Raw genomic sequence first — 57,671 nt, forward strand, 5'->3', positions numbered from 1 at the left:
TTCGGGCGTCATTGGTGACGCTGATGGTGACTGACCATTGCGTTCTAGCTTTAATTGAGTAACCCATTTACTGACGGTTGATTTACCCACCCCCATAGCTTTTGCTGCGTCTTCTTGCGTATAACCTTGGTCTACTACAAGCTGAGCCGTTTCTAATTTAATTGCCGCTGAATATGTTGCGCGTTTTAATTTCGTCATTTTTTCACCCAAATTTGTATGCTTATTAGCATAACATTTCTTTCTTAATGGGTGGCCAAAATCACTGTACCACTACATATCGAGGTCAGCATTGCCCTATGTGTACGAAGCAATTAAATGCTTTGGCTAAAATGACTCAAGATTTTAAAGATATTGGTGTTGAAGTTGTTGCTGTAAGTGGTGATAGCCATGCTCAGTTGGAAGCGCACTTTGAAAAGCTAGACGTTAATTTTCCTCTTTATTATAATTTAACGCTTGAGCAAATGACTGAATTAGGTTTGTATATCAGTGAGCCAAGAAGTAACACTGAGACAGATCATCCGTTTGCAGAGCCTGCAATTATTGTCCTAAACGAGCAAAATCAAGTGCAAGTTTTAGATAAATCAAACAGCCCGTTTTCACGCCCTGATATGCAGCAGTTACTTTCAGGTATTCAATATACACGCGAAAATGATTACCCTATTAGAGGAACATTTTCTTAAGTTGTTATGCATAAATTTAGGCGTGTTTAATAGCGCGCTTAAATTTATATTTTATTTTTTAATAAATTTACTTGAAAACAATTTTACCGTCCATATATAGTTAAGTAGGACGCCTGATGGGTCCTAAATTAAACTTAAACAATTGAAATTTATATTATTAATTATACTTTGCTTGAGCTTGTTCAATAGAAAAGCACATGCAAAATATCGCTTAAATATGAGGATATTATTATGCGTACAGTAGATTTATCACCACTTTATCGTTCATTTATCGGCTTCGAACATTTAGCATCACTTATGGATGCGGCAGCAAGTACAGACAAGCAGCCAAGTTTTCCTCCTTATAACATTGAAGCGCTCGATAAAGACAAATATAGAATTACTATGGCCGTTGCTGGTTTTAGTGATAACGAGTTGACCATTGAGTCAGAAAACAATACGTTGAAAGTCGCCGGTACTAAGGCTAATAAAGATGAGAATAATGAACGTAAGTTTATTCATCAAGGTATAGCGGAGCGTAACTTTGAGCGTAAATTTCAGCTTGGCGATCATGTAAAAGTACTTGGTGCAGATTTAGCTAACGGCTTATTGAGCATAGAGCTTCAGCGTGAAATCCCAGAAGCACTTAAACCTCGTAAAATCCAGATAGGGCAAGGTCATTTAATCGAAGATAAATAAACCCTGTTTAACCTTAGTTTCCCTGATTGTTTAGCCGTCTCGCTTGAGACGGCTTTTTTATGCAATAGAGTTTTAAATAGTCTTGAATCTAGAGCGTTCTCTTAATCTTGGCTAATTAACCTGAACTCTGGATAATAAATCTATCTCAAGCAGCTATTTTCAGCGCTAACTACGTTGAATTTACTGGCAATAGGCTAGCTATTGACGCGTAAATTCGCCTTGTTTTCACTGAAAATCGTTGGCTAGAGAAAATAAATTTAAATATCACGATTATTCAATACGTTAGTAAATCTCTTGGCCAGAGTTCAGGTTAATTAAGTGCTTTTGTGTTTTTTTCAGCAGAGCAATTTTATCAATCGCTTCTTGAAGCTGCTCTTGCTTCATTCCTTGTTTACGCCCTTTAGCAAGTAAGTTTTCTAGCGTTGCTACTTTGCTATTAACAGCACTTACAAAGCTACTTTCTAGTGCGCGCCGCTTCTCTTGTTGAAATTGTTCGTAGGCTTTATGGTCGTCTAAATCCCCCTTGTATTGAACACTGCTTAGTTTACTTTTATTTAGCGGGGGTAAGTAATTTGGTTCGGTAATTGCCAGTTGAGCATACTCATTCAAGGTACTTTTTTTAATATTTGAAGAATGTACATCTTCAATTTTTTTTACGGTGTGTACTGTTTGCTTTATTGTAGGACGCTCATCTGTTGGTTGTTTAGTCGCTAGTGCCATTTTTTTCTGCTCGGTGGAGCCAGATAAGTAGTATATGAGGGTGATGCCTAAAGACATTATAATGAGTGCCGAGAGCTTTATTTTCATAACTTAATCTCATTTTGTGTGTGCCACGCAGCCCACTTTTGCTGGTATTGCTGATGCGCATTTTGTAACGCCACAGACTTAATCGCTTGATAGCGAACTGTTTGGCCCGTTGCTGCAAAATATTTATATTCATAGTCACTAGTTAACACCACAACCCATAATCCCGTTGGCGAACGAATGACTTCAGAAAGCTCATTCTCATTTTGAGTAAATGCAAGTTGTACTACCCACTCTTTTTTATGCTCTCGATTGATATTATTATTAAATTTACTATAAATATCATTCATATTAGCCGCTTTTAAAGCAACTTTGAAAGTACTCTTTGCCACTTCACTTTTAAATTTAACCGCGTCATTTCTGTTTTTAAATTCAGCACCTTGGGCTGTTATTTGGTATAAATATTTGAAGCGACTTTTATTCTTTTGGTAATACTGATTTATTTGTTGTTCGGAAACTTGTTTTTCTAATTGTTCGAGTATCGGGCTTTGTCCATGCATCATGTCTTTTACGCCAAGCCAGCTTTGAATCGAAGGGCGCAAGATGTCACCTTGAGCAATGCTTATTAAATTATCAATGTTGATATCTTTTGCTTTAAACGCGTTGGTCGCTTTTTCTAAATTTATAAAATATTGATGCTTTTTAGCTATTTCTGTATGAAATAACTGGTTATCGCCTTGATGCAATCTAAACCGTATTTGCATAGAAAGTGGTTTAATGAAGTCATAAACAGACATTGCAGGAAACGCAAAATTTTCAAGTTTTACTAAATTTAATGTGTTTTTTTGCGTTTCAGAATATTGTCCATTCGCAGGATATTCACCTAATGTGTTTGTAAGCCAGCTGGCCGTAAAATGTTTAACATTATTAGAAGCTTCGATGCTCGGTGGTAAATGTAGTTGATTTATAAAAAGGTTATTTAGGTAGCGCTCTACATGGTAACCGGTGGTAAAACCGACATCAGACAAACGCGCTACCTTGTTGGGCATTAGGCGTTTTGCTTCACTTAGTAAAAATTGGTTCTCGTATAAACGATAACGTGTTTGCGAAAGACTAATGTCACTATTTTGCTGTTGATATATTTGATGCATCAACTGTATTTCAGCGGGTGTGTACTTTTCAACACTCGTAAATGCTTGGCTGCTGTAAAGCAGCCCAAACATTACTACACATAGGTAGACTAAATACCTCATTAGCGGGCAACCATGGCATGATTTAATAAATGTACAACCATTGCAATAGCATGAGGGATAACTTGTTTTGCGGTATCAACACGGTCGTAATGATCTTCCGAATTAAGCACAATACCGCCTTGAGCGTACGAAAAAGAGCCGCCTTGGGTTAGCAATGGACGTACATCCGTTGAGGCTTTATCTAACGGTGAAAAGGTATTTATTGCTTGACGTATTAAGCTAGGATCATTGAGTTGTTCTTGATCATAATAATCTTTTATCCAGCCTTCCCAGCTAGAGTGATTTAAATCTGAAGTTGTCCATGTGTGATGCGGCTGAAGTAAATCAGTTGTATGAAATACAAAGCCCAGTACCTGTGGATTACCACTGTCTAAATAGCTTTGAAACCAGTATTGGCCTAAGTTATCGATTGGTTGAAAAGGGATTTTTTCAAAATCATTATACATACTATAGTTTGATTGACTATCAATTCGGTAATGCGCTTCGGTAATGTCATAACTATTATATTTTGAAGAGTCAGCATTAAACCAGCCCGTTTCTCTTCCCTTTCCATCATCTAAATAGTCTCTTTTTAACCAAGCCGCAGCTAAGCTATCAATGGTGCCCCATACAGTGAGTTTGTCGTAGTTATAGCCGCCAAAATCATTACCATGCTGATCAGCGCCTTGCGCATGGTTTTGAAAGTGCCAATAGCTAGTATATTTTACAATGCTTTCAGCCGCGCCCCAAAGAGGAGCTTGGACACAAGAGCCGGTAATGGCACCACATAAAAAAGTATCTTCAAAATCATCAACATCATAGGCTGCTTGCCCTAGTAGCTCAGCCAGTTGTGAGACTGACATTTTATTTTGTAAAGCATATTGCGACAGTGCTGCATATTGCGTTGATTGTGGGTTTTGCTCCATATAACTTACAGCGTCAATAACAATCCGCTTATGGGTTTCTTGGCTAAATGCGTGTGCTTGGTTGATACTTGTAAGTAATATAATTGCCGACGTTAATATTTTTTCATTTTTATCTCATTGCTGTATTTAAAAATTAACGCTATTAAAAGATAGCGCTATTACATTACAATGACAGAAGAATTAAACATTTAATTAACAAGTTTACCTGTTTTATATATCACAAACTTTCTAAATCAATTAAATGCGCAGCAGCTTGTTTTAATAGCACTGTTTTTTGCTCTTCGGTTTGTCGGTCCCAGTTTTTATAAACCATGCCTATACGCGGGTTTTTCTCTAATTTACTGCGGTGGGTGTGCATAAAGTTCCAGTACAGACTATTAAGGGGGCATGCTTTTTCTCCCACTTTTTGTTTAACATCGTATTGGCAACGCTTGCAATAATCGCTCATTTTATTAATATAGTTTCCGCTTGCTGCGTAGGGTTTTGTAGCAATAATGCCATCATCGGCAAATTGGCTCATTCCTCGAGTATTAGGCATTTCTACCCACTCGATTGCATCTATATAGACACCTAAATACCAATTATCTACGTCATCAGGATTAATTCCCGTGAGCATACAAAAGTTTCCAATAACCATTAAGCGCTGAATATGATGCGCGTATGAGGTTTCTAAACTTTGTGTAAGTGCGTGGCTTAAACAATTCATTTTAGTAGAGCCAGTCCAAAAATAGGATGGCATTTTATTATTGGCTTGTAGTTGATTTTTAGTTGCGTAGTCGGGCATGTTAACCCAATAGATGGCGCGTACGTATTCTCTCCAACCCAGTATTTGCCTTATAAAACCTTCGACTTGTGAAATGGATATTTCGCTGGGTCTTTGTTTATATTCAGTAATTACGCGTTTAATTACATAAAGCGGGTGTAGTATTTTTGTATTTAAAGCAAACGATAAACGGCTATGGTAAAGGCTAGTATTATGGTTACTCTGGTCAGTCATAGCATCTTGAAATTTGCCAAAATTAACGAGCAAATATTCACAAAAGTAATCAAGGCTACTAATTGCTTGCTTTCGCGTTGTTGGCCAAGTGAGTTGATTATCTATACTGCCAAAATAAGCGACTTTATGTTTGTTTAAGCGAGATATAATTGACTTTACATCATTAGTAAATAGCTTTGGAGAGGGGATGTCGTGTATGTCGTTCTTAGAAAATTTATTTCTGTTGTTACTATCAAAATTCCATTTACCTCCTTCAGGCTTACCGGAGTCCATTAAAATATCAAACTGCTTGCGCATATCGCGATAAAAATGCTCCATCGTTACATGTTTATTTTTTACAAAGCGTTTTTTAATTTGTGAAAAGGGGAACAAAAAATGTTCGCTATCCACAGCCCTCACACTTAGCATATGCGTTTTTTTAAATTGTTCTAATTGCGAGTGAAGTCTAAATTCATCAGGGTATTGATACTCTATTGCCGAGCACTGATATTGTTTTGCAATACGGTTAAGCAAATCGGGTAAATTGTTGTCGTTACAAGTCTCATCTAAGGTTAAATGCAATACATTAAAACCAGCCTGGCTTAACGCTGAAGCAAAGTTTTCCATAGCATGGAAAAAAGCACATAATTTTTGGATATGGTGTTTAACATAATGAGTTTCTTGTGCAAGTTCAGCAATAATATAAAGGGTTTCATTATCTTTTTGTTTAAACCAAGAATGCGATGGGTTTAGTTGGTCGCCCAAAATAAGCCTGAGTGTTTTATAGTGTTTCATACTTAGAACCAAATATGTTTAGTACGCCAAAGTGTCGTAAAACGATCTTTTAAAGGTGTTGTAGTACCGCTTAATTATGCGTGGAGTTTTACAATAGCTGGTGTTTTTAATGCTCGATGAGCTAATTCTAAAAAGGTATTGAGCTTTGCTGGTTTTATAAGGGGCTGTTTTTTACTACTTAATGAAGCTTAACCGGCTCATTATAAACTTGAGTGTTGTTATGCTTAGCTTATATGTATTTCAATACCTACTTATATATAAGCGCATTTGTTATAAAAGAATGAGCAATAAATACAGGTTCTAATTGGTATTATTTTTTGTTTTGCTTATTCGTTGTTGAAGTGAAATAACGTTACTTATATTGAAAAGTGAACTGTTAGTGCAGTTTTCAAAAAAGGTTAGAAATTCTTGCCATGCGGTTTGGCTTTGTAAGCAAAAATGCTGACCAAGATGAGCTTCTAAAGTAGCGTAAAAAATATCACACAATATTTTAATATCAGTTTGCTGAATATTACGTTTATTTAGGTGTTCTAAATAATGTGTTAAAAAAGGAGTGACAGAAGATGGATTATCTAAATGTTTAATTATGCGCTCTAGCACGCAGTAAAACGTATAACTTTTTTCGTTGAATTGATTTGCAGTTGGGTAATTCATTACAATACCTGATTCTGCTAATTTACGATGAAAGCGTGCTGTAAAAGCATGGAAATTCGGCTTAACAATCTGTAGGCTTTTTAATAATACTGATTGGTTTGTGTTCATTAAATGCCTCTTTGCATTAAGTGTGATTGTGATTGTTATTGCTTTCGTTGCTTTTATTATAGCTAGAGAAGTTGAAACCGCACGGGTTTATTGGCTTAAATAGAAGGTTTAATTAATAAGTTACTGATTTTATTTATTTTGTTTTTGTTAATGAGATTGATTATCTATTCATTGGGATGGCTGTTTAATATTTACTTCAATGCTACGATTGGGGTTGTTGATCTTTGAGGATTAAATCTGTTTTACCTAAGGACAGCGTATGTTTGGCATTTATGCTGTGCTATCGCTTATTTGTGAGGAATAACCACACATGATCGACACAGCCTTGTGTAGAAGCTAAACGGGTGCTTTAAATTTAGGCTCGCAAGATAATGAGGCCCTAAAGGTTATTACAACAAATGTTAATTTGTAATACATTAAATTAACAACTTGACGAATTGCAAATTTTATAAACTTATTAGTTATTATGGTTGCTAATTATCCCGCACATCCTTATAATAGCCGCCATTGTTTAGTGTGTTGTATAACCGCTAACAGCGATATTAAATTAAGATTTAATATCTATTGGCGCGGGATGGAGCAGTCTGGTAGCTCGTCGGGCTCATAACCCGAAGGTCGTCGGTTCAAATCCGGCTCCCGCAACCAATTCTACTAATAAGTGTAAGCTTATTAATTTATATCGCGCATTCTAAGTAATGCGCGTTTTGCGTTTAGGCTAATGCAGTTTAATTTGGTCAGTTACTGACTCGCAACCAAGCTCGGCCCTCGGCCACACAGTTTTATGCTTTATTGGTGTGACGCCCCGCTTGGTTCGGGGCGTTGTTGTATCTGCACCTTTCGATTTATGGCTTTTGTCATCAAATCAAAACTTAAACTCAGTATTTTAGGGCTATAAGCCCTTTTTTTGTTTGTATGGAGGATTTTCGTGACAAAACTTGAACAAGATTTAGTAACCATGTTATCGCCAGCGGTAGAAATGTTAGGCTTTGAATTACATGGTCTTGAGTTTGTACAAGCGGGTCGCCATTCTACCTTAAGAGTGTATATTGCTCATGAGGATGGGATCTCAGTTGATAACTGTGCGGATGCAAGTCGCCAAATTAGTGCGATTTTAGACGTCGAAGACCCAATTACAAATGAATATGATTTGGAAGTATCGTCTCCTGGTGTTGATCGTCTATTATTCAAACAAGATCATTACGAGCAGGCGCAAGGAGAGGAAGTACGCGTGCGTACTAAACTTCCACAGGATGGTCGCCGTAATTTTAAGGGCGACTTAGTAGCAGTTAGCAGCGATATGATCACACTATCTAGTGATGGTGCAGAGCATCTAATCATGCTTAGTAACATCGAACGTGCGAATTTAATCGCTAAGTTTTAAATTCGAGTGCGAAGGAATAGGGCAAGCGAGGCATTACCCATGGCAAAAGAGATATTATTGGTTGCTGAAGCCGTTTCCAATGAGAAAGCGGTTCCAAAAGAAAAGATTTTTGAAGCTTTAGAGTTCGCATTAGCGACAGCGACAAAGAAAAAGCATGATGGCGAAATTGAAGTACGTGTAGCAATTGACCGTAAGACCGGCGATTACGATACGTTCCGTCGTTGGCAGATTGCAGCAGTATTAGAAGATGGTTCTTTAGAGAACCCATACAGCGAAATTACGTTAGAAGCTGCGCAGGTTGAAGAACCTGATTTGCAGATGGGCGATTACGTTGAAGAGCAAATAGATTCAATTAAATTTGACCGTATAACTACGCAAATGGCTAAGCAAGTAATCGTACAAAAAGTACGTGAAGCTGAGCGTGCTTTAGTAGTCGATGCATACAAAGATCAAGTTGGTGAGTTAGTAACCGGTGTTGTTAAAAAAGCAACACGTGATTCTATCGTTCTTGATTTAGGCAATAACGCTGAAGCTGTTATCTACCGTGATGATATGCTTCCACGTGAAAACTTCCGCCCGGGTGACCGTATCCGTGGTCTTTTATACGAAGTTAAGCCCGAAGCTCGCGGCGCACAATTATTTGTAACGCGTTCTAAGCCTGAAATGCTAATGGAGCTATTCCGCATTGAGGTGCCAGAAATTGGCGAAGAAATGATTGAGTTACGTGCAGCTGCGCGTGATCCAGGTTCTCGCGCTAAAATTGCAGTTAAATCTAACGACAAACGCATTGACCCAATTGGTGCATGTGTTGGTATGCGTGGCGCACGTGTTCAGGCTGTATCGTCAGAACTTGGCGGCGAGCGTGTTGATATCGTTCTTTATGACGATAATCCAGCGCAGTTTGTTATTAATGCAATGTCACCTGCAGAAGTTGCTTCAATCGTAATGGATGAAGACACTCACTCAATGGATATTGCAGTTGATGCAGATAACCTAGCGCAAGCGATTGGTCGTAATGGTCAAAATGTTCGTTTAGCAAGCCAACTAACAGGTTGGGAACTAAACGTAATGACTGTTGAAGACATGCGTACTAAAAATGAAGCTGAATCAGATAAGTTGCTTAACTTATTCACTGAAAATTTAGAAATTGATGATGAGTTTGCCTCATTACTTATAAATGAAGGTTTCTCGACACTTGAAGAAGTGGCGTACGTACCAGCATCTGAATTTTTAGAAATTGATGGTTTAGACGAAGAAACAGTTGATCTGCTGCGCTCACGTGCAAAAGATGCATTAACAACTAAAGCACTTAAAACGGAAGAAAGCTTAGAAGGCGCAGAGCCTGCTGAAGACTTACTTGCGCTTGAAGGCTTAGAGCGTCACTTAGCATTTGTTATGGCAAGCAAGGGTGTTGTTACACTTGAAGACTTGGCAGAGCAAGGTATTGACGAATTAGTTGATATTACAGAACTTTCATCTGAAAAAGCGGGTGAACTAATTATGGCTGCACGAAACATTTGTTGGTTTGCAGACGAGTAATTTATTAACGGAGGTATTACACACTATGGCAGAAGTAAATGTTGAAAAACTAGCCGGCGATATAGGTACAACTGTTGATAAATTGCTACAGCAGTTTTCACAAGCAGGTATCACTAAGCAAGCAACTGATAATGTAACAGAAGCTGAAAAAGCAACGTTACTTGATCATTTAAGCAAGCATCATGGCGGTACAGGTTCAGATGGTCCAGCGCGTATGACTTTACAACGTAAGAGCAAAAGTACATTAAGTGTGACTGGCTCTACGGGTAAAGCTAAAGCTGTTCAAGTTGAAGTTCGCAAAACACGTACGTACGTGAAAAAAAGCGCAATGGAACAAGAACAAGAGCAAGCACGCCTAGCCGCTGAAGAAAAAGTACGTCTTGAAGAGCAGCAAAAAGCTGAGCAAGAAGCCGCAGAATTAAAAGCGAAACAAGAGGCAGAGCGCAAAGCGAAAGAAGACGCTGACCGTAAAGCCAAAGAAGAAGCTAAACGCAAAGCAGATGCAGAGCGTAAAGCGAAACAAAAGCAGATGACCCCAGAGCAAAGTGCTAAGTCTGAGAAAGATCGCATAGAAGCTGAGCGTCTGCAAAAAGAAGCAGAAGAGGCCGCATTGAAGAAAGCTGAAGAAGAAGCGAAACGTCAAGCAGAAGAAGCAAGAAAGCTAGCTGAAGAAAACTCGGCACGCTGGAAGAAAGAAGAAGAAGAGCGTAAGAAACGCGAAGAAACAGCGGATCACCATCTTACGACTTCTACTTACGCACGTGAAGCAGAAGATGTTGCCGATGCTCGTGATGAGCAAGGTACACGCCGTGCTAAGAAAAGAAAAAAGCGCCAGCAAAAGATAAATTTGCAGCGTCAAGAGGCCGTAACAAGTCTAAGTTAAAAGCACCAGCATCGCTGCAGCATGGTTTCCAAAAACCAACTGTTGATGTTAAAAATGAAGTGCGTATTAGCGAAACAATTACAGTAGCTGAGCTTGCATCACGCATGGCTGTTAAAGGCGCTGAAGTTGTAAAAACAATGATGAAAATGGGTGACATGGTTACCATTAACCAAGTGATTGACCAAGAAGCTGCACAATTAGTTGCAGAAGAAATGGGTCACAAGGTTATCATTGTTAAAGAAAACGAATTAGAGCAAACAGTACTTAATGACCGCCATGAAGATGGTAAGTCAGAGCCACGTGCTCCAGTAGTAACTGTTATGGGTCACGTTGACCACGGTAAAACATCGACTCTTGATTATATTCGCTCTGCAAAAGTTGCTTCAGGCGAAGCCGGTGGTATTACACAGCATATTGGTGCATACCATGTTGATGTAAACGGCAATATGATCACGTTCCTAGATACACCAGGACATGCTGCATTTACATCAATGCGTGCTCGTGGTGCTAAAGCGACAGATATCGTAATCCTAGTGGTTGCAGCAGATGATGGCGTTATGCCACAGACTAAAGAAGCGGTACAGCACGCACGTGCAGCTGGCGTTCCTTTAATCATTGCTGTAAACAAAATGGATAAAGAAGGCGCAGATCCAGATCGCGTTAAAAACGAACTAGCTGTACTTGACGTTATTCCAGAAGAGTGGGGCGGCGATACGCAGTATGTTCATATCTCAGCTAAAACTGGTTTAGGTATTGACGACCTTCTTGAAGCTGTGCTTATGCAATCTGAGCTTTTAGAATTAACTGCACCTACTGAAGGTATGGCTGCAGGTGTTGTTATTGAATCTCGTCTTGATAAAGGCCGTGGTCCAGTAGCATCAGTACTTGTTCAATCTGGTACGCTTAACCAAGGTGATATTGTATTATGTGGTCTTGAGTATGGCCGTGTTCGTGCAATGCGCGATGAAAACGGTAAAGACATTAAATCTGCTGGTCCATCTATTCCAGTTGAGATTTTAGGTCTTTCTGGTATTCCAGCTGCGGGCGACGAAGCGACTGTTGTTAAAGATGAGCGTAAAGCGCGTGAAGTTGCTTTATACCGTCAAGGTAAGTTCCGCGATGTTAAGCTAGCACGTCAGCAAAAAGCTAAGCTTGAAAACATGTTTACTAACATGACTGAAGGCGATGTTTCTGAAGTTAACGTGGTACTTAAAGCAGACGTTCAAGGTTCTATCGAGGCAATCTCTGATTCACTAACTAAGCTTTCTACTGATGAAGTAAAAGTGAAGATTGTTGGTTCAGGTGTTGGTGGTATTACTGAGACTGATGCAACCCTAGCTGCAGCGTCTAACGCAATTGTAGTTGGCTTTAACGTTCGTGCTGATGCTTCTGCTCGTAAAGTGATTGATACTGAAAACTTAGACCTTCGTTATTACAGCGTAATTTATGCCTTAATCGAAGAAGTTAAGCAAGCCATGTCAGGTATGCTAGCGCCAGAGTTTAAACAAGAAATCATTGGTCTTGCTCAAGTTCGTGACGTATTTAAGTCTCCAAAAATTGGCGCAATTGCTGGTTGTATGGTTACTGAAGGTGTTATCAAACGTAGCGCTCCAATCCGTGTACTACGTGAAAACGTGGTTATCTATGAAGGTGAGCTTGAGTCACTTCGTCGCTTTAAAGACGATGTTGCTGATGTTCGTAACGGCATGGAATGTGGTATCGGCGTTAAGAACTACAATGACGTACGTGTTGGTGACCAAATCGAAGTATTTGAAACAGTTGAAGTACAACGTACTCTATAATTGTTACTAGGGTGTATTGAACGCTTAAGGTTAACGCCCGGGCGTTCTACACGCTCTACGCTAAGATTTTAAATGGGGGCTTAGCCCCCATTTGCATATCCATTATTTAGTTAACTTATTATTTAATTTCAATAAGTTATTATTTTAGGACAAGTATAATGAGAGAATTTTCTCGCACTGATCGTGTTGCACAGCAAATCCAAAAAGAAATTGCTGTAATTTTACAACGCGAAATTAAAGATCCACGCTTAGGTATGGTGACAGTGTCAGCGGTAGAAGTATCGCGCGATTTATCTTATGCCAAAATTTTCATTACTGTGTTTAACACACAAGATGAAGATGCAGCAAAGCAAAGCGCAAAAGTACTAAATGAAGCAACGGGTTATATTCGCTCGTTACTTGGTAAGCGTATTCGTGCACGTATAATGCCTGAGTTAAAGTTTGTTGTTGATAACTCATTAATGGAAGGTATGCGTATTTCTAATTTAGTGGATTCTATTATCCGCGAAGATAACGCAAAGCATGTTGATGAAGACGTAGAAAGTGTTGATGCTGATGAAGTTTTAGATAGCGAAGAAAGTACTGAGCACGTAGACGATACAGATAGCGAAGAAGGCACTGATACAGATGGCAAAGCGCAGTAAAGGCCGTGCAGTTGACGGTATTTTGTTGTTAAACAAACCGCAAGGCATTTCATCAAATAAAGCTCTGCAGCAAGCAAAAGGTGTTTATTTTGCGCAAAAAGCTGGGCACACAGGTGCTTTAGATCCACTTGCTACAGGTATGCTGCCAATTTGTTTTGGTGAAGCGACTAAGTTTACGCAGTTTTTACTCGATACAGATAAAACCTATATCGTTCGTGCACAACTGGGTGAGCGTACAACAACATCAGATTCTGATGGCGAAATTGTTAGCACTAAAGATGTGAACGTAACGCGTGAACAGCTAACAAAAGAAATTGCTGCTTTTGTTGGTGAGTCTGATCAATATCCGTCAATGTACTCGGCACTTAAGTATCAAGGTAGACCGTTATATAAGTACGCTCGCGAAGGTATTGAAGTACCTCGCAAATGCAGAAAAATAAACGTGTTTAGCTTATCGTTTGACGAATTTGATGAACAAAACAACGTATTACAAATGACGGCTCATGTATCTAAAGGGACGTACATTCGTACAATCGTTGACGATTTAGGCGAAAACCTAGGCTGCGGTGCACACGTTATTATGCTCCACAGAACCGCTGTTGGTCAGTATCCGGCAGATAAAATGGTATCGCTTGATGAAATTGAAGCATTACTTGCTAAAGCGAAAGAAGAAGAGCTTGCGCCTTCGACTTATTTAGACTCGTTGTTATTACCTATAGACACTGCTTTAACTGACTTACCCGTTGTTGAAATCACAAAAGAACAAGGGGGAATTTTTAGTCACGGGCAAGCTGTAGAATTACCAATCGCTTTACCTGATGGTGCAATTAAAGTTGTTGCGGATAATATATTTATTGGTACTGGTGAGCGCAACTCAAATGGACATTTAAAGGTTAAACGTGGTCTTGCTAGCCAGCAAGATGATTACGTAAAGCCGGAATAAGCAACTAATGTGCCCAGTAGTGGCTTATTAGTTGTAGATGGGGATAATTAACTTGTAGTTATTCCCACAGTTGGTAGAATACGCCCGCTTAATCGTTTTGGCTGAATTAGTGATCGGCTAAGACACCTTTTAAATTTAATTTTTGGAGTTACTATGTCACTAAGCAATCAAGAAAAAATCGATATCATTGCTAAATTTGCACGTGCAGAAGGCGATACAGGTTCATCAGAAGTACAAGTAGCATTACTTACTTATGATATCAACAAGCTTCAAGGTCACTTTGCTGATCACAAGCATGACTTCCACTCACGTCGTGGTCTGCTTCGTAAAGTAAGCACTCGCCGTAAACTACTTGATTACCTTAAAGGTAAAGATATCACTAGTTATACTGCACTAATCAAAGAACTTGGCCTACGTCGCTAAGAACTAGATTATAGAAAAAGGAGCTTTTTAGCTCCTTTTTTTGTGCCTGAAATTTGTGTTTTTAAATTAAGAAAATTCTTAAACCTATTGAATTGCAATATAAAACCCCCATTTCATAGCTTACCAAGAGCTATTGTATTTAACCGCTAAATAAGCCCAGCTGAAATCGAGTAGTTAGATTGAACAAATTTCAATCCGCAAAGAACAACACACCCTAGACTCGCATTTTGAAGTAGCTTTGGTATATACTATGCGCGTAGATAAAAAGGTTTATCTACGCTTATCCACATCATTGCCAATTGTAGTACTTAATTGATTTCCAACTGAATACAATTATGTACTGTAATTGGTACTTTGATGACAACTTATTAGAATACATTTAAGGAATATTTTAAGTGCAAGCAATTATTAAAGAATTTCAACTAGGTCAACACACAGTGACACTAGAAACTGGTGCAATCGCTCGTCAAGCCGACGGCGCAGTACTAGTAAGCATTGGCGACACTTCAGTTTTAGTAACTGTTGTTGGTAAGCGTGAAGCACAACCAGGTCAAGACTTTTTCCCATTAACGGTAAACTACCAAGAGCGTATGTACGCTGCTGGTCGTATCCCAGGTGGTTTCTTAAAGCGTGAAGGTCGTCCTAACGATGGCGAAACACTTATTGCACGTCTTATTGACCGTCCAATTCGTCCACTTTTCCCAAGCGGTTTTGTAAACGAAGTACAAGTTATTGCAACTGTTGTTTCTGTTAACCCTGAAATCCAACCAGATATGGTTGCGATGATTGGTACTTCAGCAGCACTTGCTATCTCTGGTATCCCGTTCAGTGGCCCAATTGGTGCAGCTCGCGTTGGTTACATCAACGGCGAATATGTACTTAACCCTACATTAAAAGAGCTTGAAGAAAGCCAACTTGATTTAGTGGTAGCCGGTACTGATAAAGCGGTACTTATGGTTGAATCAGAAGCTAACGTACTTGCTGAAGACGTAATGCTTGGTGCTGTTGTATATGGTCATGAGCAATCTCAAGCGATCATCACTGCAATCGAAGAATTTAAAGCGCAAGCAGGCAAGCCTACTTGGGATTGGACTGCACCTGAGAAAAATGTTGCACTTGAAGATAAAGTAGCAACTATCGCTGCTGATAAGGTAGGCGCAGCTTACTTAATCACTGATAAAGTAGCGCGTAAAGAAGCACTTGGCGAAGCGAAGGATGAAGTTGTTGCAGTATTAACAGCTGAACTTGCTGAAGGCGAGTCTTTAGACAAGCAAGAAATTGGCAAAATCTTCGGTTCACTTGAGAAGAAAATCGTTCGTGGCCGTATCGCTGCTGGCGAAAAACGTATCGATGGTCGTGAACCAGATATGATTCGTGCACTAGACGTAATGACTGGCGTATTACCGCGTACTCACGGTTCTGCTATCTTTACTCGTGGCGAAACTCAGGCGTTAGTAACAGCGACACTTGGTACAGAACGTGATTCACAGTTAATCGACGATTTAACGGGTACTCATAAAAACCACTTTATGCTTAACTATAACTTCCCTCCATTTTGTGTAGGTGAAACTGGTTTTGTTGGTTCTCCTAAGCGTCGTGAAATCGGCCATGGTAACCTTGCTAAGCGTGGTATTTCAGCTGTAATGCCTACACTAACTGAGTTCCCTTACTCAATTCGTGTAGTATCTGAAATTACTGAATCAAACGGTTCTTCTTCAATGGCGTCTGTTTGTGGTACTTCTCTAGCACTTATGAACGCGGGTGTACCAATTAAAGCATCTGTTGCCGGTATTGCGATGGGTCTAGTTAAAGAAGACGATAAATTCGTTGTTCTTTCTGACATTTTAGGTGATGAAGATCACTTAGGTGACATGGACTTTAAAGTTGCCGGTACTGCTGCGGGTATTACTGCACTTCAAATGGATATCAAAATCGAAGGTATCACTCAAGAAATCATGCAAATTGCGCTTAAACAAGCAAAAGCTGCACGTTTACATATCTTAGAAGTGATGGATGAAGCGATTTCTGCTCCTTCTGAAGAGCTATCAATGTTTGCTCCTCGCATATACACAATGAAAATCCCACAGAAGAAAATCGCTGAAGTTATTGGTAAAGGTGGCGCAACTATTCGTCAGCTTACTGAAGAAACTGGCACAACGATTGAAATCGGTGACGACGGTACAATTAAAATTGCCGCTACTGATGGCGAAAGTGCAGCTAATGCGATTAGCCGTATTGAGCAATTAACAGCTGAACTTGAAGTAGGTACTATCTACGAAGGTAAAGTTGTACGTATCGTAGACTTCGGTGCGTTTGTAAACATTCTTCCTGGTAAAGATGGTCTAGTACATATTTCTCAAATTAGTACTGAGCGCGTTAATAACGTGGCTGATCACCTTTCTGAAGGTCAAGAAGTTAAAGTTAAAGTACTAGAAGTAGATCGCCAAGGCCGTGTACGTCTAAGTATTAAAGAAGCAATGGAATCAGCAGCACCTGCAGCTGACGCGCCAACTGACGCGTAATTGCTAATACTTCATCCAGATATTTACTGGATAATATAAAAGAGGGGCTGTTTAGCCCCTTTTTTTATGCTTTAATGAGGCTAATTAAATTTAAACAAAGATTATTCAAGGAAGCTAAATTACTCATAAATAGTGTTCAAATTTAAAAGTGACAAACTCACAACATAATTTTACCTAATTACTGAGCAGTTTACCTAGAGCAATAATAGTTCATCAATTGCTATGAACCTATTGAGACATCGTCTGTCATATTGCTACCTATCTTGGTATTAAGGATTTTAATGATACTCAAACATTTAGCTTTGGCATCTTTCGCTATTTTGTCTTTAAGCGCTTGCCAAACTACAACAGAATCAGAACCAACCCCGATTGTTAATGTGCCATTTACTGCACCTTTAGCCTCTGACTTTAGAAGTGAAATTGCTATTGCACGCTACTCAGAGTTATTGAATAGAGCAGATTTAAGCCCTGATCAACAAGCGAAGTTATATTATGACCGTGGTGTGTTATTTGATAGCTTAGGCATGACTACGCTTTCGCGTATTGATTTTAACCGCGCTGTAAAACTTAAGCCTGATTTAGCTGAAGTATATAATTTTTTGGGTATTCAACATACGTTAATGCAACAATATGAAAAAGCTTATGAATTTTTCGATTCGGCCCTTGAGCTTGATGAAGATCACGAATACGCCTATTTAAATCGAGGTATTGCACTTTATTATGGTGATAGGTCTGGTATTGCTAAAACCGATTTTAGTGCATTTTTAGCTCGCTCTCCAAATGACCCTTATCGTGTATTATGGGTTTATTTAGCAGATGCTAAGGTAAATAAGGAGCAAGCTCTTGTTGAACTTAAAACGAATGCAACAGCACTTGACGATTCACAATGGGCGTTTCAACTAATTTCGCTTTTTGCAGGTGATATGAGCGAGCATGCTTTTTTATCTGGCATTAGTGAGGGTGTTAAGTCGGAACAAGAATATGCTCAGCGTTTATGTGAAGCTTATTTTTACTTAGCTAAATTGCATCAGGCTGCTGGTGATAAATACTTAGCCGCTGATTATTTTAGATTAGCTCTAGCAACTAATGTACATGAGTTTATTGAGTATAAATATGCACGTTTAGAACTTGAGTTAATGGCTGGTGACGACGCAAGTTAAGGCATTAAAATTGGCATGTGTATTACTGTGTAGCCTTTTAATAACAGGCTCAGGTAATCACCTTGACGCGATTGGCTTTTGGCATGTTTTGAACACAAAGGCCAGTGTGTTAAAAGTCTATAGACGCTTCCCTAATTATTTTGCGGTTCATTTACCGCAACTACCAGATACCTCCCTTGCTATATTGGCTAGAAATCACATTCCCTCTGCACAATATGCTTATTCAATAAGACTTTTAAATAATAACGACAGTGATGCGGCTAAACAATTTTGGTTGGCAGGTATAAATAAATTAAATGCAATTGAGCGTAAAGAGTTAGCTGTTCAGTTATTAGCTCAATCACGTTGGGATGATTTAAAGCTTTTAGCCGATATAAAGCAGTTACCAGAAGGGGATGTTTTTAATCACCTCAGGTTGCATTTATCTATAGCGGAAAATAATATACCGCGTGAATTTATACAAAATTTGGGCTTTTCTTTTTTAGAGGATATTGATGAGCCTAAAAAGCACTGTATGTTTAATGTAATTGTAATGAGCGATCACCGAAATGGTTTATATAAATTAGGTGACTTTATAACTACATACAATCGGCAGCCAGAGCCACGCGAAAATATATTTTGTTTTTCAAAGCCCGTTTATGTTGCGACTGCGCTCAATTGTAAAAGTAATATCAATAATGCTGCGCAATGTGATTGGCAGGCCTCTAGATTTAAAAATGAGCTTCTTAGCAATTATGATTTTTTAGTAATGATGCCAAAGCATGGCACTGCAAATGTCAGTAAAGGCAAAATGCTTATTAACTCACAGGCAAACTACAGTATATTTTTACACGAACTTATGCACTTTAACCGTTTTGAGGATGAGTATACTTTGCCTATATCAAAACAAGCATGGTTGTGCGCACAAAGTGGGTTTGTAGCACCAAATTTATATATTACACATGGTGAACCTGCACCAGAAGGTTGGCATAAAAGTGAAAGTTGTCAACAAGGAGGTATTGCTTATAAGCCAAGTGAAAAGTGGTCTATTATGCAGTATCAACAATTAGGGCTCTCAACGCAATACAGGGAACTTTGGTTGAAGTATTTAGATATGACTAAGGGGGACTTCTACCGTCACTCAGATGAGCTTACGTCTATAAATAAGGCTATATTAAATTAACAATCGTCAGCAATGCTATATTGATTTTTTTAGCTTGAAAAAATTGTTAGTTTTTGTTTTGAAAACATTCATATAACCCCGCTTTATATAGACAAAATTAGTGTTTTTCAGTATAACTATAACTATTAATGTCGTTAAAAAACAGGCAGTAAAAGCATCACTTAATCCTAAAAGAGTGACGCCCTGATAAACTTATGATTATAAAAGGCCCTACATTATGACTTTGCTCTGGATACCCTTGTTATCCTTAATTGGCAGTGTTATTTCTGCATGCACAGGTAAGTTATCCCGCAATTTAAGCACTAGTTTAACGGCTCTCGCGCCTTTGACGGCTTTGGGGATTACTCTATACCATGCACCTGCAGTTTTAGCGGGCGAAACCATTCGTTATTCATTAGCTTGGATCCCGTCAATAGGACTCGATTTATCTCTGCGGTTAGATGGCCTCAGTTTATTGTTTATGTTTATGATTTTAGGCATAGGCTTGCTCGTTATCCTCTACACGCGTTACTACCTAAGCGCTAACGATTCAATGGCCAAGTTATATAGTTACTTAATGCTATTTATGACTGCAATGCTTGGTATTGTTATGTCTAACAACGTCATTCAACTGTGGTTGTTTTGGGAATTAACCAGCATCAGCTCATTTTTATTAATTAGCTTTTGGTGGCATAAGTCCGAAGCACGCAAGGGCGCGCGCATGGCGCTTGCTGTGACTGGTGCTGGCGGTTTAGCATTACTTGCTGGCTTAATGTTATTGAGTGATATTGTTGGTAGTTATGACTTAGATGTTATTCTAGCGAGTAAAGCAATAATTCAATCTCACGATTTATACGAAGTAGCATTGGTATTGGTGCTATTGGGTGCATTTACTAAATCGGCACAATTTCCATTTCATTTTTGGCTTCCTCATGCAATGGCTGCACCTACGCCAGTGAGCGCGTATTTACATTCTGCAACTATGGTAAAAGCCGGTATATTTTTGTTAGCACGTTTTCACCCTGCTTTAGCCGGCACCGATACGTGGTTCTTGCTCGTTGGGTTAACGGGTTTAGCTACGCTGTTGTTTGGTGCTTATATAGCATTATTCAAACATGACTTAAAAGGCTTGTTAGCCTATTCAACAATAAGCCATTTGGGTTTAATAACGCTGTTACTCGGGCTTGATACTGAGCTTGCAACTGTTGCGGCAATATTCCACATCATTAACCATGCCACGTTTAAAGCGTCGTTATTTATGGCCGTTGGTATTATTGATCACGAAACAGGCACGCGCGATATGCGTAAATTAAATGGTATGTGGCGATACTTACCATACACTGCAACGCTTGCGATGGTCGCGGCGGCTGCAATGGCGGGTGTACCATTACTTAATGGGTTTTTATCTAAAGAAATGTTTTTTGCAGAAACGCTGCATCAGCAAGTACTTGGTTCTATGTCGTGGCTAATACCAGTACTGGCAACTGTTGCAGGCGCATTTGCGGTTGCGTATTCCGCACGCTTTATTCACGATGTGTTTTTTAACGGTGATCCAATTAATTTACCACGAATACCTCATGAACCACCACGTTATATGCGTGTACCAATAGAGATACTCGTTGTCATTTGTTTATTAGTAGGGATGTTTCCGCACTTTGCAATTGATGGCATCTTATCTGCGGCATCCTTAGCTGTATTAGGGCAAAAGATGCCACATTACGAATTAGCTATTTGGCATGGATTTAACTTACCTTTACTTATGAGTGCAATGGCTGTTGTTGGCGGCTTATTTATTTATGTTAATCGTAAATATCTATTTCAATTTCAAGCATCGTTACCACCTCTAAACGCTAAAAAAACGTTTGAACGTGTAATATTAAGCGTTATTGCTTGGTGTCAGTCAAAGGTAAGCAGTACAGAAAATGGATCGCTGCAGCGCTACCTTGTAATTATGTTAGCGGTAGTATTACTGTGTGCGGGTTGGCCATTATTTGAAATGCAACAACTTGCCGGTAGCATGCCACTTACGCCTGTTGATGTGCACAATGCAATTGGTGCAGGCTTATTGATTATTGGTGCTCTTGCCACCGTTATTTGGCATCGCTCTCGAATGGTATCGTTGTTAATGCTCTCAATTGTGGGGTTAATGGTGTCGGTTGTATTTACACGTTTTTCTGCTCCAGATTTAGCGCTTACGCAGCTAACCGTTGAAGTGGTTACTATTATTTTACTTATGCTGGCATTGTTTTTCTTGCCCCAACATACGCCAAAAGAATCAAGTTCATTACGTGTACTTCGAGATTTAGCAATAGCCTCTACGTTAGGTGTAGTTATAGCAAGTATTTGTTACGCGTTACTCACACGCCCATTAGATTCAATCTCAGACTTCTTTATTGCTAACGCTAAAATTGGTGGCGGTGGTACTAACGTAGTTAACGTTATTTTGGTCGACTTTAGGGGCTTTGATACGCTTGGAGAAATTACCGTATTAGGCATTGCCGCATTAGGTATATTTAAAGTACTTTCTCGAATTCCATTATTTATGCCTGCAAGTGACAGCGAAGGCCGCCCATGGGCTAAAGAACGTCATCCAATATTATTGGCGAGTATTTCACAAAGTTTATTACCGCTTGCGTTGTTGGTGTCGGCGTATATTTTCTTACGAGGGCATAACTTACCTGGTGGTGGCTTTATTGCTGGATTAGTAACGTCAATCGCGTTTATTTTACAATATATGGCGCATGGTACGGCATGGATAAACGAACGTTTTGATGTTAATTATCGTAAAATCATAGCTTCAGGCATTGGTATTTCACTGTTTACAGGTGTGGGTAGCTGGTTCTTTGATAAGCCATTTTTAACAACTTGGTTTGACTACTTTGATATTCCGTTTGTCGGTAAAACAGAGCTTGCCAGCGCGATTGCATTTGACCTAGGTGTTTACTTAACGGTTGTAGGCGCTACGCTAATGATTTTAGCAAGCTTAGGTAATATGACGGCAGATACCCAGAAAAAAGAGGTAAATATTTAATGGAATTATTGTACGCATCTTGCGTTGGAGTATTGGTCAGTTGCGGTGTGTTTTTACTGCTAAGAGCTCGTACGTTCCCTGTAGTACTTGGGCTTACTATGATTTCATATGCTGTTAACTTATTTTTGTTTTCAGCAGGTCGTCTTACTATTAATAAAGCGGTAGTACTTGGTACTGGCACAGAATACGCCGTTCCTCTACCTCAAGCTTTAGTGCTTACAGCTATTGTTATTGGTTTTGCGATGACCGCATTCGTGGTTATTTTGGCAATACGTGGACGCGCCGATTTAGGTAGCGACCATGTTGATGGTTATGTGCCTAATACCTCAGCAGATAACAAGGAGCAAAAATGATCCAACATTTAGCTTCGCTCCCTATTTTATTACCTATGCTTACGGCCGTTATTTTATTACTGCCACCATGTGGTAAAAGCGTTAAAATACGCCGCTTAGTTTCAATTGTAATGGCAATAGCTACTTTTGCCATTAGTGTATTTTTACTTGTACATATTAATAATACGGGTATTAACGTTTACGCTATTGGTAATTGGTCTGCACCATTTGGAATCGTCTTAGTAGCCGATATGTTGTCTACCTTATTGGTTACGTTAACTTCACTTTTAGGTTTGGGCGCTATTTTATATGGTAGTGCTGGCGATGATGAAAAAGGCAGTTTTTATCACCCACTTGTTCACTTTTTAATATTGGGTGTAAATGGCGCGTTTTTAACTGGCGATTTATTTAACCTATTTGTATTTTTTGAAGTATTACTGATTGCATCATATGCATTGTTAATGCACGCAGGTGATAAACAAAACACCCGTGCTGCGCTGCAATATGTAATATTAAATTTAGTTGGCTCAAGCGTATTTTTAATCGGTTTGGGTATTTTGTACGGTGTACTTGGTACGCTCAATATTGCAGATATGGCGCAAAAGGTATCACAGCTTTCGGGCGATGATGTATACCTAGCAAAAGCAGGTGGTTTATTATTACTCATTGTATTTGCTTTAAAGGGCGCACTATTACCTCTGCATTTATGGCTTCCAAATACGTATGCAAGTGCTAAACCTGTGGTTGCTGCATTGTTTGCGATTATGACCAAAGTAGGCGTTTACGCCATGCTTAGAGTTTACACTGTGATATTTGGCGAACAAGCCGGAGCGCTTGAACATATGGCGCAGCCTTGGCTTTGGGGCTTAGCAATTGCCACCATTATAGTGGGTGCCATTGGTGTTATGGCAGCGCAAGATTTACGTAAACTAACGGCTAACTTAGTATTAGTATCGGTAGGTACGTTGGTTGCGCTAATTGCATTGCAAAATGTAAATGCCACTGCTGCACTTTTATATTATTTAGTGCATTCAACACTTGTTAGTGCCGCTCTATTTTTACTAGCAGACTTAGTTTCAATCCAGCGCGGTAAAGTTGGCGATAGGCTTGTGGCGGGTCGCTCTGTTAAACAGCCATTTTTATTAGGTGTGTGCTTTATTATTGCGGCTTTAACGGTAGTTGGTATGCCGCCACTATCAGGCTTTGTAGGTAAAATTTGGATACTTAAAGCCACATTAAACAGTGAGCAAGCTTTACTATTTTGGCCAGTATATTTAGTAACAAGTTTTGCGTTGTTAGTAGCGCTTTCGCGCGCTGGCACAACCTTGTTCTGGGAGCATAAAAGTAAAAATAGTGAAAATGCTGAGTGTGTAAATGCGAACCCATTGCAAGTAATTGTAATTATAGGTTTACTTGCGTGTTCACCATTATTAGTAATTTTTGGCGGGCCCATTAGTGAATATATGCTGGGTGCTGCTGTGCAGTTACATGACATAAGCGGCGGCATTAATGCTGTACTTAAAGGAGGCATGTGATGAGATTACAAGCCCGTTTTCGTTGGTTACCAACGCCATTTCGTAGCTTATTTTTGTTTATGGTTTGGCTATTGTTAAATAATAGCGTGTCGGTAGGGCACTTAGTATTAGCGACTATTTTTGCAATACTTATCCCGATATTAAGTTTTTCGCTTCGCGAGCCTCAGCCGCTAATTTTAAAGCCGGGCTTGGCTCTCAAGCAGTTGCTTATTGTGCTGTACGATATTGTTGTAGCAAATTTACAAGTGGCTTTACTTATACTTGGGCCATCTAAAAATTTGCGTCCGGCCTTTATAAAAGTACCGATAGATTTAACCCATGATATGCCAATTACTATATTGGCCAGTTGTGTATCGCTTACACCTGGTACTGTGAGTGCAGAGGTTTACCCAATTGCTGAATCGTTACTTGAGGGTGAAGAGCCAACGCAACGCTACTTATTAATACATGTGCTTGATCTTAAAGATGAACAAGCACTTATCAAACAAATAAAACAACGCTACGAAGCTCCACTAAAGGAGATATTTCAATGTTAGATACTGTATTACTCATTGTTTTTTCGATGATTGGCTTATCATTATTACTTAATTTATGGCGATTGATCATCGGTCCGTCAGTGCCTGACCGTGTTTTAGCGCTCGATACTATGTACATTAACGTCATCGCACTGATTATTTTATACAGTATTAGTATGGATACAGGGCTTTATTTTGAAGCTGCACTGCTTATTGCTATGCTCGGTTTTATAAGTACAGTTGCAGTGTGTAAGTATTTACTACGTGGCGATATAATTGAATAAGGTGAAAACATGATCAGCGAATTGGTTGTATCAATATTATTGTTATTTGGTGGTACGTTTATTTTAATTGGCTCAATAGGCTTAATTAAACTACCTGACTTTTTTATGCGTTTGCATGGACCAACTAAAGCAACCACGTTGGGCATGGCGAGTATGTTAATTGCTGCTATGGTTTATTTTGCAAATTCAGGGCATGGCCTAAGTGTTAAAGAAATACTCATTACTATATTTTTACTAATTACGGCACCGATTAGTGGCTACATGTTAATAAAGTCTGCTATCCATCATAAGCTAAAAGCCAAAGAAGGCACTAAAGGCCTAGATAATGTAGAAGACGATTAGCATAAAAATATATTTATAAAAGGCCGAATAAATTTATTTTACTCGGCCTTTTTAATGATTGCTTGTACCCTTTACAATACAAATTATTCATGTGACCATAAGTCCATTATTTATATGAAAGGATATTATTATGGGTAAGGTACTACTTTTATCATTACTGATTTTTTCTAGTAGTTTGTATGCTGAACAAAATTCTAAGCAGCAAAAAATAGATGAACTCATTAATGTAATGAACATGGATGCAATGGTTGATTCTATGTACGGCCAGGTTGAAGGTATGATGAAAGGCATGTCAGACCAAATGGGCGTTAAGCCTTCTGAACAGGCTATTTTTGATAAATACTACGGCGACATGACAACGGTATTAAAAACCGAAATGAGCTGGGCTAAAATGCAGCCAATGATGATTAGCGTGTACGACAAACATTTTAGTGAGCAAGAAATTGCTGATATGTTAGCGTTTTATAAAACAGATACAGGGCAAAAAATACTTGAAAAAATGCCTGTTGTAATGCAAGAGTCTATGCAAATGTCACAAAGCTTAATGAAAGATGCTATACCAAAAATTCAAGATATAGCAGGCAAGCTAAGCGAAGAGCTAAAAGCCTCACGCGAGCATGCTAACTAGAGACTGCTGATATTTGCTGGTTAAATTTAACCTTTAAAGAACAATAGATTCAATACTTTTACCTCTCTTATTTAAGCGCTCTAGCCAGAGCGCTTTCACTTTTTCGCTAAATCAGTTTCAGTAAATTTAAATTATGCTTTAATGCTCCTCTCTATTGACCTGTGTGTTGCACATAGGTTTATTATTGATCTATTGAAATTCCACGGGGCTAAATTATGTATGTTAAACAACTCGCCAAGTTAATGGGCGTGACTGCCGATACTGTTCGTCATTACACACGTGTTGGGTTACTTAACCCAATACGCAGTGAAGAAAATGGCTATCAAGAATATACAAAGCAAGACCAGCAACGTTTAAAGTTTATTATTAGTGCGCGTCAACTTGGTTTTTCACTCAAAGATATTCAACACATTATAGGCGAGTCAGAGCAGGGGAATTGTCCTTGTCCGTTAACGCGAAAACTCATTACTAAACGCCTAGAAGAAACCGAAGCACTATTTCAAGAAACATTAAAATTACGAAACAGAATGCATGCAGCTCTGGCGCAATGGGATACATCAGCCGATGGTGCAAATGCCAGTGACGTATGTAGTTTAATAGAATCTTTTGTTGATCCAATAAACGATTCTGCAAATAAGGAGCAGCGTAATGACGACTAATACAAAAGACACCGCGCAAAACTTTATTATTGAAGGCGCTAATTGCGGCAGTTGTGTGGCTAAAATTGAAAAAGCCCTTAATAGCGTGCAAGGCGCGCAAAACGTGGAAATGAACTTTGCACAGCGTACAGTACGTGTAGAAGGTAAAGCCTGTGAAAGCACGCTTATTAAAGCAGTCGAAAACATTGGTTATTCAGCTAAGCCAATGAGTAATGAGTCTGATCAAGATGCACTTGATGAAAAAGCAAAGTCGGATGAGGCACATTATAAAAAGCTGATGCGTAATATGATATTAGCGTTAGGGGTCGGTGCGCCGTTAATGATATACGGGCTTATTTTTGACATGAGTGTGACCACCGACACACAACGAATAGCTTGGTTTTTAGTGGGTATAGTCACGCTTGTGGTTATGGCTATATCAGGTAAACAATTTTACAACGGTGCATGGCAGGCATTCAAAAACCATGCTGCTAATATGGATACATTAATAGCGCTTGGTACAGGTACTGCGTGGTTGTATTCAATGTTTGTGGTAATAGCACCAAACTTATTACCACAAGTTGCAAGGCACGTATATTTTGAAGCATCATCGATGATCATCGGTTTAATTAGTTTAGGGCTCGCTTTTGAAGTAAAAGCACGTGGGCGCACCTCACAAGCAATTAAACGCTTAATTGGCCTGCAACCAAAAACTGCACGCGTAATTCTCGATGGGCAAGAGCAAGACATCGACATTAGTGATGTTGTAAAAAATGATGAAGTACGCGTACGCCCGGGTGAAAAAATCCCTGTGGATGGCGATGTTATTGAAGGCAGCAGTACGGTTGATGAGTCAATGCTTACTGGTGAGCCAATGGCCGTCCGCAAAAAAGCGGGCGATAAAGTCGTTGCCGGAAGTATTAATAAAAGTGGCACTTTATTATTTAAAGCCACGCACATAGGTAGCGAAACCACACTTGCCAATATTATCAATATGGTAAAGCGTGCACAAAACTCTAAGCCATCAATAGGGCGCTTAGCCGATGTTATATCAGGAATATTTGTACCAACAGTGATGATTATTGCAGTAATTGCAGGCCTTGCATGGTTAAACTTTGGACCTGAGCCATCAATTACTTACGCCGTAGTTGCGGTAACCACCGTACTTATTATTGCGTGTCCTTGTGCGCTAGGACTCGCAACCCCTATGTCGGTTATGGTGGGGATTGGTAAAGCCGCTGAGTCAGGAATATTAATTCGAAATGGTGAGTCGCTGCAAACAACATCTAAAATCACCACCATGATTTTAGATAAAACAGGCACTATTACTCAAGGCACACCACAAGTTACCGATGTGGTTACGTTTAACAACAGTGATGAAAATACAGTAATGCAACTTGTTGCAAGCCTTGAAAGTAGCTCAGAGCATCCACTGGCCCAAGCAATTACGGGACATGCTAAAAAGCAGGGCTTAGCTTTAAGCAAAGTAGCCGACTTTAACGCAATTACAGGTAAAGGTGTCACTGGCAGTGTTGACGGGCAAACATTGTTGTTTGGCAATAAAGCGCTAATGGATAAATACGATGTAGCCGTTGATGATGCAACCGAGCAAGCTCAAGCACTTGCCAGTGATGCTAAAACGCCCATGTATTTTGTAAGCAATAATAAGCTCCACGCTATTATTGCTGTAGCGGATCCTATCAAAGAGGATTCAGTTGAAGCTATCAAACGCCTGCAAGATAAAGGTATCCACCTAGTTATGCTAACAGGTGACAACAAAGCCACTGCACAAGCCGTTGCTAAGCAAGTCGGTATTGATGACTTTATTGCAGAAGTAATGCCCGATGACAAAGTAAACGAAGTAACAAAGCGCCAAGCAAACGGTGAAATAGTGGGTATGACAGGTGACGGTATTAACGATGCTCCCGCACTTGCACAAGCCGACGTAGGATTTGCAATTGGTACAGGTACCGATGTTGCAATAGAAAGTGCAGACATTACCTTAATGCGTGGTTCATTACATGGTCTTGCTGATGCAATTGCAGTGAGTAATGCAACTATTTCAAATATTAAACAAAACCTATTTGGTGCCTTTATTTATAACGTGGCGGGTATTCCGATTGCAGCCGGCGTGTTGTATCCATTTTTTGGCATACTACTTAACCCTGTTGTTGCAGGTGCAGCTATGGCACTTTCATCGCTTACAGTGGTAAGTAACGCTAATCGCTTACGTTTTTTCAAACCAAATAAATCGTAATTTAAGCTAAGGAGTACATTATGTTGATGATTAATATAGGTGGTGCACTGTTAATAGCCGCAATTATTTATTGGTTTTGGCTATACAAACCAGAGCAAACACAAAGTGATGACAACAAAGAAACAATAGTCGTTGATAACGGTGTTTATAAGCCAGGACACATTAAAGTGGCAGCCAACAAAGAGGTTGTACTTACCTTTGATAGAAAAGACAGCGCGCCGTGCGCCGAAACAGTGGTATTTCCACAGCTTGATATAAGTAAAACGCTGGCAATGGGTGATGGCAATACGGTTAAACTACCTGCGCTTGAAGCCGGTGAGTATGACTTTCATTGCCAAATGCAAATGTATAAGGGCAAGCTAGTTGCAGAGTAATCTGAACTAAGTAGGTGTTGGGGTCGTATAGTTGCCTTATATAAGCTGTATAAATAGATGAGTAGGAGTCGTTATACTAAATGAATAAACTAAACCCTAAAAAATTATTGAATAGTAAATGGACCGCAACACCTGCTATAAATAAAGAAAAACACTTCATTATTGTTGAGGTGGAATTTGATGAAGATGGCAACGTAATTGAATGTATTACCGAGGCTGTTATGTCAAAAAATCAATATCCAATTAGTTGGCGAGATTTAAAAGATAACCAAAAGTGGCTACAAGGGTGGAAGTAGTTTAAATCTACATAATTTACCTCACTCCAATAGCGGCACATTTGCAGATAGCTGGCACACGATGTAGGTTTGCTTAACTCAAGCGAACCTATATTTTACGGCGCATTAAGTTATGAACTCAATGCTATAACTTAGCTCATATATCACATTCTTTCTGAGTAATTCGCCATTTGGCAACAAAACAGTTAATTTCAAAATATCCTTTCAAAATTTTTATAATAAATCTCAAAAATAATGTAACTGACTAATTATAAATGAATTAATTATTTAATAGTCGCGAACAAATCCTATGTTACTTCCATGTTCATATTCAGTTTATTTTGAAGACTAACCCAACCCCCCCTTTTTGGCTTTTTAGCAAAAGTGTGTCTTTTTAACTAAACCTAACCAATTGATTTATATCGGTTTATTATTCTTAGGTAAATGGCTGTTGCTAAATAGCAACAATAACACCTCCTCAAATTAAGCTTCTCTCGCTTTATATTGTTTAACTCATTGTTTTTAAATAATAAATAAAAAGTGGCACCGAAGTTGTAATACCTAGAGTGTATTAAGCAAAACGTGATGAAAGCCAAAGGCCTTAATCGCAACAACCCAATGAAGGAATACTATTATGAAAACATTTCAATCAACACTAGTACTAATGGCGCTAGCTTCTTCATCAGCGGCTTTTGCAGCAACAGATTTTGATACGCTAGACGTAGATGGTAATGGCGCAATCAGCCAAGCCGAAGCTTCAGTAGATGCTGAGCTTTTAAGCAAATTTGAAGAATTCGATACAAACCAAGATGGTGAGCTATCTGAAGATGAGTTTTCTAAGGCCTAAAATTAAAGCCTTAAGCAGTTAATGCTCTGTAATGTTATCTAAATTCTGAGTTGCCAAAGACAACCTAAGTAGGCAAGGGAGCCTACTAAAAAGAATAACCAGGAAGTGACTAGAGAGCACTATAGAGCAAATTTGTTTAGGACACCGCATACTTTTGAAGGATTAAATTATGAAAAAGCTACAATCAACATTTGTACTTATGGCTATTGTTTCTTCGTCAGTAGTATTTGCAAACACAGACTTTGAAACACTCGACGCAGACGACAACGCTTCAATTAGCCAAGCTGAAGAATCGGCGCAAGTGATAAAGCAATTTGACGAGCTAAATGTTCAAAGTAGCGGTGGTCCGACAGAAAATGATTTTTTTGAATATTAATTTATAAACACTTTACTCCTAAAGGATCTTTGAAAAGGACTTCTTACCTCTAATCAGGTCACCCCTAATCAGGCTCAAAGCCTAAGGAAACGATTATGAAAACATTACACAAAACTTTAGGGCGTATTGATCTTTGTGGATTGAAATTTGTTCAATCTAGGGGAGATTAAATCGCGGCGCGAGGTTTGTAACCTAGTGGGCTAAGTAAAAACCGAGCAACAAAGAGTTAATCGTCCCTAGAAAGAACCCAAAGGGCAGCGCATGTTTGGTATTTATGCTGCGTTATCGCCTATTTATGGGGAATAACCACACTACATAGGCTCTGCCTTGCCTAAAAACCAAACATACTGCTGCAAATTCACCCACCAAAGATCAACACTCCCTACCACTTGTAGCCCTTGCTTCTTCTTCAGCGGTGTTTGCTGCGGTAGATTTTGATTCTTTTGATACAGATGGCGACGGCGTAATTAGTAAAACAGAAGCCCAAGTAAACTCGCAACTAGTACAGCTTTTTGATCAATTAGATACAGATGGAAATGGCGAGTTATCTAAAGAAGAGTTTTCGAAGGTTCAGTGATAAGCTCTATGTAGAACCTTACCAGTCATACTCACAAAGCAGCTAAGTAATTAATACTTAGCTGCTTTTTTGTGCATTTAATTTAATATATTACTTTTTAGTCACCAAAGTGGTGCAAAACTTGAGTTTGAATATAATCAAGTTACTGATTATTAAGTTATTTTATTGTTGGTTTTAAACTTGCAAATCTATTTATAACTTAGGTTAATGAGTATTTAAAATGGCGCGAATGAGTTATATCAGTAGTGTTGAGCGCTACCACGAATATGAGCATGTAATACACAGTTTACTTGAATCTATTTTAATGAGTATTGAGGACGGATTAACCAAAGAGCGTGATACCCGCTATCTGATTAAGCAGTACCCATTTTTAGAATTACAATATTGTTTAAATGCAGAAGGTTTGCAGCAGGGTAATAATGTCTGCTTTAAACGGGCATATAGCAAAAAATTAGGTGAAAGTGGTAATCAACAAGATTTAAGCGAGCGACCCTATTTTTTGAACGCTAAAGCAAGTGATAAAGTGTGCTTTACTGATCCCTACATTTCTATAGCGACTAACCATTTATGTATATCGGCGATTAAAGAGCTAAAAAAACCAATTAATAATCAGCATTACTTGGTCGTTGATGTGAGCTTAACGCAGCTTATTGAATTTGTAATGGGTGATACTGCGCGCGCTAATATGTCGCCTTACTTCAAAGCGGGTTACGGTATTATTGTGGTGTGCTTATTTTGCTTAGTATTATTTTTACTAAATATCGTCTTTAGTGATATATACGCGCTATTAACTCATGTAGATACCTCATCAGACCCACTTGAGCCCTTTAGTATCATTATTTACATCACTTTGGCACTAGCAGTGTTTGATTTAGGTAAAACAATACTCGAAGAAGAAATCCTTATGCATAAGGATATTTTTAGGCACTCGTCTACGCGGCGCACTATTACACGGTTTATATCTACTGTGTTGATTGCTATATCAATTGAGGCGCTGTTAACTATGTTTAAAGCAGCGCTTGGGCAATCGGAATATTTAATGCCTGCCATAGCGATGATGCTGGCAGTGGTAGGGCTTTTAATTGCACTGGCTATTTATGTTTATTTAGGGGCAAAGGCCGAAACGCTATTAATGCGCGCTCGTTTAAAACAAAAATCCTCCAAGTAGGAGGATTTTTATATTACATAACTCTATTTAATAGCTATTTATTGCTTATCTTGCGCGCGTTTGGCTTTAAAGTCAGACTCGCTCGTCCACTTTGGCCAATCGCCATTATTTGCAAGCTGTGTGGCTATATCAACAATAAGATCTATATCTTGCTTAACACCACCTAACGACCAATCAGCTGAGTAGTCGTCTGCTTCTTTATGGTATTTATGCGCAATGTACTCAGGATCGGTATCACCCAGACTCATAAATAATAAACTAGGCACGCCTTGCTTAGAAAGCGAGAAATGATCTGATCTAAAAAACAAGCCATTTTGCGGGCGAGGATCCATTTTAACAAAACGGCCTTGTGATTTTGCAGCTTTTGCTAAATAGTTTTCCATTGTCGATAAATCTTTACCGTATTGTAAAATGTAGTCAGTGCCATCAAGCACGTTCATGCCATCAATATTTAATAGACCGACCATTTGTTTTGTAGGTACAACCGCACCCGATGCAAATTCTTCAGAGCCAATTAACCCCGTTTCTTCTGCTGTAAAGTTAGCAAAAATAATTGAGCGTTTAAATGGCTTTTGCTTGTTCTTTTTACTCATTATACGTGCTATTTCAAGCGTGGCTGCAGTGCCTGAAGCGTTATCGACCGCGCCGTTATAAATCTTAGGGCCGGTGTCAGTTTGTTTAGTACCAAAGTGGTCCCAGTGAGCGCTAATAACAACGTATTCGTCAGGTGATTCGCTTCCTGTAATTTGTGCAACTACATTATGTGATTTGGCATGTGACACTTCGTTTTTAAAGGCAAGGTTTGCTTTTAAGTTAAGTGGCGTCGCTTTAAAGTCATCACTTAATGCTGCTTGTTTTAAATCTTGGTAGTTAAGCTTTGCGGCGTTAAACATTTGCTCAGTCGCATCAAGTGTTAGCCAGCCCATAACCGGTAATTTAGACGCGTTTAAATTGTTATCCATTAACGTGTATTTAGTACCCGTGTTTGAACTTTCAACTACGCCCCAAGGATATGCCGCAGGTGCGGTTTCATGAACAATAAATACAGCCTTTGCACCTTGGCGAGCGGCTTCTTCATATTTATAAGTCCAACGACCATAGTAGGTCATTGCATTACCAGTAAAAAGGGCGTCGTTTTGAGTAGCAAAACCTGGATCGTTAACGAGCACAACCACTGTTTTACCCGTTACATCAATATTTTTATAGTCATTCCAGTTATATTCAGGGGCATTAATACCATAACCAACAAATACAATGTCAGAATTGCGTACATCAATTAATGGCTGAAGTTGCTCGGTACGTGCGGTAAAGTCTTTACCTGATTCAAAGCTCAAATCACCTACTTTTAACTGCATATCCTGATTAGCTGTCACCATTGCCATTTTTACAGGCTGTAAGTATTTACCTTTATAAGCACCGGTTAAACCCAGCGCTTTATATTGCTCGCTTAAGTAGCCTACTGTTTTCACTTCACCATGAGTTAGCGGGCCTCGGCCTTGAAAGTCATCAGAGGCTAGCGTTTTAATATGCTGTTTAATATTGCTAAGGCTTACACCGGCTGTATTTTCTAATGGGGTTTTCTCGCTTGTAGGCTCTGAGCAGCCAAAGAGTGCAACTAGCAAGCTTAGGCTAGCGCTTTTTAAAAGAGTAGATGCCATAGTCTTCATATTGTTATTTAATTAGGCTTTCAATATAAAGGAAGCACCGCAGCGATGTCGAATTTTTATAGAGAACTTTTCATTCAATTGCAGATTAACTATCAGTCATTAGTAAAAAACCAGCGCAAGCTGGTTCTTTTAACTTTAAGTAATAAATTATTACTTAAGCATCCGCTAATTTCACGCGGATCTTACTTTTATCAACAGTAGATTGGTTAAGTGCAGTAATTGCGCTTTTACTTTCTATGTCGTTTGGCATTTCTACAAAGGCAAAACCTTTAGATTGGCCAGTTTCTTTATCAAGTACCAAGTTACAGGTAGTCACTTTACCGTGCTCTGCAAATAAAGTACGAAGCTCATGCTCAGTGGTAGCACGAGACAAGTTACGAACTAATAGTTTCATAATGAACCTAAATAATTATGTCAGTACTAATTATCTCAAGTAACTCAGGTTTAACCTAATTTTATTTTAAAACAAATATAAATAAACACTCGATAGAAATAATTTTTTGTATCACTATGAAAAAAATAGATTTTATAATTAAATTTGAAATATCAGTAAATTGGTAATGTTAATTGGTAATTGAATTGTGGTTATTTGTACAATAAATTGGTAAATTCATATTTAATTAACTTGCTATTAACCACGGAACTAATTATGTCTAAATATACCCTTAAACCGTGCAATACAGTTACAGCTATACTTCTATCTTGTTTAGTTACTGGTTGTGGCAGCTCAGGCTCTGATCCTACGGTGCAAAATAATGAAGCGATTACTTCACAAACTCCTGCAACAATTGGTGGTAACACTCTAGGTGAAGTTATTAGCGATAGTAATGATGCAATAACAGGCTCGTTAACTATTACGGATCAACAATCAGATGAAGCTGCTTTTGCAGCACAAGAAAATAGCGCTACAAGCTATGGTTTTTTTAGCTTAAATGCTGGTGGAGATTGGTCATACACACTTGACGATTTAAACGCATCAATAACATCTTTAAGTGAAGGTGAAACACTACAAGATACAATAACAGTAAACTCTGTAGATGGTACTAGCGCACAAATTATCATAACAATTGTAGGTGCACCAATAGCTCAAGCTGATGGCTTTGAAAAAATATCACACGTTTTATTGCGATCAGATGGCGTTAATTCGGGGCTTGACGCATACACACTTATTGAAAATGCCTTCGGCGAAGGGTCAATTGAATCTCCAGACTTATACGCTGGCAATCATGAAAGTGTTGTCCATATTATTGAAGATACCGATACGATAATTGGTAACCATTTTGTCTTTTTAGCTCACCGAGATGATGACCAAGATAAAGACAAAGGCACAAGTGATAGACAACGTAACGAAATAAAAACCTACGATAAATCACCACAAAAAACACTGGCGTTTGAGGGCGAGACATTTCAATATAGCTGGAAATTTAAAGTAAGTAGCGAGCTTGAGCTTACGAGTAAATTTAGCCATTTTTTTCAAATAAAAGCCCGTAACGAGAGTAACGACAACACCAATGGTAATGACGATCAGCCTATTATCACGCTCTCAGGTGCGCAAAAAAATAGTATAGGTAATCAGCTACAGGTTCGATATAGCGCAGGGTTTGATGAAAACGGTAACAGTACGGGTCTTGATAAAAACCTCATTGAAACCGACTGGTCTTTAATTACAGATGAATGGGTTGAGGTATTTGTACAAGCTACATTTAGTGAAAGTGGTAAGTTTGATATGACGTTAACGCGCTTAAGCGATAATGCAGATATATTTACTATAAGCGAGCAAAACATAGATATGTGGCGCGGCTTTAGTGATGATGATTTTGCTCGTCCTAAGTGGGGAATATACCGCTCAATTGTTGAAACCGACAGCCTTCGCGCCGATGAAGAACGTGTTAGGTTTGCTGATTTTTCCATTACAAAAGGTAAGTTAGCGCAGTAAGCTATTTTATCAATTGGCATGAAAAAGCCGTTAATGATTATGCATCATTAACGGCTTTTTTAATTTTTTGAGAAAGTGATTATTTCACTTCTTTACCCGCTGCTTGTTGATCAGCATGGTAGCTTGAGCGTACAAACGGGCCAGAAGCCGCGTGAGTAAAGCCAATTTCGTCTGCATACGCTTTTAAGCCGTCAAACTCTACTGGTGGCACGTAGCGCTTAACCGGTAAGTGATGCTTAGAAGGTTGTAGGTATTGGCCTACAGTTAGCATGTCAACGTTGTGTGCACGTAAATCGCGAAGTACTTCTTCAATTTCGCTAATTTCTTCACCTAAACCAACCATTAAGCCTGATTTAGTTTTTACTTCTGGGTGAGCTTCTTTAAAGCGACGAAGTAATTCTAAAGACCACTTATAGTCAGCACCTGGACGAGCTAGTTTGTATAAACGTGGCGCAGTTTCAAGATTGTGGTTAAACACATCTGGTGGCGTCTCGATTAGTATCTCTAGTGCGCGGTCCATACGGCCACGAAAATCAGGTACTAAAATTTCGATAGTGATAGTTGGATTATGTTTACGAATTTCGCGAATACAATCAGCAAAATGCTGTGCACCACCATCACGTAAATCATCACGGTCAACCGAAGTGATTACAACGTAGCTTAGCTTCATATCTTTAATAGTAAGTGCTAGCTTTTCAGGTTCAGTGGCATCAGGTTTTAATGGGCGACCGTGAGCCACATCACAAAATGGGCAACGACGAGTACAAATAGCACCTAAAATCATAAAGGTAGCTGTACCGTGGTTAAAACATTCAGATAGGTTAGGGCACGAAGCCTCTTCACAGACTGAGTGTAAGCCATGCTTACGTAGCGCTTTTTTAATGCCGTCAATGCGATCGGTTGATTTAGGTAAGCGAATTTTTAACCATTCTGGCTTACGCAACATTTCAGTTTTTTCTGTAGGTAAAACTTTTACTGGGATCAACGCCATTTTTTCTGCGTCGCGTAGTTTTACACCTGGTTCCATTTTGACTGGTTTATTCATTCGTTTTCAAACCCTTCAGTATGCTTAACCTGTGTTGCATTAAGCTTCTTGATCATGTGTTTCACCAATCCTTCACCCGCACTTTCTAGGTTTTGAGGACCATTTAATTCTTTAGTTTGCACCATATTCATGCCCGCATAACCGCATGGGTTAATGCGTAAAAATGGACTTAGGTCCATGTTAACATTTAATGCTAAGCCATGAAACGAGCAGCCACGACGAACCCTTAACCCAAGGGATGCAATTTTGCTGTCGTTAACGTATACACCTGGTGCATCAGCTTTAGCATAAGCTTCAATGCCGTACTCGGCGAGTGATTCAATAATGCACTCTTCAAGCCACGTAACCAGTTCACGGACACCAATTTTTAAACGACGTAGATTAAATAATACATACATCATTTGCTGGCCAGGGCCGTGGTAAGTTACTTGCCCGCCACGGTCAACTTTAATCACCTCAATGTCGCCAGGAGCTAGTAAGTGTTCGTCCTTACCAGCCTGACCTTGGGTGAATACACTCTCGTGCTCTACAAGCCAAATTTCATCTGGCGTATTTTCATCACGGGTGTCGGTAAAGTCCTGCATTTTTTGCCAAATAGGCATATAACGCTGACGACCCAGTTGGCGTACGATCAAAGTGTTTTCGTTCACAACAAATCTCAACTATGGATTAAAGCATGTGGCGTACGTCATCAATATTGCTGATCACGTTGTAAATTTCTTCAATGTGTTTGCCACTAGTAACTGTTGCTACAAGGCTTACTGACTCGTAATTACCTTTGCTGCTTGGTTTTACTTTAGGGGCGTAATCGCCAGGTGCTATTGGTTGTAACTTAGCTAAAATTTGATCAGTTAAGTTTACGTTAGCTAAACCCATTATTCTGAATGTAAATGGGCAAGGGTACTCTAAGTACTCATCAAATTTTGTATCTTTAACAGGTTGAACCACGACGGTGACTCCTCAAACAAATAAAGTATTGGCTCTGAGCAAAATGCTAGGCGCTAAACTGAAAGGGTTATGACAATCTTGAGCTAATGCTGCTTTTTTTGGAGTGCCAAAAATAACAACTCAATATGATTGCTTTATATGGGGCGCATTCTAGCATTTTTCAAGCAAAAAAAAACGCCTCATAATAGAGGCGTCTCGTTTAACTTTCACAATAGCTGTGAGTTTATTTTTACGTCTACATTATTTGTAAACGTAAGTAGTCATAAATCTTACTAAAGAAGCTGCCTTCTTCCACTTCTTCAAGTGTTACTAGTGGGTATTGAGCAATGTCTTCACCCTCTAATTGTAAGAATAACGTACCTACTTTAGTGCCTTTAGCGAGTGGTGCTTCAAGCGTGTTATCTAGCTCAAAGTTAGCTTTAAGGTTTTTATGTTGACCACGTGGAATAGTAATTGGTGTATCTTCTAAAATACCTAAAGATACATTTTCTTTGTTACCCATCCAAATACGTTGCTCAGCAAAGCTATCGCCGGCCTTGTACGGGGTAATTGTTTCATAGAAACGAAAACCGTAGTTAAGTAGTTTTTTATTTTCCACTTTACGAGCACGTTCGCTTGAAGTGCCCATTACAACGGCAATTAAACGCATACCATTTTTAGTTGCTGAAGTGACTAAACTGTAGCCAGCTTCCGAGGTGTGGCCTGTTTTTATACCGTCTACGTCTAAGCTTTCATCCCATAATAGCGAGTTACGGTTATATTGCTTAATACCGTTATAAGTAAACGACTTTTGTTTATAAAGTGCGTATTCATCCGGTACGTCACGAATAAGTGCTGCGCCTAAGGTTGCCATATCGCGTGGAGTAGTATAATGCTCATTCGTATCAAGGCCGTGGCTATTGATAAAATGGCTGTTACTCATACCTAATTTAGTAGCATGTGCATTCATTAAATCAGCAAATGCGCTTTCACTTCCAGCAATATGTTCAGCCATTGCAACACAGGCATCATTACCAGATTGAATAATAATGCCGTGATTAAGCTGATCAACACTAATTTGCTTACCTACTTCAATAAACATCTTAGACGATTCTGGGAAGTTTTTAGCCCATGCTTTTTCACTCACAGTTACCATATCTGTTGGTGCAATATTGCCGGCTTTAATTTCAGTACCAATTACATAACTGGTCATCATCTTAGTTAAGCTTGCTGGGGCTAGCTGCGTATCAGCTTCACCTTGGGCAATTACTTTACCTGTTGTAAAGTCTACTAAAAAATAACCTTTTGCATTAACTTGAGGTGGTGCCGGGATAATTTGGGCGCTGGCTGAAAATACGGCGGCTGTACAAACTAAGCCGCATACACCTTTGAGGATTTTATGTTTAATAGATTTCATCATACTCATTAATGGTTAAAGTTAAAGATTCGCGTTACGCCATTTTATACCCAAACCACCCCAAGATGCGAGCATCCTGGGGTAGTTTGGGTATTAGTCTTACTGAGTGTAAAGCAAGAACGCGTTTTGAAATTGATTTTGTTTTAATTTTTTTAATACTTCGTCTGCATGAGGGGTATCTTTTATTGGCCCTAAATGCAGTCTGTAAATATCGTCTTTTTGCACGATATTTGTTGGTAATTTGTATTGCTCTCGCAATGTACTGGCAAGCGCTTCAATATTAGCAAGTGTACTACCTGCAGCTACCTGAATATAGGTTTGACGGGCAGTTGCGCCCGCAAGCTTAACGGCTTCTAGCTTAACCCTTGCTGTACCATGGGTGTAATAGCCTAGCTTGTAAGCGGCAGCGTACGAAAGATCAATTATTCTATCGTCATGAAATGGGCCGCGGTCGTTCACGCGCACGATTACTGATTTACCGTTCGCTGTATTGGTTACTTTAACAAAGCTAGGTAACGGCAGTGTTTTGTGCGCAGCAGTCATGGCAAACATATCGTAGGTTTCACCATTAGAGGTGTGATAACCATGAAATTTACGACCATACCAAGAGGCAATGCCTTCCTCAGAGTAGCCTGACTCATCAAGCATTGGCGAATAACTTTTACCAAGCACTGTATATGGACGACTTGCACTGGCGCTTTTAGTAACATCAGTGATTATTGCGTCTTGCATTTCAAGTGCAGTTGGGGCTCTAAGTGGTGCTGAATCATGGCGCATATGGTAGCGGTTACTTGAACTACTACATGCACTTAAGGTGAGTATTAAAAAAACAGTTATTAGAACACGCAAAGTGAATTTCATTATTTTAAAAGCATCCTTTTATCTGTCGCTATTGACATAATAATGCCAAAGCCAGCCATGAGCGTCACCATCGATGTTCCTCCATAACTGATTAGAGGCAAAGGAACTCCTACAACAGGCAATAACCCTGATACCATACCTATGTTTACAAATACATAAACAAAAAATGTCAGAGTGAGTGCACCTGCCAGTAATTTACCAAATGCATCTTGCGCATTAACGGCAATGTACAAGCCTCGGCCAATAATAAATAAGTACAGGCTAAGTAAAACACATACGCCGAATAAGCCAAACTCTTCGCTTAAAACCGAAAATATAAAATCAGTATGACGCTCTGGTAAAAATTCTAATTGCGATTGTGTACCAAGCAGCCAGCCTTTGCCTTCAACACCACCAGAGCCTATTGCTATTTTTGACTGAATAATATGGTAACCGGAACCAAGCGGATCGCTTTCGGGGTCTAAAAAAGTAAGTACACGTTGTTTTTGGTAGTCGTGCATACCATAGTGCCAAAATGGCCATGCAGCAAGCGCAACAACAGAACTTAAAAAGCCGATTAAGCGCCAGCTTAAACCGGATAAAAACAACACAAATATACCCGAACTCGCAATAAGTATAGAAGTACCTAAATCGGGCTGTTCTTTAATTAATAATGTCGGAAGCATTACAATCATAAAGCCAATAATTAAATGCAGTGGGCGGGGTGGTAAGTGGTTTCTGCCTATGTACCAAGCCACCATCATTGGGACGGCTAGCTTCATTAGTTCTGATGGTTGAAAGCGAGTGATCCCCAAGTTTAACCAGCGTTGAGCGCCTTTTGAGCTGACCCCAAATAAAAGTACACCCACCAGCATGAGTAAGCCAACACAGTAAAGTGGGATAACTAAACGTTTAAGTGTTGCTGGAGAAAATTGGGCTAGAATAATCATGCCTATAACGGCTCCGCCCATGCGAGTCATATGGCGGATCATCATTGCTGTATCTTGCCCGCTTGCACTATATACAACGGTAATACTGCCAATCATCATGATAAGCAAAGCGATGAGTAATGGTAGGTCTAGATGCATTCGCATCCATATGGATCGTTTATCGTGTAAAATGGTCATTATTTTATATTCCCTGCAAGTTCAACAGGATTAGCTGCAAAATAGTAGTCCATTAATTGACGAGCAATTGGCGCACCTACCGAGCTTCCGCCCCCAGTGTTTTCTACAACGATAGAGAGCACAATTTGTGGGTTGTTATAAGGTGCAAAACCAACATAAATGGCATTATCACGCTGACGCTCTTTTAATGATTTAGCGTCGTAACGTTCGCCTTGGGCAATGCTAACTACTTGCGCAGTACCTGTTTTACCCGCCGGATCGTAGCTTACACCTTTAAAAGCTTTGTGTGCGGTACCTGTTACTTTTTTTACCGTGTTATGCATTGCATCAATTGCAATGCGCCAGTTATCAGGGTTTTTAAGTATTACCGGCGGTTTTTCATCACCGTTAATTTGCGTTACTTGATCTTCTTTTTTTGCAACTTGGGCTAAATGCGGTGGATGATTAATCCCTTTATTAACAAGAATATTCGTTGCGTTAGCAATTTGAATCGGGGTTGCCGTCCAATAGCCTTGTCCAATACCTACAGAAATAGTATCACCTCGCCACCATGATTCCTTAAAGCGGCCTTCTTTCCATTCTTTTGAAGGTAAAATTGCAGTGGTTTCTTCATGAATATCAATACCGGATAAATCACCAAAGCCAAATCGCGCCATAAAATCGCTTATTTTAGTAATACCTAAGCGATAAGCTGCATCATAAAAATAAGTATCGCACGACTCTTCAATCGCTTTATATACATCAACATGGCCATGACCCCAGCGTTTCCAATCGCGCCATTTATGTTCCACATTTGGTATTTCAAAAAAGCCAGGATCCCAAATAGAAGTGCTTTCACTTACAATATTTTCTTCAAGGGCTAAAATTGCCATGTGAGGTTTAACAGTCGAAGCTGGCGCGTAACGACCTTGTGTTGCTCGGTTAATTAGCGGGCGATCTTGGTTAAGCAATGCTTTGTAGTTTTTGCTACTTATACCATGTACGAATAAATTTGGATCGTAGCTTGGATTTGAATAAAGTGCGAGTACGCCACCATCTTTTGCATCCATAACGACGATAGCGCCGCGCATATCCTTAAGCGCATGTTGTGCTATTTGCTGTAGCCCAATATCAAGCGTAAGTACAATATCACTACCAGGCTTAGGTTGGATCATACTGAGTGTGCGAATAACGCGGCCGCGATTATTTACTTCTACGCGCTGGGAGCCTACTTCACCGTGTAATAATTGTTCATAATATTTTTCTATGCCTAATTTTCCAATATCGTATGTGGCTCGATAATTGGTTGCTTGACCTTCTTGATCTAGTTTATTAAGTTCTTTTTTATTAAGCTTTGCCACATAACCGAGTGCATGGGTTAGGGTATCGCCAAAGGGGTAGTAGCGGGCTAGGCGTGCTTCAATACTAAAGCCTGGGAATTTATGTTGATTTACAGAAAACTTAGCGACTTCAGTTTCGTTTAAGCGTGCTTTAAGAATTTGCGATTTGAAACGCCGAGTGTGTTTAATATCTTTTAAAAAATCGTCTTTCTCTTGCTCACTAATAGTAATTATTTTACTGACTTGATCGAGCGATTCGGTTAAATCGTTTACATCTTCGGGAATGACTTCAAGATTGTAAACTGGTTTGTTTTCAGCAAGGAGTACACCGTTACGGTCGTAAATTAAACCACGGTTGGGTGCAATAGGAATAACTTTAATACGGTTGTCATTAGAGCGGGTTTGGTAATCTTGGTGGTTCTCTACTTGAATTTTATATAGGTTTGACAGCAAAATAGCCACCATAGCTAATACAAAAACAAAACCCACAAATGCTCGCCTAGCAAATAAATTTGCTTCTGCGGAGTGGTCACGAATAGTGGGTCTATGTTTTAGCATGGCAAGGCATTACTCGCGATGATAAGGATGGTTGTTATTTAAGCTCCAGCCTCTGTAAAGGCTCTCTGCAACAATAATACGCACCAAGGGGTGCGGTAATGTTAAATTAGATAACGACCATTTTTGCTCAGACGCTGCAATGCACTCTGGAGCAAGCCCTTCAGGTCCGCCAATAAGTAAACTTACATCACGACCATCGAGTTGCCATTTTTCCATATTTTTAGCAAGTTGGTGAGTATCCAGTGCTTTCCCTGTTACCTCTAACGTTACAATACGATTGCCTTTTGGAATAGCCGCTAATGTTTTTTCACCTTCAATGTGTAAAATGCGCTTTATGTCTGCGTTTTTGCCACGTTTACCGGCAGGGATTTCAATTAACTCAAGGGCCATATCTTTAGGGAAACGGCGCTGATATTCTGCAAATCCCGTTTCTACCCATGCTGGCATTTTTGTACCAACAGCAATCATTTGTATTTTCACGTATTACTTCCAAGCATTGTCTAAAATGAGTGCGTGTTTAGCCCCACAGTTTCTCTAGATCGTAATAGCTACGTGCTTCGTTTTGCATCACGTGTACAACTACATCACCTAAATCAACCAGTGCCCATTCGCCATCGCCTTCACCTTCATAACCTAATGGTTCTGAATCTGCGTGACGCGCTTCTTTTGCTAAGTGATCGGCAATTGACTGTACGTGACGTTTAGAAGTACCAGAACAAATTACCATGTAATCTGTAATATCTGATGTCTTTGTTACGTCAATATGAACGATGTCACGTGCTTTCATATCGTCAATTTTATCCATTGCAAAGGCGAGTAGTTGTTTTGAATCCAATGTTTTGTCTCAATTTAAAAATTTAATGGCGCGCATTTTAACACGCTAGGCGTTTTTAAGCATCAATTTGATAGAGCTGATGCTGTTCTATGTAATGACTCACTGCAGCGGGTAATAGTTCATTCTTTTTATTGCTTTTTTTCAGTTGTTCGCGAATTGTACTCGAAGCAGCATCGAGCATTTTACCCGGTAAAAAATAAAGTTTACCAGCAAGTGAGTGCTCAAGTAAGGTTGCTTCGTCTACATTCGCATCTTGCATATAGCCTTTTAGTTCACCACTTGCAGTACAATGTTGAGCAGGGCGCTGATATACCACAATATGACAAAGCTGCGTAATTGCCTTCCACTCAAACCATTTATCGAGATTGTTAAATGAGTCCATACCAATTAAAAATAAGATAGGTGTAGTAGGGTGCTCTTTACGAAGTTCTTGCAAGCTAAGTAACGAATACGATGGGCCGGCTCGGTTAAGTTCTCTTAAATCGAGTTTAAAATGAGGGTAGGGCGCAATAGCCGCGTTTAGCATATTAATACGGTGCTGCGTACTAATACCAGGCGCTGCTTTATGCGCCGGTAATGCACAAGGCATAAAATAAAGCGTGTTTAAATTAAACGCAGTAGCACATTGCTGCGCCATATTTATATGGCCTAAATGGACAGGGTCGAAAGTGCCACCAAAAATTGCGATCATTTAACACCTATTAGCTATTTATTAATTAACCGCGTGGCACGGCATAGGAATGTTGAGCGGCTGGCAAAATTTAATACAAATATGAGCAAGCGCTTGGTAAGGGGCAATTAAATTACCTTGCTTATAACTGGCATCAAACAAAGCTACATCACTATTTATTTGTTCAAGTGTGTGTATGTTTAAGCGGTTAATTGCGTTTTGAACTGGCCCTTGCTGGTTTTTCCAAATAGCATTTTGTTTAAATAAATTAGCGATTGGTTCGCCATTTAATAAACCAAGTTGCACATTTATTAGCGTATTAAGCTCTTTGGTTATAGCCCATAAAATACTCACCACTTCGGTGTTATCGCTGGCAAGTTTGTTTAATACTTTTATAGCTTGTTTAGCGTGGCCATTTAATAGTGCATCGCTTAAATCAAAAATATCAAACTTGGCTTGGTTTAACAGCCCTTGCATTACTAATTGCTGAGTAATTAATGCATTGCCGTGCAGTAGTGAGAGCTTTTCAAGCTCTTGGAAGCACGCTAATAAGTTACCTTCTGTGGCATTTATTAAACTCAGTTTGGCATCGTTTTGCATGTTGAGCGATAAGCGTTGGCATTGCTCGTCTAGCCACCGTTTTACATGCGTGCCGGTAAGCGGGTAGCAAGGTACAAATATGCCTTGCTTATCAAGGGCTTTAAACCATGCACCGCGTTGTACTTCTTGGCTGGCTTTAGCGCCTTTAACAATTAAAATAGTATCTGGATTAACCAGCTCAATTACTTTTTTAAAGGTGTTGCTGCCAATAACGCCTGGTTTTTGTTGGTTTAAATCAAGCTCAATAATAGTGCGCGCGCTAAATAGTGACATGCTTTGATATTGAGCTATGATTTCTTGCCAATCGAATCCTTGCATTAAAGTAAACTTAATTACTTCGTCAAAGCCTTGTGCTTTAGCACTGTCGCGAATTTGTTGTACGCACTGTGCTTCTTGAAAAGGCTCTTCCCCAAACACTAAATAAAAGGGCTTTAGCCCTTTATTTAATTCACTCGGTAGTTGATTAGCATAACAGCGCATTATAGTTGCGACAGCTCTCTAACAATACGACGACTGGCTTGCTCACGGATCTCGCTAATGAGTAGCTCAAGCTCTTTTGCTTTAGCTAGCGCATGATCTGGATCGTCTTGGTAATTACGGTAAAGCTCAAAGCGCTTTTCAATGGCTTTTTCGCCAGGGCGTTTAACTACATACGATACGCCATAAGCGAGTTCGTATTCAGCTACTTGACCATTTTGAAATAACGATAGTGTTTGACGTTCAATACTTTCTTTATACAAATATAATAGGGCTTTATCTTTAGCTGCTGATATTAGCTCTACATTACTCGCTCTTAGCTCGTTTTTAAGGCTTTCAAATAAGGCTGACTTTTCATCATCACCTACAAGAGTTAGCTGTTTTAGGTTATCAGGCATGCTAGAGGCTTTTTTTAGATGAAACCCGCAGCTAGTTATCAAAAAACAGACTAGCACTAAGGCTAGTCCGTTTTTAATGGCGTTAAATGCAGCCATATTAGTTAGCTACCACGTTAAGTAGCTTGCCTGGTACGTAAATGATTTTACGAATGGTTGAGCCATCAGTAAATTTAGTTACATTAGATTCTGCAAACGCAAGGGTTTCTACTTGCTCTTGCGTTGCATCAGCTGCAACGGTTAACTTAGCGCGGAGCTTGCCGTTTACTTGTACGATGATTAGTTTTTCATCTTCAACAAGTGCCGACTCATCAACTTTTGGCCATGCAGCATCCAAAATCTCACCTTCTTTACCTAACTCTTTCCAAAGCTCGTGCGATAAATGTGGCGTAATAGGTGCAAGCATAATAATAAGCGCTTCTAATGCTTCGTTTGCAATTGCTATATCTTGCGTATCTATTAAAGGTGCTTTTAATAATTTATTAGAAAGCTCCATAATAGCTGCAATGGCGGTATTAAAGGTTTGACGACGTTCAACATCATCAGTCACTTTAGCAATCGCTTTGTGTAAGTCGCGACGTAATACTTTTTGTGGGTTTGTTAGCGCTGATTTATCAAGTGCTTGGTAACCTACTGTTTTAACGTCTACCGCGTATTTCCATACACGTTTTAAGAAGCGATGCGCGCCTTCAACACCTGAGTCTGACCATTCAAGCGTTTGCTCTGGTGGTGCTGTAAACATCATGAATAAACGCACAGTATCTGCACCATATTGGGCAATTACATGTTGCGGGTCTATACCGTTGTTTTTAGACTTGGACATTTTGCTCATGCCTGATGAGAAAACTGGCTCACCGTCCTCTTTATGCCATGCTTTAGTCACGCGGCCTTTATCGTCGGTTTCAGTGTTTACATCACTTGGCGAGATCCAAATATCGCCGCCTTTTTCATCTTTACGATAAAATGTTTCAGCAAGCACCATACCTTGACAAAGTAAGCGGTCAAACGGCTCGTCTGAATTTACTAAACCAAAGTCACGTAATAATTTATGGAAAAAGCGCGAGTACAATAAATGTAAAATAGCGTGCTCAATACCACCAATGTATTGGTTTACTGGCAACCAGTAGTTAGCAGCCGCGGGATCTAGCATGCCTTCGTCGTAGCGTGGGCTACAGTAGCGTGCGTAGTACCAAGAAGACTCCATAAAGGTGTCAAACGTATCAGTTTCGTGAAACGCAGGTGCACCATTTACGGTAGTTTTAGCCCACTCTGGGTCTGCTTTAAGTGGTGAAGTTACACCGTTCATTACCACATCTTCAGGTAAGCGAACGGGTAGCATATCTTCTGTTGCTGCAAGCTCTTTACCATCTTCGTCGCTAAGCATTGGGATTGGTGAACCCCAATAACGTTGACGGCTAACACCCCAGTCACGCAGGCGGAAGTTTACTTTGCGCTCACCCACACCGAGAGCTTCTAATTTATCCGCAATGGCTTTAAAACCAGCGTCAAAATCAAGGCCGTTAAATTCACCTGAATTTACAAGTACGCCTTTATCAGTAAACGCTGATTCTTTAAGGTTTACTTCAAGGTCTGAACCTTCAACCGGTGCAATGACTTGTTTTATATCAAGACCGTAAGCGGTTGCAAACTCAAAGTCGCGTTGATCGTGTGCAGGTACTGCCATTACAGCGCCTGAGCCATAATGCATTAATACAAAGTTAGCGACCCAAATTGGTACTTGCTCGCCCGTTAATGGGTGAGTGGCGTAAAAGCCTGTTGCTATGCCTTTTTTCTCCATTGTTGCCATGTCTGCTTCGGCAACTTTGGTGTTTTTGCATTCTTCAACAAACATTGCAATAGCATCGCTATTTTTAGCCGCTTCTTGTGCAATAGGGTGACCACCGGCAACAGCAACATATGTAACACCCATAAAGGTATCTGGACGAGTTGTGTATACGCTAAATGTTTCGTCGTTATCGGTGCGTTTAAATTCAATATCACAGCCTTCAGAGCGGCCAATCCAGTTGCGCTGCATTGTTTTAACTTGCTCTGGCCAATCTTCCAACTGATCTAAGTCATCTAGTAGCTCTTGTGCGTAATCAGTAATTTTAATAAACCACTGTGGAATTTCTTTTTGCTCAACCACAGCGCCTGAACGCCAACCGCGACCGTCAATAACTTGCTCGTTAGCTAATACTGTTTGATCCACTGGATCCCAGTTAACTGTAGACATTTTTTTATACACTAGGCCTTTTTCGTAAAGCTTAGTGAAAAACCACTGTTCCCACTTGTAGTACTCTGGGTGACACGTCGCAATTTCGCGATCCCAGTCATAGCCAAAACCTAATTGCTTAAGCTGTGTACGCATGTAATCAATGTTTTCGTATGTCCACTTAGCTGGTGCTGTTTTGTTTTTAATAGCGGCGTTTTCTGCAGGTAAACCAAACGCATCCCAACCCATAGGTTGCATTACGTTTTTGCCTTGCAGGCGCTGGAAACGAGAAACAACATCACCGATGGTGTAGTTACGTACATGACCCATATGCAGTCGACCACTCGGATAAGGAAACATAGAAAGGCAGTAATACTTTTCTTTATTCTCATCTTCAGTGACTTTAAATACCTGGTTTTCTTCCCAGTAGCTTTGTACTTTTGACTCTATATCTTGCGGGTTATATTGCTCTTGCATCTATGGTTCCAGACTTCTTGCAAACTAATAAAAAATTGCCGTTAGGATACCCCAAATAAAACACTATTCACAGCGTCAAAAACATGCTTTTATTAAATTGTAACTTTCAGTGCAGGTTAACCTGCTTTTTTATAATGTAGTTAGCTAAATACATAAGTTACAGACTGATTTAACAGCAATTTTGAAGGAGTAAAAAATGACTGATTACAAAGCATGGCTTAGCAGTTTTACTAGTTGGCTAAAAGATGTAAAAGATCATGGTGTAAAAGATGTAGTTACTGGGTTTGTTGAATCTGAGCAAGCAATCAAAGATTTAAGTCAAGAAAGGTATGAACTTTATAAAAGTTACTTAAAGCATGATATTGAACACATTATTGAGCACGAAGCTTATTACAATTCGCTTGCATGGCAAGAACTTAAAGAATCTTTATGGTTTGAACTCTCGCACATAGAAGATAAAACACAACTAGAGTGGCAATCTTTAAGCCAAGATTTTAAGCACAATGGGGTGTATCACGCAGGCGAATGGATAGCCATGGGCACATTAGTATGTAAGAATTGCAACCATAGCCACGACATTTATCACGCAACGCAAATAATACCTTGCACGCAATGTGATGGAATCTACTTTAGTCGTAAGGCGCTGAACCCTTAAATATTGGTATTAGGTGGCTGCGTGCCACTTAATACGCCCAAAAGCCAGTGAATATGCTGGTAAACAAAGAAGTTAGAATGACGAAAAAATTGCAGCCACTATCTGTTTCAAAGCTCGCACCGAGTATTTCTAGTAATCATGTACATACATGCATGAGTAACCCGTACCCAGAGCAACTTACTTTTATAGGCCAACAACGTGCCCAAAGTGCGCTCGACTTTTCATTAGGTATGGATTTACCTGGCTATAATGTTTATGTAATGGGCGAAGCGGCTCATGGACGTTATACGCTAGTCAAAGATAAACTTAAGCAACACGCAAAAGACAGAGCAACGCCTAATGAATGGTTGTACGTAAATAATTACGCCGATCACCGTGAGCCTATCGCACTTTTTATGCAAGCAGGGCAAAGTAAGCAACTTAGCGACGACATAGACTCATTCTTAGATGAAGTGCTCGACACTTTTCCAGCGGCATTTGATAATCCAGCGTACCAACGCAAGAAAAAATCAATCGATCGTGAGTTTAACGACGCTTACGACAGCGCAATTACCGCAGTTGAAATCGCAGCACTTGAGCAAAGTGTTGCTCTAGTAGAAGAAAAAAGCTCAGTGGGTTTTGCACCACTTGTTGATGGAAAACAATTGAGCGACAGTGAATTTGGTGAGCTTGAAGAAACATTGCGCGAAGAGTTTTTTGAAAAAATCGAAAAGCTAGAAGATGCATTAATAGAAGCGTTAATAGAGCTACCACGGTGGAAACGCGAATCAAAAGAAAAACTTCGTAATCTTAAAAAATCGACCGCAGAGCAAGCCACTAAACCACTTTTAAAAGACTTAGAGCATAAGTACGCGACACACATTGGCGTACTGCGTTATTTAAAAGATATTCGCGTTGAAATTATCGACGCGGTACTTGAATGGCTAGATGACGAAGACGAAAGCGAAGAAAGCAAAGAAGACTTTGACCGCAAAGGTATGCTTACCGACTTTTTTGCACCTAACATTTTAGTTGAATTTAAAGAAGACGACGCAGCGCCAGTCGTTTATGAGCCAAACCCAACCTTTGGTAATATATTTGGTAAAATTGAATACGCTACATCCCAAGGTACATTGATTACGAGTTATCGCTCAATTCAGCCCGGTGCATTGCATCGTGCCAATGGTGGTTACTTAATAATGGATGCCGAAAAAATAATGGCTAATCCACAAGTGTGGGATGGTTTAAAGCTGTGTTTAAAAACACATCAAATAAAAAATGATTTACCCTATCAAGACAGCACAGTCGGGACAAGTTTTACGCTTCGCCCGCAACTTATTCCACTTGATGTAAAGATTATTTTATTGGGCTCGCGCGAGTTGTACTACACCATAGGTGAATACGACGAAGAATTTGCTGAGCTATTTAGAGTACTTGCCGATTTTGATTACTACTTACCAAGTAGCGATAAATTACAGTACCAGTTTATTACCAAAGTGACTGAGTATTGCGAGCAAACATTAAAATGCACCGCTACAGAGGCTGCTATGGTACGGTTACTTAAATTTAGTTACCGCCAAGCTGAGCATCATAATAAACTCTCGGCGCGCTTTGCTGATGTGCTTGAATTAGTTGCTGAAGCGAGTTATTACGCGAAACAAGATAACTTAACGGTTATTGATGCATACCATATTGACGAAGCCATTGAAGGCAAACAATATCGTACCGGTCAGATCAGCGAAAACATGCTTAGCGATATAAAAGAAGGCCATACACTTATTGCAACCGATGGCCAAGCTATAGGTAAAGTAAATGGTTTAACAGTACTACACATTGGCGATACCTCGTTTGGTACCCCTGCGCGTATTACGGCAACTGTTTATGCAGGCGCCGATGGCGTAATAGACGTTGAACGCGAAGCCGAACTAGGTAAAGCTATCCACTCAAAAGGCGTGATGTTGCTTACCGGCTATTTAGGCAATAAGTACGCACAGCAGTTTAGCTTAACGCTTAGTGCTAATATTGCCATAGAGCAAAGTTATGGTTACATAGATGGCGATAGTGCATCTTTAGCAGAGCTTTGTGCGCTTATTTCATCTATTACAAGCCTCCCTATTAGCCAATCTATCGCGCTGACAGGCTCTATTAACCAACATGGTGATGTACAAGCTATTGGTGGCGTAAACGAAAAAATAGAAGGCTTTTTTAAACTGTGTAAAATGCGTGGTTTAACCGGTTCGCAAGGCGTTATTATTCCTAAATCAAACCAAGTTAACTTAGTACTTGATGACGAGATCCTCAACGCGGTAGAGGCGGGTAAATTTAATATTTACGCAGTTGAAACCGTAGATCAAGCGCTTAACTTGTTAATGGATATAGAAGCAGGCGATATTATTGATGACCAGTATCCAGAAAACTCAGTAAACGGTATTGCGCTTGCGCGTCTAAAAGAGATTGCCGACATTGTAAATGGCGATAATGACGACGAAAAAGACGAAGAACTAGATAACGAAAAAGGTTAATAATGATCAATATAATTTTGGCGGTGGTTATCGCCATTTTTTGTTTTTTAATATTTAAAAATAGTAAAAAAGCAAAACAACAAGCAGGCGTAAATGCGCAAATAGGGGTAGATTACTTAGCCGCTAATTCAAAAGTAGAAGGTATAGTAGAAACAGCTTCTGGCTTGCAGTACAAAGTAATGCATAAAGGTGAGAGTGAAAACACACCAAGCTCAACAAGTATGGTTAACGTGCATTATCATGGCACGCTAATCGACGGGACTGTGTTTGACAGCTCAGTAGAGCGTAAAACACCGATTAGCTTTGGCTTGCACCAAGTGATTAAAGGCTGGACTGAGGGCTTACAACTGATGAGCCCAGGCGATAAATACACGTTTTATGTACCGCATCAATTAGCGTATGGCGAAAAACGTGTAGGCAGTATTCCTCCTGCTTCAGTACTTATTTTTGAAGTAGAGTTACTGGCAATTGAGCCGTAATACCAACCTGCATAAATACTTGAACAATTTAACGAATTAAATTGCACTATAACGTTGTTAAAAATTTTCTATTTAGAACAACTAGATACAAAAATTTTTGCCTAGTTCTAGCGTAATTTTCTTAACGTTAAATAGACTTCATATATAAGCAGATTGGTATAATTTGATTCAAAGTAATTAATTGCTAAAGCCCTACTTTAATAAAGTAGGGCTTTTTGCTTTTAGCTAACAATAAAATTTACTCAAGGATTTTAATACGAGGTCGATACCTATAAAAGAGGCAAACTATTTTAGGGACAAAATAATGAAGATTTCAGCGGCTCCCATTCCATACCAAGTGCATAACTCAAATACTCAACCTTTAGCGCAATCAGATAAACTACCTGTTGAAAAAGCGAGTGAAGAAAAGAGCGAGGAAGAGAATGAGGAAGAGCCAAAATATGTGTTATCAAAGTTTCTAGATACCAAAGCGCAAAAATACAGTGAAGATAACGCAACATTTGGCGATCAGTATAAAAATCTCGAAAAAGTATATAAACACTTCACTGGGCGAGTTATTGCGCTGCAAGAACAAATTAATAAACTTAAACAAAGCCCCGTACAACGTAGTTTAACTATAAATACTTCAGCAAGTGAGCTAGATGAAAGTGATGCGAGTTTAACTTTAGATGCAGGGCACCCAGGGCGTGTTGACCCTTCGTGGTTGAATTTGCAGCAGTATGTTTGGTATTTAGGCAAGGCAGAGCCTATGTAGTGTGGTTACTCCCCATAAATAGGCGATAACGCAGCATAAATACCAAACATGCGCTGCCCGAAGGGTTCTGCCTAGGGGCAATTTACTCTTTGTTGCTCGGTTTTTACTTAGCCCACTAGGTTACAAACCTCGCGCCGCGATTAAATCGCCCCTAAATTGAACAAATTTCAATCCACAAAGGTCAACACGCCCCAAGTTCTAAAAAATATAAAAACACGCAACAGCAAGAGCAAATAGATATGTTAGAGCTGCAATTAGGGGAGTTAAAATCAGAGCAAGCGGCAATAAAGCAACAAATGGTTGAGCTGGTTATTAGTGAAATGAAAAGGCGGGGCGATCACGACTATACTGTATAGCGCCACTAACATGCTGGTGGGTTAGCTTTTAAATTCGATTTTACTCACTTCAAGTTTAAATTTGCCTTCTTGCTTACCTGCAATCATAAAGCCTAGCTGTTTTATATCATCAAAATCAATAATAGGCTGTTGCTCAAGCACTCGTCCGCGATACATTAAAGTAAAATCACTCGGGGTAAAGTTGATTTCTACCCATTCGCTTTTTATTGTTTTAAATGAGTGGATGTACGCTGCGCCATCAAGGTAAGTAGTTGTTCTGAGCCTAAGCTGATAGATTTGCCCATCGCCTTTAACACGCAGCGCTATAGTTTTTGAGTTTTGACCTTGTGTGTCAATTTCGGTACGTATTGATGCAAAACCGCCATTATTAGCAAGCGAAACATTGCCTGTAAACAGCAAGCTATCTTGTGTTTTTGTTACTTGGCTATTAGATACGCCGCCCATTACAGAGTCGTTAATAACATACCATTGTTGATTTGCATTGGCCTCGCTTGTCGCTAAGACTAAGTTAAATACAAACAGTGACGAAAGCTGTTTAGTGGTCATGGTCGATCCTAATGAATTAACAATTTATTGATACGACTAAAAATATTAATAGTTCACAATGCTGAAAATTAAAAACTAGTATTGATATGCGCGAAATAACTTACTTTTATTTGATTAAGTCAATTTTGTTCAATACCAGCCTCTATTTAATGTAGACACTCACCATCAGTTTGAATTAATTAGAAAGTGAACCATGACTTTATCTTTAATTATGTCAATGTCGTTATTTGCATTAGCTGCGTCTTTATCGCCAGGGCCAGTTAATTTAGTTTCATTGAGCAGCGCACGGTATGGGCTAAGAACTGGCTTAATGTTTATAACCGGTGCAACACTTGGGTTTTATTTTTTTGTTTTTAGTTATTGGATGGGGTTTAAACTACCTTCTTGATAAATTGCAATGGATCACTGAAGTATTGCAATGGGCTGGTATTACTTTTTTACTTTATTTAAGTTATCAATTATTTGTAGATAATGGTGAATTAAACTCAGACAGTAATAAAAGTTCACCTACCTTTATTACTGGGGTAATCATGCAATGGCTAAACCCAAAAGCATGGTTAGCATCACTATCGGGAATTGCGACTTACATCCCTAATGCAGAGCTATTTGAAGTGTTTACGTTTGCCAGTGTGTATTTACCAATTTGCTGGTTGTCGCTGAGCATGTGGGTATGGATAGGTATAGTGCTAGGGCAGTACTTTCAAAGTCCTGCAAAAATACGTTTTATGAATAAAGCATTGGCAGTGTTACTTGCCGGGAGTTGCTTTTTTATTATAAGTTAATGTGTTTTTATTCTAAATACAGCGTCGATATTGTGCTGGTGTTGCAGCAACCCGCTGTTTAAATACACGTTGAAAATGAGCTTGATCACTAAATCCTGCATTTTGAGCCACCGTTGAAATGGCATCGCCTTGCTTAAGCGCTTGTTGACTTAGTTGTATACGCAGATTTATCCGATAAGCATGTGGACTCATATTGAAGTGGCGTTTAAATGTACGTATCAAGTAGCTAGTATTAAAGCCAAATTTTTTGCTAATAACCTTAATTGGTTCGTCATCCTGACAATAAAGGGCGAGGTAGTTTGCAACTTTATACAGCCTATTAGGAGGTAGGCACGTATTTTCTTTAATATCAGTGCTATCGATGTATTCAAATAACGTAATCAAATACTGGCTAAGTAAAGACTCTTTTTCTAAAGAAGACAGCTTATTCGACATAAGGTTTCGGCAAACTAAAACAAACTGCTGGTAAAATACAGGGGTTGTTAATGTATCAGGTTGGCTATTACACCAGTGGTTACTTGCCCTTATATTAAACTTAACAAGCAATTGAGCTAACCAACTTTTATCTACATGCATCATATAATAAGCCCAGGGCGAGTTTTGGTTGGGGTTGCATGCGTGTACAGCATCGGGGTTCATTAGCACTAAAGTGCCTTTATCTATTTGGTAAAGTTTGTCTTCACAAATAAATTCACTTTGGCCCTCTAAAATAGCACCAATTGACCACTGAGCATGAGAATGGGCGGCGTAAGTTACTTTTCGACCATCCAAAACTTGCCTTAGTTCTACATAAGGTAGGGCGTTATCTCGCCAAAAAAGAGGGTATGTTGAAGGAATCATAATGAATCTTTTAATGAAGACTTACCGCCAGTATAGCAAAGTTGTAGTATGAAATTCACGCTATATAAAACACCTTTCCATAACTATTAAAAGTATGCTTAATTGCACGCAACTTGTTATGATAACTATTCTTATTAATGGTTAAGATAATAATATGCATGATCTAACTCGTGGCTCCATACCGAAGCATTTAATCAAAATGGCTATTCCTATGATGATAGGAATGATAATTCAAACATTGTATTTTTTAGTTGATTTATATTTTGTAGGTAATTTAGGTGGAAATGCTTTAGCAGGACTCAGCTTAGCGGGTAATGCAATGTTTTTAATTTTTGCACTCACGCAAATTCTTAATGTGGGAACAACCGCGTTGATTTCTCATGCAGCGGGTCGAAAAGATGCCAAAGATGCAAATGCAGTGTTTAATCAAAGTATGATGCTGGCTAGCTTAATGGCCTTGGTTGTCATGTTTTTAGGTTATTTAGGGTCTGATACATACTTAACTAGCATTTCAACAGACCTTGCAACAATTGAAGCGGGACAACGTTATTTGCATTGGTTTTTGCCGGGTATGGCATTGCAGTTTCCTTTAGTTGCAGTTAGTGCTGCGTTAAGAGGAGCCGGTATTGTTAAGCCAACTATGTTGATTCAAACCTTGTCTATTATCGTCAATATTATTTTATCTCCTATTTTAATTATAGGTTGGGGAACTGACTTTCCAATGGGTATAGCCGGAGCTGGGTTGGCAAGTACTATTTCGGTAGTTGTTGCGGTAGTAATGCTATGCGTATACTTTGTTAAGGCTGAAAAGTTCGTTACCTTTAAAGTCAGTTTATGGCGCGTAGATAGCGCTATTATAAAGCGCTTATTAGGGATTGGATTACCCGCAGGAGGTGAATTCTTTTTAATGTTTGCATATATGGGGTTAATTTATTGGTTAATTCAACATTTTGGACCTGAAGCCCAAGCTGGCTTTGGTTTAGGTTCTCGCATCATGCAGTCATTGTTTTTACCTGCAATGGCAATTGCGTTTGCTGCACCAGCCGTTGCGGGTCAAAATTTTGGTGCAAAGCAATTTGACCGTGTCCGAGAAACCTTTTTTTGGTCAGCCCTAATGACCTGTAGTTTAATGGCAATGTTAAGCGTAGTTTGCTTTTTTATTCCAGAATTACTAGTGCAAGGGTTCACTGATGATCAAAATGTTATTTTAGTTGCCGCTACATTTTTACAAATTATTTGTATTAACTTTATTCCTACGGGCATAGTGTTTACGTGTTCGGGGCTATTTCAGTCTCTCGGTAACACACTCCCTTCACTTTATAGTACTACACTGCGGATTATTTTATTTGTTTTACCTGCTCTTTTATTAAGCCAAATGGATGGCTTTAATTTAACGCAATTGTGGTATTTATCGGCAAGCACAGTTGTTGTTCAGGCAGTTATTAGTTTTATGTTATTACGCAGAGAGTTTAGGCATCGCTTACCTAAAAGTGAGCCTATTGATGAGCGCTTAGTAATTTTAAAGTAAATAAATTTATGTAATATAAAAAAGGAGCTGTATGAAATCATAAAGCTCCTTTTTACTTTATTTATTTACTTTATTGAAGCTATAAATTCTTCATCAGCGTATAGATTCGTAAGCAATTTTTGAACTAATTCTACATAACTTCGCTGCCCGTTTGGTATTGCAATTGCTCCGAGAAAAGAAGAGTCGAAAGTGTGTTCGGCAGATATTACCTTATCAAATAAAGTAATATCGCCATCTGATACAGTAAATTTAACTTTTATAAACGCACTGCCTTCAGAGAAACCTGTTACATCAATGTCTTGCTCAATTACTTTTCCC

Annotated in this window: 56 protein-coding genes, 1 tRNA gene and 2 pseudogenes (1 of these 59 running past the window's edge); 35 read left to right on the top strand and 24 right to left on the bottom strand. The window is 39.3% G+C overall.

What is annotated here, in order from left to right; translation table 11 throughout:
- Nucleotides 1-198, bottom strand: a 198-nt coding sequence (locus tag P20495_RS20260) for a transposase (protein WP_033015266.1), incomplete at its 3' end; no start/stop codon positions are given.
- Between the two features lie 77 nt (nucleotides 199-275).
- Between P20495_RS20260 and P20495_RS15415 the strand changes: the two are divergent.
- A pseudogene (locus P20495_RS15415) lies at nucleotides 276-680 on the top strand (redoxin domain-containing protein); the annotation flags it as partial.
- Nucleotides 681-911: 231 nt separating this feature from the next.
- Nucleotides 912-1,358: an Hsp20 family protein gene (locus P20495_RS15410; protein ID WP_007378511.1), complete on the top strand. Its 447-nt coding sequence runs from the start codon at nucleotides 912-914 to the stop codon at nucleotides 1,356-1,358.
- A 282-nt stretch (nucleotides 1,359-1,640) separates the two neighbouring features.
- Here P20495_RS15410 and P20495_RS15405 read toward each other — a convergent pair whose 3' ends face one another.
- The 5 genes from P20495_RS15405 to P20495_RS15385 all read right to left on the bottom strand — a co-directional run bounded on the left by P20495_RS15405 (nucleotide 1,641) and on the right by P20495_RS15385 (nucleotide 6,793).
- Complete coding sequence (locus P20495_RS15405; RefSeq protein WP_242401462.1) at nucleotides 1,641-2,165, bottom strand: hypothetical protein; 525 nt, start codon at nucleotides 2,163-2,165, stop codon at nucleotides 1,641-1,643.
- On the bottom strand, nucleotides 2,162-3,325 hold the full coding sequence (locus P20495_RS15400) for a peptidyl-prolyl cis-trans isomerase (protein WP_008134615.1): 1,164 nt from the start codon (nucleotides 3,323-3,325) through the stop codon (nucleotides 2,162-2,164). Before P20495_RS15400 ends, P20495_RS15405 begins: the two co-directional genes overlap by 4 nt.
- A gap of 29 nt (nucleotides 3,326-3,354) precedes the next feature.
- A complete protein-coding gene (locus tag P20495_RS15395) occupies nucleotides 3,355-4,260 on the bottom strand; it encodes a hypothetical protein (protein WP_008134617.1) in 906 nt (301 codons plus the stop codon).
- Nucleotides 4,261-4,477: 217 nt separating this feature from the next.
- Nucleotides 4,478-6,031 carry a cryptochrome/photolyase family protein gene (locus P20495_RS15390; RefSeq protein ID WP_008134618.1) on the bottom strand — a complete coding sequence of 518 codons (1,554 nt, stop codon included), beginning with the start codon at nucleotides 6,029-6,031 and terminating at the stop codon, nucleotides 4,478-4,480.
- 300 nt (nucleotides 6,032-6,331) lie between these two features.
- On the bottom strand, nucleotides 6,332-6,793 hold the full coding sequence (locus P20495_RS15385; protein ID WP_007378506.1) for a globin: 462 nt from the start codon (nucleotides 6,791-6,793) through the stop codon (nucleotides 6,332-6,334).
- A 568-nt stretch (nucleotides 6,794-7,361) separates the two neighbouring features.
- Between P20495_RS15385 and P20495_RS15380 the strand changes: the two genes are divergently transcribed.
- The 25 genes and pseudogenes from P20495_RS15380 (at nucleotide 7,362) to P20495_RS15260 (ending at nucleotide 32,410) form a co-directional block, all read left to right on the top strand.
- Nucleotides 7,362-7,438: transfer RNA gene (locus P20495_RS15380), tRNA-Met, on the top strand.
- 280 nt (nucleotides 7,439-7,718) lie between these two features.
- Nucleotides 7,719-8,174, top strand: coding sequence for a ribosome maturation factor RimP (gene rimP / locus P20495_RS15375; protein WP_007378505.1), 456 nt, complete (start codon nucleotides 7,719-7,721; stop codon nucleotides 8,172-8,174).
- Between the two features lie 39 nt (nucleotides 8,175-8,213).
- Nucleotides 8,214-9,713 (top strand): transcription termination factor NusA, encoded by a 1,500-nt coding sequence (nusA, locus tag P20495_RS15370; protein ID WP_007378504.1) that lies wholly within the window; start codon nucleotides 8,214-8,216, stop codon nucleotides 9,711-9,713.
- A gap of 25 nt (nucleotides 9,714-9,738) precedes the next feature.
- A pseudogene (gene infB, locus P20495_RS15360) lies at nucleotides 9,739-12,398 on the top strand (translation initiation factor IF-2).
- A gap of 158 nt (nucleotides 12,399-12,556) precedes the next feature.
- Entirely contained in the window at nucleotides 12,557-13,042 is a 486-nt protein-coding gene (gene rbfA / locus P20495_RS15355) for a 30S ribosome-binding factor RbfA (RefSeq protein WP_007378502.1), read from the top strand.
- A complete protein-coding gene (gene truB, locus P20495_RS15350) occupies nucleotides 13,026-13,985 on the top strand; it encodes a tRNA pseudouridine(55) synthase TruB (protein ID WP_008134623.1) in 960 nt (319 codons plus the stop codon). The genes rbfA and truB overlap by 17 nt, the downstream gene beginning before the upstream one ends.
- Before the next feature lie 153 nt (nucleotides 13,986-14,138).
- Nucleotides 14,139-14,408, top strand: coding sequence for a 30S ribosomal protein S15 (gene rpsO, locus P20495_RS15345; RefSeq protein WP_002958490.1), 270 nt, complete (start codon nucleotides 14,139-14,141; stop codon nucleotides 14,406-14,408).
- A 395-nt stretch (nucleotides 14,409-14,803) separates the two neighbouring features.
- Nucleotides 14,804-16,930 (top strand): polyribonucleotide nucleotidyltransferase, encoded by a 2,127-nt coding sequence (gene pnp / locus P20495_RS15340; RefSeq protein WP_008134625.1) that lies wholly within the window; start codon nucleotides 14,804-14,806, stop codon nucleotides 16,928-16,930.
- A 281-nt stretch (nucleotides 16,931-17,211) separates the two neighbouring features.
- A complete protein-coding gene (gene nlpI / locus P20495_RS15335) occupies nucleotides 17,212-18,090 on the top strand; it encodes a lipoprotein NlpI (protein ID WP_007378499.1) in 879 nt (292 codons plus the stop codon).
- Nucleotides 18,091-18,100: 10 nt separating this feature from the next.
- Nucleotides 18,101-19,252: a hypothetical protein gene (locus P20495_RS15330; RefSeq protein ID WP_008134627.1), complete on the top strand. Its 1,152-nt coding sequence runs from the start codon at nucleotides 18,101-18,103 to the stop codon at nucleotides 19,250-19,252.
- Between the two features lie 217 nt (nucleotides 19,253-19,469).
- Nucleotides 19,470-22,262, top strand: a complete 2,793-nt coding sequence (locus P20495_RS15325; protein ID WP_007378497.1) for a monovalent cation/H+ antiporter subunit A — start codon at nucleotides 19,470-19,472, stop codon at nucleotides 22,260-22,262.
- Nucleotides 22,262-22,615: a Na+/H+ antiporter subunit C gene (locus P20495_RS20265; RefSeq protein ID WP_033015239.1), complete on the top strand. Its 354-nt coding sequence runs from the start codon at nucleotides 22,262-22,264 to the stop codon at nucleotides 22,613-22,615. Before P20495_RS15325 ends, P20495_RS20265 begins: the two co-directional genes overlap by 1 nt.
- On the top strand, nucleotides 22,612-24,129 hold the full coding sequence (locus P20495_RS15320; RefSeq protein ID WP_008134630.1) for a monovalent cation/H+ antiporter subunit D: 1,518 nt from the start codon (nucleotides 22,612-22,614) through the stop codon (nucleotides 24,127-24,129). Before P20495_RS20265 ends, P20495_RS15320 begins: the two co-directional genes overlap by 4 nt.
- Nucleotides 24,129-24,665: a Na+/H+ antiporter subunit E gene (locus tag P20495_RS15315; protein WP_008134633.1), complete on the top strand. Its 537-nt coding sequence runs from the start codon at nucleotides 24,129-24,131 to the stop codon at nucleotides 24,663-24,665. Before P20495_RS15320 ends, P20495_RS15315 begins: the two co-directional genes overlap by 1 nt.
- Nucleotides 24,659-24,928 carry a K+/H+ antiporter subunit F gene (locus P20495_RS15310; protein ID WP_007378493.1) on the top strand — a complete coding sequence of 90 codons (270 nt, stop codon included), beginning with the start codon at nucleotides 24,659-24,661 and terminating at the stop codon, nucleotides 24,926-24,928. The genes P20495_RS15315 and P20495_RS15310 overlap by 7 nt, the downstream gene beginning before the upstream one ends.
- Nucleotides 24,929-24,937: 9 nt before the next feature.
- Nucleotides 24,938-25,270, top strand: a complete 333-nt coding sequence (locus P20495_RS15305) for a Na+/H+ antiporter subunit G (RefSeq protein WP_008134634.1) — start codon at nucleotides 24,938-24,940, stop codon at nucleotides 25,268-25,270.
- Between the two features lie 130 nt (nucleotides 25,271-25,400).
- Nucleotides 25,401-25,898, top strand: a complete 498-nt coding sequence (locus P20495_RS15300) for a DUF2059 domain-containing protein (RefSeq protein WP_007378491.1) — start codon at nucleotides 25,401-25,403, stop codon at nucleotides 25,896-25,898.
- A gap of 215 nt (nucleotides 25,899-26,113) precedes the next feature.
- On the top strand, nucleotides 26,114-26,557 hold the full coding sequence (locus P20495_RS15295; protein WP_008134635.1) for a MerR family transcriptional regulator: 444 nt from the start codon (nucleotides 26,114-26,116) through the stop codon (nucleotides 26,555-26,557).
- On the top strand, nucleotides 26,547-28,793 hold the full coding sequence (locus P20495_RS15290) for a heavy metal translocating P-type ATPase (protein WP_008134636.1): 2,247 nt from the start codon (nucleotides 26,547-26,549) through the stop codon (nucleotides 28,791-28,793). Before P20495_RS15295 ends, P20495_RS15290 begins: the two co-directional genes overlap by 11 nt.
- Nucleotides 28,794-28,813: 20 nt before the next feature.
- Nucleotides 28,814-29,167, top strand: coding sequence for a cupredoxin domain-containing protein (locus P20495_RS15285; protein WP_008134637.1), 354 nt, complete (start codon nucleotides 28,814-28,816; stop codon nucleotides 29,165-29,167).
- Nucleotides 29,168-29,247: 80 nt separating this feature from the next.
- A complete protein-coding gene (locus P20495_RS15280) occupies nucleotides 29,248-29,463 on the top strand; it encodes a TIGR02450 family Trp-rich protein (RefSeq protein ID WP_002958506.1) in 216 nt (71 codons plus the stop codon).
- A 613-nt stretch (nucleotides 29,464-30,076) separates the two neighbouring features.
- On the top strand, nucleotides 30,077-30,289 hold the full coding sequence (locus P20495_RS15275) for an EF-hand domain-containing protein (RefSeq protein WP_008134638.1): 213 nt from the start codon (nucleotides 30,077-30,079) through the stop codon (nucleotides 30,287-30,289).
- Nucleotides 30,290-30,458: 169 nt separating this feature from the next.
- A complete protein-coding gene (locus tag P20495_RS15270; protein WP_008134640.1) occupies nucleotides 30,459-30,665 on the top strand; it encodes a hypothetical protein in 207 nt (68 codons plus the stop codon).
- 415 nt (nucleotides 30,666-31,080) lie between these two features.
- Nucleotides 31,081-31,242, top strand: coding sequence for an EF-hand domain-containing protein (locus tag P20495_RS22425; protein ID WP_008134641.1), 162 nt, complete (start codon nucleotides 31,081-31,083; stop codon nucleotides 31,240-31,242).
- Nucleotides 31,243-31,462: 220 nt separating this feature from the next.
- On the top strand, nucleotides 31,463-32,410 hold the full coding sequence (locus P20495_RS15260) for a PDC sensor domain-containing protein (protein WP_033015247.1): 948 nt from the start codon (nucleotides 31,463-31,465) through the stop codon (nucleotides 32,408-32,410).
- A gap of 38 nt (nucleotides 32,411-32,448) precedes the next feature.
- Here the strand turns inward: P20495_RS15260 and P20495_RS15255 are convergent, their stop codons facing one another.
- Both P20495_RS15255 and P20495_RS15250 read right to left on the bottom strand, forming a co-directional pair.
- Nucleotides 32,449-34,068: a M28 family metallopeptidase gene (locus P20495_RS15255; protein ID WP_008134643.1), complete on the bottom strand. Its 1,620-nt coding sequence runs from the start codon at nucleotides 34,066-34,068 to the stop codon at nucleotides 32,449-32,451.
- 163 nt (nucleotides 34,069-34,231) lie between these two features.
- Nucleotides 34,232-34,471, bottom strand: a complete 240-nt coding sequence (locus P20495_RS15250) for an RNA-binding protein (RefSeq protein ID WP_002958513.1) — start codon at nucleotides 34,469-34,471, stop codon at nucleotides 34,232-34,234.
- Between the two features lie 255 nt (nucleotides 34,472-34,726).
- Between P20495_RS15250 and P20495_RS15245 the strand changes: the two genes are divergently transcribed.
- On the top strand, nucleotides 34,727-36,013 hold the full coding sequence (locus tag P20495_RS15245) for a VCBS domain-containing protein (protein ID WP_008134644.1): 1,287 nt from the start codon (nucleotides 34,727-34,729) through the stop codon (nucleotides 36,011-36,013).
- A 79-nt stretch (nucleotides 36,014-36,092) separates the two neighbouring features.
- Here the strand turns inward: P20495_RS15245 and lipA are convergent, their stop codons facing one another.
- The 13 genes from lipA to leuS form a co-directional block, all read right to left on the bottom strand.
- Nucleotides 36,093-37,058: a lipoyl synthase gene (gene lipA, locus P20495_RS15240; protein ID WP_002958515.1), complete on the bottom strand. Its 966-nt coding sequence runs from the start codon at nucleotides 37,056-37,058 to the stop codon at nucleotides 36,093-36,095.
- Nucleotides 37,055-37,708: a lipoyl(octanoyl) transferase LipB gene (gene lipB, locus P20495_RS15235; RefSeq protein WP_033015251.1), complete on the bottom strand. Its 654-nt coding sequence runs from the start codon at nucleotides 37,706-37,708 to the stop codon at nucleotides 37,055-37,057. The genes lipA and lipB overlap by 4 nt, the downstream gene beginning before the upstream one ends.
- 19 nt (nucleotides 37,709-37,727) lie before the next feature.
- Nucleotides 37,728-38,006 (bottom strand): DUF493 family protein YbeD, encoded by a 279-nt coding sequence (gene ybeD, locus P20495_RS15230; protein WP_002958517.1) that lies wholly within the window; start codon nucleotides 38,004-38,006, stop codon nucleotides 37,728-37,730.
- 235 nt (nucleotides 38,007-38,241) lie between these two features.
- Entirely contained in the window at nucleotides 38,242-39,402 is a 1,161-nt protein-coding gene (locus tag P20495_RS15225) for a serine hydrolase (RefSeq protein WP_007378250.1), read from the bottom strand.
- Nucleotides 39,403-39,501: 99 nt separating this feature from the next.
- A complete protein-coding gene (locus P20495_RS15220) occupies nucleotides 39,502-40,263 on the bottom strand; it encodes a septal ring lytic transglycosylase RlpA family protein (protein WP_008134647.1) in 762 nt (253 codons plus the stop codon).
- Nucleotides 40,263-41,369: a rod shape-determining protein RodA gene (gene rodA / locus P20495_RS15215; protein ID WP_033015254.1), complete on the bottom strand. Its 1,107-nt coding sequence runs from the start codon at nucleotides 41,367-41,369 to the stop codon at nucleotides 40,263-40,265. Before rodA ends, P20495_RS15220 begins: the two co-directional genes overlap by 1 nt.
- Nucleotides 41,369-43,246, bottom strand: a complete 1,878-nt coding sequence (gene mrdA, locus P20495_RS15210; RefSeq protein ID WP_033015257.1) for a penicillin-binding protein 2 — start codon at nucleotides 43,244-43,246, stop codon at nucleotides 41,369-41,371. The genes rodA and mrdA overlap by 1 nt, the downstream gene beginning before the upstream one ends.
- Before the next feature lie 9 nt (nucleotides 43,247-43,255).
- A complete protein-coding gene (rlmH, locus tag P20495_RS15205) occupies nucleotides 43,256-43,726 on the bottom strand; it encodes a 23S rRNA (pseudouridine(1915)-N(3))-methyltransferase RlmH (RefSeq protein ID WP_002958522.1) in 471 nt (156 codons plus the stop codon).
- A 37-nt stretch (nucleotides 43,727-43,763) separates the two neighbouring features.
- A complete protein-coding gene (gene rsfS, locus P20495_RS15200; protein WP_007378254.1) occupies nucleotides 43,764-44,081 on the bottom strand; it encodes a ribosome silencing factor in 318 nt (105 codons plus the stop codon).
- Nucleotides 44,082-44,136: 55 nt separating this feature from the next.
- Nucleotides 44,137-44,772, bottom strand: coding sequence for a nicotinate-nucleotide adenylyltransferase (nadD, locus tag P20495_RS15195; protein ID WP_008134651.1), 636 nt, complete (start codon nucleotides 44,770-44,772; stop codon nucleotides 44,137-44,139).
- A 21-nt stretch (nucleotides 44,773-44,793) separates the two neighbouring features.
- Nucleotides 44,794-45,831 carry a DNA polymerase III subunit delta gene (holA, locus tag P20495_RS15190; protein WP_008134652.1) on the bottom strand — a complete coding sequence of 346 codons (1,038 nt, stop codon included), beginning with the start codon at nucleotides 45,829-45,831 and terminating at the stop codon, nucleotides 44,794-44,796.
- The gene (lptE, locus tag P20495_RS15185; RefSeq protein ID WP_008134653.1) at nucleotides 45,831-46,322 is read right to left on the bottom strand and encodes an LPS assembly lipoprotein LptE; all 492 of its coding nucleotides are present in this window, start codon (nucleotides 46,320-46,322) and stop codon (nucleotides 45,831-45,833) included. The genes holA and lptE overlap by 1 nt, the downstream gene beginning before the upstream one ends.
- Before the next feature lies 1 nt (nucleotide 46,323).
- Nucleotides 46,324-48,912, bottom strand: a complete 2,589-nt coding sequence (gene leuS / locus P20495_RS15180; protein WP_008134654.1) for a leucine--tRNA ligase — start codon at nucleotides 48,910-48,912, stop codon at nucleotides 46,324-46,326.
- 196 nt (nucleotides 48,913-49,108) lie between these two features.
- On the opposite strand from leuS, the gene P20495_RS15175 reads away from it, so the two are divergent.
- The 4 genes from P20495_RS15175 (at nucleotide 49,109) to P20495_RS15160 (ending at nucleotide 53,301) form a co-directional block, all read left to right on the top strand.
- Complete coding sequence (locus P20495_RS15175; RefSeq protein WP_007378259.1) at nucleotides 49,109-49,567, top strand: hypothetical protein; 459 nt, start codon at nucleotides 49,109-49,111, stop codon at nucleotides 49,565-49,567.
- Nucleotides 49,568-49,644: 77 nt separating this feature from the next.
- Nucleotides 49,645-52,068, top strand: coding sequence for a Lon protease family protein (locus P20495_RS15170; RefSeq protein WP_008134655.1), 2,424 nt, complete (start codon nucleotides 49,645-49,647; stop codon nucleotides 52,066-52,068).
- A 2-nt stretch (nucleotides 52,069-52,070) separates the two neighbouring features.
- Nucleotides 52,071-52,547, top strand: a complete 477-nt coding sequence (locus P20495_RS15165) for an FKBP-type peptidyl-prolyl cis-trans isomerase (protein WP_008134656.1) — start codon at nucleotides 52,071-52,073, stop codon at nucleotides 52,545-52,547.
- Between the two features lie 304 nt (nucleotides 52,548-52,851).
- On the top strand, nucleotides 52,852-53,301 hold the full coding sequence (locus tag P20495_RS15160) for a hypothetical protein (protein ID WP_008134657.1): 450 nt from the start codon (nucleotides 52,852-52,854) through the stop codon (nucleotides 53,299-53,301).
- Between the two features lie 377 nt (nucleotides 53,302-53,678).
- Here the strand turns inward: P20495_RS15160 and P20495_RS15155 are convergent, their stop codons facing one another.
- Nucleotides 53,679-54,203 carry a CIA30 family protein gene (locus P20495_RS15155; protein ID WP_008134659.1) on the bottom strand — a complete coding sequence of 175 codons (525 nt, stop codon included), beginning with the start codon at nucleotides 54,201-54,203 and terminating at the stop codon, nucleotides 53,679-53,681.
- A 193-nt stretch (nucleotides 54,204-54,396) separates the two neighbouring features.
- Between P20495_RS15155 and P20495_RS22430 the strand changes: the two genes are divergently transcribed.
- Both P20495_RS22430 and P20495_RS20270 read left to right on the top strand, forming a co-directional pair.
- Nucleotides 54,397-54,591 carry a hypothetical protein gene (locus P20495_RS22430; protein ID WP_008134660.1) on the top strand — a complete coding sequence of 65 codons (195 nt, stop codon included), beginning with the start codon at nucleotides 54,397-54,399 and terminating at the stop codon, nucleotides 54,589-54,591.
- Nucleotides 54,551-54,985 carry a LysE family translocator gene (locus tag P20495_RS20270; protein ID WP_008134661.1) on the top strand — a complete coding sequence of 145 codons (435 nt, stop codon included), beginning with the start codon at nucleotides 54,551-54,553 and terminating at the stop codon, nucleotides 54,983-54,985. The genes P20495_RS22430 and P20495_RS20270 overlap by 41 nt, the downstream gene beginning before the upstream one ends.
- Before the next feature lie 12 nt (nucleotides 54,986-54,997).
- Here the strand turns inward: P20495_RS20270 and P20495_RS15150 are convergent, their stop codons facing one another.
- A complete protein-coding gene (locus tag P20495_RS15150; RefSeq protein ID WP_008134662.1) occupies nucleotides 54,998-55,825 on the bottom strand; it encodes an AraC family transcriptional regulator in 828 nt (275 codons plus the stop codon).
- A gap of 154 nt (nucleotides 55,826-55,979) precedes the next feature.
- On the opposite strand from P20495_RS15150, the gene P20495_RS15145 reads away from it, so the two are divergent.
- Nucleotides 55,980-57,353 carry an MATE family efflux transporter gene (locus tag P20495_RS15145; protein ID WP_033015264.1) on the top strand — a complete coding sequence of 458 codons (1,374 nt, stop codon included), beginning with the start codon at nucleotides 55,980-55,982 and terminating at the stop codon, nucleotides 57,351-57,353.
- Nucleotides 57,354-57,418: 65 nt separating this feature from the next.
- On the opposite strand, the gene P20495_RS15140 is transcribed toward P20495_RS15145, so the two are convergent.
- Nucleotides 57,419-57,671, bottom strand: the final stretch of a protein-coding gene (locus tag P20495_RS15140) for a hypothetical protein (RefSeq protein WP_008134667.1). The gene runs 296 nt beyond the window's last position; the window shows 253 of its 549 coding nt (coding positions 297-549); its start codon lies off the right edge, out of view; it ends in the stop codon at nucleotides 57,419-57,421.

Origin of the sequence: Pseudoalteromonas sp. BSi20495 (assembly GCF_000241185.1) — a bacterium.
GTDB classification, from domain to species: domain Bacteria; phylum Pseudomonadota; class Gammaproteobacteria; order Enterobacterales; family Alteromonadaceae; genus Pseudoalteromonas; species Pseudoalteromonas fuliginea.

Excerpts from the sequence above, each read along its gene's own strand:
- P20495_RS15400 (WP_008134615.1), bottom strand. The coding sequence starts at position 3,325 with ATGTTTGGGCTGCTTTACAGCAGCCAAGCATTTACGAGTGTTGAAAAG.
- P20495_RS15385 (WP_007378506.1), bottom strand. The coding sequence starts at position 6,793 with ATGAACACAAACCAATCAGTATTATTAAAAAGCCTACAGATTGTTAAG.
- P20495_RS15300 (WP_007378491.1), top strand. The coding sequence starts at position 25,401 with ATGGGTAAGGTACTACTTTTATCATTACTGATTTTTTCTAGTAGTTTG.
- P20495_RS15295 (WP_008134635.1), top strand. The coding sequence starts at position 26,114 with ATGTATGTTAAACAACTCGCCAAGTTAATGGGCGTGACTGCCGATACT.
- P20495_RS15255 (WP_008134643.1), bottom strand. The coding sequence starts at position 34,068 with ATGGCATCTACTCTTTTAAAAAGCGCTAGCCTAAGCTTGCTAGTTGCA.
- P20495_RS15410 (WP_007378511.1), top strand. The coding sequence starts at position 912 with ATGCGTACAGTAGATTTATCACCACTTTATCGTTCATTTATCGGCTTC.
- nusA (WP_007378504.1), top strand. The coding sequence starts at position 8,214 with ATGGCAAAAGAGATATTATTGGTTGCTGAAGCCGTTTCCAATGAGAAA.
- P20495_RS15320 (WP_008134630.1), top strand. The coding sequence starts at position 22,612 with ATGATCCAACATTTAGCTTCGCTCCCTATTTTATTACCTATGCTTACG.
- P20495_RS15175 (WP_007378259.1), top strand. The coding sequence starts at position 49,109 with ATGACTGATTACAAAGCATGGCTTAGCAGTTTTACTAGTTGGCTAAAA.
- P20495_RS15325 (WP_007378497.1), top strand. The coding sequence starts at position 19,470 with ATGACTTTGCTCTGGATACCCTTGTTATCCTTAATTGGCAGTGTTATT.
- P20495_RS15290 (WP_008134636.1), top strand. The coding sequence starts at position 26,547 with ATGACGACTAATACAAAAGACACCGCGCAAAACTTTATTATTGAAGGC.
- P20495_RS15405 (WP_242401462.1), bottom strand. The coding sequence starts at position 2,165 with ATGAAAATAAAGCTCTCGGCACTCATTATAATGTCTTTAGGCATCACC.
- rpsO (WP_002958490.1), top strand. The coding sequence starts at position 14,139 with ATGTCACTAAGCAATCAAGAAAAAATCGATATCATTGCTAAATTTGCA.
- P20495_RS15315 (WP_008134633.1), top strand. The coding sequence starts at position 24,129 with ATGAGATTACAAGCCCGTTTTCGTTGGTTACCAACGCCATTTCGTAGC.
- P20495_RS22430 (WP_008134660.1), top strand. The coding sequence starts at position 54,397 with ATGACTTTATCTTTAATTATGTCAATGTCGTTATTTGCATTAGCTGCG.
- P20495_RS15160 (WP_008134657.1), top strand. The coding sequence starts at position 52,852 with ATGAAGATTTCAGCGGCTCCCATTCCATACCAAGTGCATAACTCAAAT.
- P20495_RS15280 (WP_002958506.1), top strand. The coding sequence starts at position 29,248 with ATGAATAAACTAAACCCTAAAAAATTATTGAATAGTAAATGGACCGCA.
- leuS (WP_008134654.1), bottom strand. The coding sequence starts at position 48,912 with ATGCAAGAGCAATATAACCCGCAAGATATAGAGTCAAAAGTACAAAGC.
- P20495_RS15305 (WP_008134634.1), top strand. The coding sequence starts at position 24,938 with ATGATCAGCGAATTGGTTGTATCAATATTATTGTTATTTGGTGGTACG.
- nadD (WP_008134651.1), bottom strand. The coding sequence starts at position 44,772 with ATGATCGCAATTTTTGGTGGCACTTTCGACCCTGTCCATTTAGGCCAT.
- truB (WP_008134623.1), top strand. The coding sequence starts at position 13,026 with ATGGCAAAGCGCAGTAAAGGCCGTGCAGTTGACGGTATTTTGTTGTTA.
- P20495_RS15225 (WP_007378250.1), bottom strand. The coding sequence starts at position 39,402 with ATGAAATCTATTAAACATAAAATCCTCAAAGGTGTATGCGGCTTAGTT.
- P20495_RS15270 (WP_008134640.1), top strand. The coding sequence starts at position 30,459 with ATGAAAAAGCTACAATCAACATTTGTACTTATGGCTATTGTTTCTTCG.
- P20495_RS15275 (WP_008134638.1), top strand. The coding sequence starts at position 30,077 with ATGAAAACATTTCAATCAACACTAGTACTAATGGCGCTAGCTTCTTCA.
- P20495_RS15155 (WP_008134659.1), bottom strand. The coding sequence starts at position 54,203 with ATGACCACTAAACAGCTTTCGTCACTGTTTGTATTTAACTTAGTCTTA.
- lipA (WP_002958515.1), bottom strand. The coding sequence starts at position 37,058 with ATGAATAAACCAGTCAAAATGGAACCAGGTGTAAAACTACGCGACGCA.
- P20495_RS15250 (WP_002958513.1), bottom strand. The coding sequence starts at position 34,471 with ATGAAACTATTAGTTCGTAACTTGTCTCGTGCTACCACTGAGCATGAG.
- P20495_RS15150 (WP_008134662.1), bottom strand. The coding sequence starts at position 55,825 with ATGATTCCTTCAACATACCCTCTTTTTTGGCGAGATAACGCCCTACCT.
- P20495_RS15390 (WP_008134618.1), bottom strand. The coding sequence starts at position 6,031 with ATGAAACACTATAAAACACTCAGGCTTATTTTGGGCGACCAACTAAAC.
- holA (WP_008134652.1), bottom strand. The coding sequence starts at position 45,831 with ATGCGCTGTTATGCTAATCAACTACCGAGTGAATTAAATAAAGGGCTA.
- P20495_RS20265 (WP_033015239.1), top strand. The coding sequence starts at position 22,262 with ATGGAATTATTGTACGCATCTTGCGTTGGAGTATTGGTCAGTTGCGGT.
- rodA (WP_033015254.1), bottom strand. The coding sequence starts at position 41,369 with ATGACCATTTTACACGATAAACGATCCATATGGATGCGAATGCATCTA.
- P20495_RS15165 (WP_008134656.1), top strand. The coding sequence starts at position 52,071 with ATGATCAATATAATTTTGGCGGTGGTTATCGCCATTTTTTGTTTTTTA.
- P20495_RS15170 (WP_008134655.1), top strand. The coding sequence starts at position 49,645 with ATGACGAAAAAATTGCAGCCACTATCTGTTTCAAAGCTCGCACCGAGT.
- rbfA (WP_007378502.1), top strand. The coding sequence starts at position 12,557 with ATGAGAGAATTTTCTCGCACTGATCGTGTTGCACAGCAAATCCAAAAA.
- P20495_RS15245 (WP_008134644.1), top strand. The coding sequence starts at position 34,727 with ATGTCTAAATATACCCTTAAACCGTGCAATACAGTTACAGCTATACTT.
- P20495_RS15260 (WP_033015247.1), top strand. The coding sequence starts at position 31,463 with ATGGCGCGAATGAGTTATATCAGTAGTGTTGAGCGCTACCACGAATAT.
- nlpI (WP_007378499.1), top strand. The coding sequence starts at position 17,212 with ATGATACTCAAACATTTAGCTTTGGCATCTTTCGCTATTTTGTCTTTA.
- P20495_RS15395 (WP_008134617.1), bottom strand. The coding sequence starts at position 4,260 with ATGGAGCAAAACCCACAATCAACGCAATATGCAGCACTGTCGCAATAT.
- P20495_RS15310 (WP_007378493.1), top strand. The coding sequence starts at position 24,659 with ATGTTAGATACTGTATTACTCATTGTTTTTTCGATGATTGGCTTATCA.
- P20495_RS15285 (WP_008134637.1), top strand. The coding sequence starts at position 28,814 with ATGTTGATGATTAATATAGGTGGTGCACTGTTAATAGCCGCAATTATT.
- P20495_RS15220 (WP_008134647.1), bottom strand. The coding sequence starts at position 40,263 with ATGAAATTCACTTTGCGTGTTCTAATAACTGTTTTTTTAATACTCACC.
- P20495_RS15145 (WP_033015264.1), top strand. The coding sequence starts at position 55,980 with ATGCATGATCTAACTCGTGGCTCCATACCGAAGCATTTAATCAAAATG.
- mrdA (WP_033015257.1), bottom strand. The coding sequence starts at position 43,246 with ATGCTAAAACATAGACCCACTATTCGTGACCACTCCGCAGAAGCAAAT.
- lptE (WP_008134653.1), bottom strand. The coding sequence starts at position 46,322 with ATGGCTGCATTTAACGCCATTAAAAACGGACTAGCCTTAGTGCTAGTC.